The following is a 54,518-nucleotide window of genomic DNA, read 5'->3' as shown; positions in this document are numbered from 1 at the left end:
GAAGGAGGGGGTGGTCCGAGAAGGGTGGGGGGTGTTTTGTGTGAGGGTGTGTGTTGTGTTTTCCTTGCAAAACTGTTTTTGTTTGGGGGTGCTCGCCGCTGTTTTCGCGCGAAAACGGCGCATGCCGCCAGGCCGCCACGGGCGCACGCGAACGGCTCTAGCACGCGGCTTTCAGGCGGATCCGGGGTTTCGCCGGTCGGTGGGCGGGATGGTGCGGAGGAGGTCCTTCTCCGACGCCGTGACGTGGATCGTCGCCCAGGACAGGGCAAGCGCCGCGTCACCGGCTTCGAGCGCCTCGTAGATCGCCTGGTGCTGGGACATGATCCGCTCGCGCGCGTCGGCGATGTTCAGGGCGTTCCAGGTCCGGGCCCGCAAGGCGCGCGCCGCCAGGCCGTTGACCACCGAGGTCAGCGTCCGGTTGCCGGTGGCCGCCATGATGCAGGCGTGGAACTCGGCGTCGTGCGTGATGAGCTCCTCGATCGTCTCCGATCGGCGCATCGCGTCGAGGTGTCCGCGCAGCCGCGCCAGCTGCTCCGGCGTGATCCGTTCCGCGGCGAGCGCCGTCGCCTGCGGCTCCAGCAGGCGGCGGAGCTCGAAGATCTCCGGCAGCGTGTCGTCCTGCATGAGCTCGACTGCGTGGGCGATGCCCTCCAGCAGCCGGTGCGGTTCCAGGCTCGTCACGTACGTGCCGTCGCCGCGCCGGACGTCGAGCACCTGCGCGTGCACCAGCGCCGTCACGGCCTCCCGCATCGAGCTGCGGGAGAGCCCGAGCTGCGCGGCGAGGTCCGGTTCCCGCGGCAACCGGGCGCCGGGGCTCAGCTCGCCGCAGGCGATGAGCTGGCGGATCTTCTCGATCGCGTCGTTGCTCCGCCCCATCCCGCGCCCTCCACATCAGTCGGCCCGCGCGCTGCTCGTGAGCACTTTGGTCCGCTATAGAGCCTTGTTTCCAAACTCATCCTGCGTGGCGGTGCAGGTAGCGGAACCTCAGGTGCCTTCTCGCTGTGGGATCCCCGACATCATGAATGACCAATTCACCACGTCGGGGCTGTCCTCGCGAGAAGACACCTGAGAACCCGCAGCGGTGCAAGCTCCGCAGGTGGGCTAAGCGGCTGCGCCGCTTCAGAGACAAACCCGCCCTCACACCACGACATCCAAAACAACCTCTGTAGCGCTCCAAAGTACTCACGAGCCATCGCAGCCGATACATCAGATGTTCCGGGTCGTCAACGTTGATCGTTCGATCGGGGAACTACGGTGAAATCGGTTGTTCGACAGGGTATTGGCCGGTCAGCGGCTGCGGAAGCATGCTCGGCGTATTGCTCGAAACATCAGATGTGTCCTAGAGTCGCGGACGTCCCGAGCACCGTCGAATCCCTTCGACCAGCACCGTTTTCGCCCGCAACGCCGGGACGGCGCCGGCCCGGCACGACCCCGCCGAACGCCGGCAAGCCGCGGTCGGCGATCGAGTTCGAAGGAGCATGATGGCAACGCTGCGTGAAACCCTGGAGGCCGGTCGCCCGACGGTCGGCGGCTGGTGCTCGATCCCCAGCCCCTTCGCCGCCGAGCTGATGGGCCGTTGCGAATACGACTGGGTGTGCATCGACACCCAGCACGGGCTCGTCGGCTACGACCAGATGGTCCCCATGCTGCAGGCGCTCGCGATCACCGGGACGCCGACCTTCGTGCGAGTGCCCTGGAATCAGCCGGACCAGATCATGAAGGCCCTCGACGCCGGCGCGCACGGCGTCATCGTGCCGATGGTCAACAACGCCGAGGAGGCCCGCCGCGCGGTCGAGGCGGCGAAGTACCCGCCGATGGGTTCGCGCAGCTGGGGCCCGATCCGGGCGGCGTTCGAGCTCGACGACTACACGCCGGAGGCCGGCAACCGGCGCACCGTGCTCGCCGCGATGATCGAGACCCCCGAAGGCGTGCGGAACGCGGACGAGATCCTGTCCACGCCGGGCATCGATGCGGCCTACATCGGCCCGTCCGATCTCGCCCTCGGCCACGGGATGGCGCCCGTCCTGGCGGTCCGCGAGGCCGAGCACGAGCAGCTCGTACGCTCCATTTTGGACAGTTGCCGTAGCAACGGCGTGCTGGCGGGCATCCATTGTGACAGCGCCCAAACCGTGCAACGCTGGCATGACCTGGGCTTCGACCTGGCGTCGCTGAGCTCCGACGCGGTCCTGCTCCGCGAGGCGGCCACCGCGGCGGTCCGCCAGGTGACGGGACGAGCCGGACGAGCCGCAGGCGCCGGCGGCTACGCCTGAAAACGGCCGCGAGTCTTGTGCGGCGCGGGACGTCGCACCAGACTCACTGGTCGGTTCCCGATTCTGATCCTGTTGACTGCGAGGCACCATTGAGCATTCTCGGCACCCGGGTCGAGCGCCGCGAGGACCCGCGCCTACTCACCGCCGGCGGCACCTACGTGGACGACCTGCGAGATCCCGCACTCGCCGGGGCACTGCACGTCACCTTCGTGCGCAGCCCGCTGGCGCACGCCAAGATCACCGAGATCGACACCTCGGCGGCCCGCGAGCTGCCCGGCGTGGCCGGCGTGTTCACCGGCGCGGACGTCGACCTCCCGCCGTTCGTTTCGCAGATGGGCGTCAGCGGCCCCCCACCTGCTGCGATGGAACGACCGCACCTGGCCCGCGACACGGTCCGCTACGTCGGCGAACCGGTGGCCGTGGTGCTCACCGAGACCCGCGCGCAGGGCGAGGACGCCGCCGAACTCGTCTCCGTCGACTACGACCCGCTGGACCCGGTGGTCGACGTCGCCGACGCGTTGCGCGACGAGATCCTGCTGTTCCCGGAGGCGGGCACCAACATCACCGGCACCAGCGGCGAGCTGGACGACGCGCTGTTCGACGGCTGCGAGGTCGTCGTCACCAAGCAGATCGAGAACCAGCGCCTCGCCGCCGCGCCGCTGGAGGTGCGCACCGCCGCCTGCGCCTGGGACGGCGACAAGGTCACCCTGTGGCTGTCCAACCAGAACGCGCAGAGCTGCCGCGACGAGCTGATGGCGAACCTGGGGCTGCCGCAGGAGCGGATCCGGGTGATCACGCCCGACGTCGGCGGCGGCTTCGGCGCCAAGATCGGCGTCGAGCAGGAGGCCGCGCTGCTGGCGTTCCTGGCCCAGCGCGCCGGCCGCCCGGTGAAGTGGGTGGAGAGCCGCAGCGAGAACCTGGTCGCGATGACCCACGGCCGCGCGCAGCGGCAGGTGGTGACCATCGGCGGCCGCCGCGACGGCACCGTGCTGGCCTACCGGCTGGAGATCGTCCAGGACGTCGGCGCCTACCCGCGGATGGGCGCGTTCCTGCCGCTGTTCACCCGGTTCATGGTCAGCGGCGTCTACGACATCCCGAAGGTCGACTCCGTCGCCCGCTGCGTCGTCACCAACACCACGCCGATCGGCGCCTACCGGGGCGCGGGGCGGCCGGAGGCGACCGCGGCCGTGGAGCGCGCGATGGACCTCTTCGCGGCCGAGACCGGCGTCGACCCGGCCGAGGTGCGCCGCCGCAATCTGGTGCGCCCCGAGCAGTTCCCGTTCGACACGCCGGGCGGCATGACCTACGACACCGGCGAGTACGTCAAGGGCCTGGACGCGGTCCTGGAAGCCGCCGACTACCAGGCGCTGCGCGAGGAGCAGGCCAAGCGGCGCGCCGAAGGCGCCGCGCTCCAGCTGGGCATCGGGCTGGCCAGCTACGTGGAGATCACCGCGCCGAACAACACCGAGGGCGAGACCGGGCACGTCGAGATCCGCCCGGACGGCAGCGTTCTGGTGCTCACCGGCAGCTCCCCGCACGGGCAGGGCCACTGGACCTCCTACGCGATGCTGGTGTCCGACCAGCTGGGCATCGACCTGGACAAGATCGAGGTCGTGCACGGCGACACCGACCTGATCCCGAAGGGCGTGGGAACCATGGGTTCCCGCTCGCTGCAGCTGGGCGGGTCCGCGGTGCACCGGGCAGCGGTGGACGTCAAGGAGAAGGCCCGCAAGCTGGCCGCGGAGCTGATCGAGATCGACGAGGCCGACCTCGAACTCACCGACGGCACGTGGCAGGTGCGCGGCACGCCGAGCGTCGCGCTGTCCTGGGCGGAGCTCGCCCAGCGCGCTGACGAGGGGCTGGCCGCCGACGTGCACTTCACCGAGGACCGGCCGACCTTCCCGTTCGGATCGCACCTGGCGGTCGTCGAAGTCGACACCGAAACCGGCAAGGTGAACTATCTTCGGCACGTGACCGTTGACGACGCGGGCGTGATCATCAACCCGATCCTCACCGAGGGCCAGCGGCACGGCGGCATCGCGCAGGGCGCCGCCCAAGCCCTGCTGGAGGAGGTCTCCTACGACGCCGACGGAAACCCGCAGAACGCCAACCTCGCCGACTACGCCTTCATCACGGCGGCCGAGCTGCCCAGCTTCGAGCTGCTGACGATGGAAACCCCGACCACGCTCAACCCGTTGGGCGTCAAGGGGATCGGCGAGGCGGGCACCATCGGCGCCACCCCGGCGGTCCAGAACGCAGTGGTCGACGCCGTGGCCCACCTCGGTGTCAGGCACATCGACATGCCCACCACCCCCGAAAGGGTGTGGAAGGCCATCCAAGCCCATTCATGACTCAACCTGCGGAGGTGGTCCCGCAGCGGAACCTCAGACGCCGCCTCGGTCCGGGATCCCCGACATCACGCATGCCCAATGCGCCACGTCGGGGCAAGGTCCTCCCGAGACGACCTCTGAGAACGCGGTGGACACCCCGCGTGCGTGGGCCAAGCGGCTGCGCCGCTTGAAAGACGGCAACATAACGAGGCATAGACAGCCCGCGGAGTTGGTTCGGGTGAGTGGATCACGCTGACCCGACAAGTGCTTAGGAGTTCGTTTCGTGCAAGTTTCGATCAACGTCAACGGCGAGCAGCGCAGCCACGAGGTCGAGGACCGCACGCTGCTCGTTCAGTACCTGCGGGAGGACTGCGGCCTGACGGGCACCAACATCGGCTGCGACACCACGTCGTGCGGGGCCTGCACGGTGCTGCTCGACGGCGAGTCGGTGAAGTCCTGCACCGTGCTCGCGGCCCAGGCCGACGGCCACGACGTCACCACCATCGAGGGCCTCGCCGACGGCGAGGAGCTGCACCCGATGCAGCGCGCCTTCCAGCAGAAGCACGGGCTGCAGTGCGGTTTCTGCACGCCGGGCATGGTGATGGCCTCGGTGTCGCTGGTCGAGGAGAACCCGAACCCGACCGAAGCCGACGTGCGGTCCGGCCTGGAGGGCAACCTCTGCCGGTGCACCGGCTACCACAACATCGTCGAAGCCGTGCTGACCGCGGCCAAGAAGAAGTCGGGGGCCGCGGAATGATCCCTGCCGCGTTCACCTACAAGAAGGCCGACACCGTCGAGGAGGCGCTGAGCCTGCTCGCCGAGCACGGCGACGACGCGAAGCTGCTCGCCGGCGGGCACTCGCTGCTGCCGCTGATGAAGCTGCGGCTGGCGGTGCCGGAGGTGCTGATCGACGTCGGCGGCCTGCGCGACCTGTCCTACATCCGCGAGGAGGGTTCGGAGATCCGGATCGGGGCGCTGACCCGGCACCACGACCTGGAGCACTCCGAGCTGCTGGCCCGCGAGGTGCCGCTGCTGGCGCACGCCGCGGGCACCATCGGCGACCCGCAGGTCCGCCACCGCGGCACCATCGGCGGCTCGCTGGTGCACGGCGACCCGGCCTCCGACCTGCCCGCGGTGGCGCTCGCACTGGACGCGGTGCTGGTCGCGCAGGGCCCATCGGGTGCCCGGGAGATCCCGGCGACGGAGTTCTTCACCGACTTCTTCGAGACCGCGCTCGGCGAGGACGAGCTGCTGGTGGAGATCCGGGTGGCGAAGAACCCCGCGCAGGGCTGGGACTTCCAGAAGTTCACCAAGCGGGCGATCGACTGGGCGGTGGTCGGCGTAGCCGTCGCCGGTCAGCGCGTAGCGCTGGTGAACATGGGCCCGACGCCGATGCGGGCGCACGGCGTGGAGGCGGCCCTGGCGAGCGGAGCGAGCGCCGCCGAGGCCGCGGAGCGGGCGGCGGAGGACACGTCGCCGCCGGACCAGGCCAGCGCCAGCGCCGACTACCGGAGGCACCTGGCGAAGGTGCTGGTGCGCCGGGCGCTGGAAGCCGCCGCGGCACGCGGCGCGTAGCGGAGCCGACGAGGGCGCCCTCGACCGAGTCGCTCGGTCGAGGGCGCCCTCGCCTGTTCAGCGAAATCCACTATGGATCCCCTGCGCCTCCACGACACGCCGGGACGCGTCGGCACCCGACACGCCGAGTTGGCCCAATTTTAGGCAAAACCGGAAACCCCTCCCTCGGGCAAAACCGGGAGCCCGCTTATCCGGAGCGGAGAGCTCCCGATTTTAGGCAAAATCGGGCCCCTCCTCAGCTCCTGCGCTGCGTGACCCGCGTTCACCTGGACTGATGTGGCGTTGCGGGTTCGAGCGGGCTGGAGGTCCTAGCCGCGGATGGTGGCGGCGAGTTCTTCCGCCAGCTCGGGCGTTGCCGCCGCCACCCCGGACCAGCGGCGCCGGAGGTCCGGGTCGACCTCCAGTGGCCTGCCGTGGACGTCCAGGACCGCGCCGCCCGCTCCCGGCAGCGCCACCATCGCCGCGACGAGGTCCACGATGCGGTGGGTGTCGGAGCCCGCGTCGGCGAAAGCGTCCGTCGAGCCCTCCGCCACCAGCATCGTCTCCAGGCACGTCGTGGACAGGATCCGCACGCGCGCCGCCCGCTTCGCCACCCGCCACCACGCGTCCGCGCTGCGCTCGTGCGGGCGCAGCAGGCTGACCGCCGCACCGTCGAGCGAACGCCGGCCGCTGGTGCGGAACTCCGGCGACTGCCCGGCGACCGCGTGCCAGCACCGCCCGGTGTCCAGCCAGCAGGTCAGCGCCTCCACCGGCGTCCCGTCGAGCACGACCGCGCCCGAGAACGCCGACAGCGGTACCCCGGCGGCGGCGTTCGCCGTGCCGTCCACCGGGTCGGCCACCAGCGTCACCGCCGAGCCGCTGTCGACGAACCCGGCCTCCTCGCTGAGCAGGTTGATCCGGTGCGCCTCGACGACCTCCGCGATCGCGGCCTCCACCAGCAGGTCCAGCCGCATCGACGCGGTGCCGTCCGCGCCGATCGAGGACGTCTCGGCGAGCTGCGCCCGGTCGTAGCGGGCCCGGGCGTCGCGGAACGCCGCCGACGCGGCCTTGGCCGCCTCGGCCAGCACCGCGTGCGCGGCGGTCGGGATCTGCGGGTCCGGCACCGGCCATCCGATCACGCCGCACCTCCCGACAGCACGGCCCGGACCAGCGGCCACTTCGGCCCCGGCTCCACCAGCGCCAGGTCCGCGCGCAGTCCGGGTTCCAGCCGCCCCCGGTCGGCGATCCCCGCGACCGCCGCGGGCCCGGCGGTCACCAGGGCGATCGCCGCGGGCAACCCGAGCTCACCGGCCAGCCCGAACACCGCGGCCAGCAGCCCGGACGGCAGGTAGTCCGAGGCCAGCGCCGTGACCAGCCCGCGCGAGGCGAGCTCCCGGGCCGACACGTTCCCGTTGTGCGAGTGCCCGCGGAGGACGTTCGGCGCGCCCGCCACGACCGGTAGGCCGTGCTCGCGGGCCGCGACGGCCGCCGCCATCGTGGTCGGGAACTCCGCCACCGCGCCGCCCCTGGTGCACAGCGCGGCGATCTCCTCGGCCGACTCGGGGTCGTGGCCGAGCAGCCGAATCCGCCCGGACCGCGCGAGGTCGCCCAGCCAGGCCAGGTTCTCGTCCCGCACGTCGAGCAGCTCGCCGCGCTCGGCGATCATCTCCGTGACGTGCTGCTCCGCCTCCTCCGGCGTCATCCCGTCCGCGCCGACGAGGTAGCGCTCCATCTGCCGCCGGTCGGCGTACTGCCCGATGCCCGGCGTGTGGTCCTCGTGCGAGACCAGCGCGCAATCGTCCACAGTGTCCAGTTGCGCTCGCAGGGCGGCGGCGCCTTCGGCGGAACGCACGTCCAGCCGGTACAGCACCCGGTGGTCCACCGGACCCGCTCCCCTGGCGCGCACCGTCTCGCACAACTCGCTCGCGCCGCCGATCGAGCGCTGCGTCCCGCGCGAGGTCTTGTGCTGGAACGCCGCGCCGTGGAACACGGTCGTGACGGCGGCCGCCGTGAGCTTGCCCTCCATGGACAGCAGGGCGAAATCCCACGGCAGCGCCGCCGACGGGCGCGGCATTCGCTCCCGCTCCAGCGCGTCGCTGTGCACGTCGATCAGGCCCGGGATGCACAGCAGGCCGCCGCCGTCGACGTCGCAGGACGATCCCGCCGGGTGGTCCTCGACCGCCTCGATGCGCCCGGCGCGCACCACGATCCGGCTGTCGTCGGTGACGCGGTCCGGCAGCACGGCGCGCACGTGCCCCAGCACGTAATCCTTCGGCGCCGCCGCCAACGGCCAGCTGACCTCCTCCACCGCGCTGCTCATGACTGGTCCGCCTCTCCGCGATTCACAGTTCCGCCTCTCCGCGCTTCACAGTTGTGGTTACGTCCCAGGTCAAACTCGAGTTTCGCGGTTTCTCGTGGCTGGTTCGCGTCACGGTCCCCTGGGGTGCGGTTGAGGAGGGCTGCGGTTGACACCGGGCTACTCATGCCCGTTCCGCCTCTCCGCGCTTCACAGTTGTGGTTACGTGCCAGGTCAAACTCGAGTTTCGTGGTTTCCTATGGCTGGTTCGCGTCACGGTCCCCTGGGGTGCGGTTCACAGGGCTACTCATGCGGCGAGCACCTCCTCGGCCGTGCCGGAGCGGACGATCCGGCCGTCGGCCATCTCCACCACCCGCGTCGCCAGCCGCCGGATCGCGTCGAGGTCGTGGAACACCGCCAGCACCGCCACGCCCTGGCCGGTCAGCGACGCGATCAGCTCCAGCGCGCGCTCCCGGTTCGCCGGGTCGAGCGCCGAAACCGGCTCGTCCAGCAGCAGCAGTCGCGGCGGCCGCACGGTTCCGGCCGCGAGGTTGACCCGCTGCCGCTCTCCGCCGGAGAGGACCCCGCAGTCGACGTCCCACAGCACCTCGTCCAGCGCCAGCCGCCGAAGCGACTCCGCCGCCGCGTCGCGCGCCTCCGCCCGGTCCAGCCCGCGCCGCCGGGCCGCGGCCGCGACGACCTCCAGCGGCCCCGTGCGCGGCGGGGTGGCGAGGAACTGCGAGACGTAGCCGAGCTGCCGGCCGCGCAGCCGGGCGAGCGCGCGATCCGGGAGCGCGGTCAGTTCCACCGGCCCGTCATCGGTGTGCAGGACGACCGAGCCGGAATCCGGCAGGTAGCTGCGCTGCGTGCAGCGCAGCAGGCTGGACTTGCCTGCGCCGCTGGGCCCGGCGATCGCGACGTGCTCGCCGGCGGAGACGTCGAGGTCGACGCCGCGCAGCGAGACGACCGTCCGGCCGTCCACGGTGTGCAGGGTGAACGTCTTGTGCAGGCCGCGAACGGTCAGCACGGGCTTGGCGTCCATTGTGGACCTCACCTCCGGGCGGCGGCGACGAGCCGCTGGGTGTAGGGGTGGTGCGGGTCGGCGAACAGCTGGTCGGTCAGGCCCCGCTCGACGACGCGGCCGAGCTGCATGACCAGACTGCGATCGGTCAGCGCCTCGATCACCGCGAAGTCGTGGCTGACCACCACGGCCGCGATGTCGCGCTCGCTGAGCAGCCCGCGCAGCAGGTCGAGCACGCCCGCCGCGACCGACGCGTCGAGCCCGGTGGTCGGCTCGTCGAGCAGCAGCACCGGCGGCTCGGTGGCCAGCGCCTTCGCGATCTGGACGCGCTGGCGCATCCCGCCGGAGAAGGTGCTCACCGGGTCGTCCATGCGGGACAGCGGCACCTCGACGCGGTCGAGCAGCTCGGCCGCGCGCTTGCGGATCGCGTGGTAACCGCGCCACCCGGCGGCGGTCAGCCGCTCCGCGACGTTGCCGCCGGCGGTCACCCGCAGGTCCAGCCCGGCCGCCGGGTCCTGGTAGACGACGGCCATGGTGTCCACCCGGAGCCGCCTGCGCCGCGCGGAATCCAGGCCCAGCAGGTCCGTCCGGCCACCGTCCACGCTGGACAGATAAACGCCGCCGCCGGTGGCGGGCTCGTCGCCGATCACGCAGCGCAGGGCCGTCGACTTGCCGGAACCCGACTCCCCGATGATCCCGAGCGCCTCACCGGGCGCGACGTCGAACGACACGTCCCAGGCCGCGACCACGGCGCCGGTCTCCGGGCTGACCGCGGTCCCGTGCTCGGGACCGGTGCCCGCGACGGCGCCCGCGCCGCCCGGCCCGTACACCTTGCCGATGCCGTCGACGCGCAGCGTCCACTCCGGACCGTCCACCGGGCGCGGCGCCTCGACGACCTCGACCGGCCGCGACGCCACCTCCGGCAGCATGTCCACCGGCAGCCGGTGCCCCGCCACGTCGGCGTCCCCGGCCTCCACCCGCGAGCACCAGTCCGAGTCGCTGCACACGTAGGTGTCCTCGCCGCCCTCGACCAGGAAGCTGGTCGTCGAGCCGCAGTACTTGCAGCCGGCGCCCGGCACCTGCTCGACCTCGAACGGGATGTCGTCGAAGGTCAGCGGCACCACGTCGGTGTGCGGCGGGATCGCGTAGATCCGCTTCTCCCGGCCCGCGCCGTAGAGGTTCAGGTGCTCGCACTGGTGCAGCTTCGGCACGTCCCAGCGCGGCACCGGGCTGGTCGCCAGCACGTAGCGGCCGTCCACCAGCACCGGGTAGCCGGTCGACTTGGTGATCACCCCGTTGCGGACCATGTCCTCGTACAGGCTGACCCACATCGCCGAGTAGTCGTTCTCGGCGTGCATCCGGGCGCATTCGACGACCGACTTCTGCACGCCGCGCAGCGGCTCCGGCACCGGCACCTGGTACACCAGGACGTGCTGCCGGCCCAGCCGTTCCTCCGGAATCCGGTGCCGCGACTGGATGACCGTCGCCCGGCGGGTGTCGGTGCTGGCGTCGCAGCCGGTGGTGCCCGCGATCATGCGCCGCAGGTTGACGGCGTTGACGCCGCCGTCGTCGCCCTGGTCGATCACCTTCACGACGTCCTGCTCGCCGATCACGGCCAGCGTCACCTGCAGCCCGCCGGACCCCCAGCCCCGGGCCACCGGCATCTCCCGGGAGCCGAACGGCACCTGGTAGCCGGGCACGCACACCGCGACCAGCGCGGCCCGCCGGATCTCCCGCTTCGCTCCCTCGTCGAGGATCCCCGCGCTGTCGTCGGTGTCCGACAGCAGATCCCGCACGGCCGTGGTCATCGGCACTCCTCCCCGAACGGCTCCGGCACGCGCGGCTCGGTCGAGTTCCGCGCCGTCCGCCGGGCGATCTTGCGGTCCACCATGGACCGGAACGTCACGTAGTGCGGCAGCTTGAGGTGCTCCAGGAAGCCGCCGGAATCCAGCCCGTCGGTGGTGAGCAGCAGCAGCTGCTCCAGCGGGCTGTCCGGCGCGGCGCGGCGCCAGGCGATGTCCAGGTTGGCCATCGCGATCGCCTTGCGCTCGTTGTGCCCGAAGCAGAGCCCGTAGCCGACGTCGAAGCGGGTGCGGTCCTCTTCGGCGCCGTCGAGGTCCTCGATGCCCTCCACCTCGGTCACCCGGATCTGCCCGATCTCCACCGGATTCCCGGTGTGCGGGTGCACGACCCGCAGCGGCACGCGGCCGTGCCGGGTGTCGCCGAGGGTGATCTCGTGGACGTCGCCGTCGGGCCCGAGGATCGACCGGTACCAGAGCCCGACCAGCGCACCGGTCTCCGCGCGGGCCATGCTGGAGAGCACCGCCGAGCGCGGCGCCGGCGGGCGGGCGGCCCGCCGGGTGATGTCGAACGGCTCGGGGTCCTCGGCCGGCTCGCCGTGCTCGACGACCAGGTCCAGGTCGCGGAGCAGCTGGTAGAACCGGCGCGGGCGCCGCTGCTCCGGCGTGCGCTCGGCCGGCTCGGCGTCGCGACGATTTCGCGCGAAATCGTCGCTCTCCACGCCTGCGGGACGGTGATTTCGCGCGAAATCGTCGCCCTGCTCTCCGGCCGGGCGCTCCAGGAGGCGACCGGTGTAGTCGGTGGTGCGGCCCAGCAGCTGCGGGCCGTCCGGGGTGCGGTGGGCCGGGACGATGCGGCGCAGCACCACCATCTCGTCCGGGTCGACGGGCTCGGTGACCGCCAGCCGCGGCAGCGTCGACCGGTGCGCCCGCACGAGGTGCGCGGCTTCCAGCACGTCGCCCTCGGCCTGCCGGAACGCGTCGGCGGCGGTCGGCGGGTCGTACAGGCCCGCCTCGCCCATGATCCGGTCGACGGCCAGGCGGAACCGCAGCACGATCTGCTCGGTGCTCGCCCACTCCGCCGGGGCGTGGTCTCGCGACCGGCGCACCAGCCGCTCGGCGGCGAGGATGGCGTTCATCCCGCCGCGGACTCCGGAATATCCCATCAGGCACCTTCCTCGACTCGGGTGGAGCGCGGCAGCCCGACCAGCTCCCCGCCGGGGGCGACCAGCAGCAGGTCGAAACCGGCCGGGAAGGAGATCAGATCCCGGCGCTGCGCGGCGAAGTCGGCGGGCAGGCCGGCGACGCGCAGCTCGCGGCGGCCCGGCACGCCCGGCCCGGCCAGCCGCAGTGGCGTGCCATGGCCGAAACCTTCCACGGCAAGGGAAATCAGCGCGGAGTCTTCGGGCGCGGCGGCGCTTCCGGTGCGGAACCCGGCAAGGTCGTCGAGGGGCCTGAGCAGCGCCGCCAGGCGCGCGGTGGGGCGGTCGACGATCGGCGCGGAGGTCTGGGTGCGGACGACGTCGGAGCAGTCGTCGACGTGCACCGGGGTATCCAGATCGGCCAGCGCCAACACCGGCAACAACGCCTCCGGAACCCGGGGGTCCGCAATTTCCATTGAAATCGAAGGTCCAATTTCAATGGAAATTGCGGGGAACCGGAGCACCTCGCCCGGGCGGGACAGGGCGTCCAGCACGGTGCGGAAGACCAGTTGCGCCTGCTCGGGCGACAAGGAAGTGGTCGCAGTCATCACAATTCCTCGAACTCGACGATCGTCGGGGCCAGTTCGGCCCACTCGGTGTCCTCGGCCAGCCGCCGCCGCTCCGCGACCCGCGCGCAGAGCTGTTCGACCTCGGCCCGCGCCCGGCCGGATTCCACGGCGGCGTCGAGGATCGCCGCGGCCAGCGCGGCGGCCCGGTCGTCGCCGAGCCGCATCGCCCAGCCGCGGGCCCCGTCCAGCTCCACCTCGGCGCGGCAGGCGAGCACGTCGCCGAGCAGGAACCGGTCCCGCACGATCGGTTCCCGCACCTGCACCGACACGCAGCCGACCTCCGGCGACACCAGCACCTTCGGCGGCGGCGCCGCCTCCAGGCAGGCATCGGCCAGCTCGATCACCTCGGCCGGTTCGGCCGCGGCGAGCAGCGCGGCACGCTGTTCCCTGTTCACTCGTCCTCCGGTTGGTACGGCCCGTCCATCTCGACGACGATCCGGGCGGAATCTGGGCGCGACCAAGAGCGGCTGAACAGCACCGGAAGCCCGGCGCCCGAGTCCCGGCTGACGCTCTCCACCAGCCACACCGGGCGGCCGGACTCGATCTCCAGGCCCGCGACGACCTCGGGCTCCGGCAGCGCGTTGCTGACCCGGCACCAGGAGCGCACCGGCCGGACCCTGCCCATCTGGCGCAGGATCGAGTCGACCGATTCGACGCTGTGCACCGCGATCTCGACGTCGGGCAGCACGTCGGCCGGGATCCACTCGTTCGACCAGCCGTGCAGCAGGTCGTCCACGTAGTACTGGCGGATCAGCAGGCTCGCCGGGCTGCCGGTGGGCCGCTCCAGCAGCTCGGCCTCGGCCGCGGGCAGCGGAGCGCGCCGCACGTCGCGCACGACCGAGCGAGGCTCGGCACCCGCCTCGCGCACCGTCTGGTGCCACGACGGGGCCCGCCGCTGGGAAATCACGTAGTCGATGCGCCGGTTCACGAAGGTGCCGGCGCCCCGCACCCGGCGAACCAGCAGCCGCTGTTCCAGCTCCTGCATGGCGGCGCGGGCCGCCGCCCGCCCCACCTCGAACCGGGCGGCGATCTCGTGCTCGCCGGCGATCCGGCTGCCGGCCGGCAGCTGCGCGAGCTCGGCGGCGAGGGTGTCGGCTATCTCCACGTACCGGCTTCTGACCACGCCCGGAAGCCTGCGCGCCGAGCTTGTCCGGACAACTTCGCCGACCCCAACGCGCAGAACCGCGAAGGTGAACACCCCGGACACTTGTCGCGAATCCGAAGCGGTGGGGGACCGCAGTTTCAATTGAAACTGCGGTCCCCCACCGGCCGGTCGTACGTCAGCTGCCTTCAGTGCACTGCTCGTCGCGGGTGATGGCGCAGACGTCGCGGACGCTGTTGAACGTCGCGTCGTCGGCCGGGACGAAGCCCCAGTAGCCGCCGACCTCGCAGTCGTCCGCCGTGCAGAAGCCGTTCGCCTTGAGGTAGTCGGCGTTGGCCTTGGTCCCGAACGCCTCCACGACCTTGCTCTTCAGGGCCGGGTCGAGGTCGTCGGCGATCGCGGCCGGCGAGCCCGGGATCAGCTCCGAGCGCCACACCACCCGCAGGTCACCGGGCTTGATGCCGCCCTTCTCCGGCAGCAGCTTGTCGACCATCGCGTCGTAGGCGAACCCGGCGTCGCACTGGCCGCTGGCCACGCCCAGCGCGGACGCGTCGTGCCCCCCGGCCAGCACCGGCTTGACGTCGCGCTCGGCGTCGATGCCTACCTTCTGCAGCGCCGCCTTCGGGTAGAGGTAGCCGGAGGTCGAGTTGGGGTCGACGAAGCAGACCTGCTTGCCCCGGAAGTCCTCGATGCGCTGGATCGGCGAATCGGCCTTGACCACGCCGTAGGACCGGTAGCCGGGCGCCCCGCCCTTGGTCTCCACCTGGGCGCCGAGCGGGCTGATCCGCACCCCGCTGTTCTTCGCGACCACGTACGACAGCGGCCCGTACATGGCGATGTCGATCTTGCCGGTGCGCTGGCCCTCGATGACCGCCGCGTAGTCGGTGGCCTTCTCCACGCGGATCTTCTTGCCGGTCTCCTTCGCCAGCATGTCGATCAGCGGCCGGAACTCCTGCTCCAGGCTGGTGGAGTCCTCCGTCGGGATCGAGGCGAACACCAGCTCGTCCGGGTTGCGCGCGCCGCCCTGCTCGGTGGCCGCGCTCGGGCCGCAGGCGGTCAGGCCCAGCGGCAGCGCCGCGCAGGCGAGGACGGTGAGCAACCGCCGGGAGGTCTTGAACATGGCAGGTCCTTCCATCGCTGAGGTGCGCGGTCAGCGTGCGGAAACCAGGTGGAGCGGTGACCGGCTCCCGGTTACGCCGAGCCGAACGGCTGCGGACGGTCCGGCGCATCTGACCTGACAACTCGCGTAGCTTCGACACCGTGATCGAGATCGACTCCGCCTTCGTCACCGCTCCCCGCGCCACCTACGCCCGCCTCCGCGAGGAGGGTCCCGTGCACCGCGCGACCGCCCCGGACGGCACATCGATCTGGCTGGTCACCCGCTACGCGGACGTGCGCGCGGCGCTGGCCGATGCGCGGCTGTCGCTGGACAAGAAGCACTCCGGCGGCGGCTACCGCGGCTTCTCGCTGCCGCCCGCGCTGGACGCGAACCTGCTCAACATGGATGCGCCGGAGCACACGAGGCTGCGCCGCGTCATCGGCAAGGCGTTCGCCCCGCGCCGGATCGAGCCGCTGCGCCCGCGGGTCCGGCAGATCGCCGACGAGCTGCTGGACGCCCTGGACGGGCAGCGCGAAGCGGACCTGATGCCGGCCTACTGCGCGCCGCTGCCGATCACGGTGATCTGCGAGCTGCTCGGCGTGGACGCCGCCGACCGGCCGGACTTCCGCTCGTGGACCGACGGCATGCTCGCGCCCGAGACGCCCGACCAGGCCCGGGATTCGCTCCAGGCGCTGTACGGCTACCTGCTCGAACTGATCGCGGCGAAGCGCGCGAATCCCGGCGCGGACTTCCTCAGCAGCCTGATCGGGCTCCGCGACGAGGAGGACCGGCTCAGCGAGGAGGAGCTGACGTCGGCGGCGTTCCTCGTGTTGTTCGCCGGCTACGAGAACACGGTGAACCTGCTGGGCAACGGGCTCGCCGCGCTGCTGACGCGACCGTCGGCGCTCGCCGCCGCCCGCAGCGGAGTCACACCGGCCACTGTGGATGAATTGCTGCGGTTCGATCCCCCGCCGCAGCTGGCGATCCGCCGATTCCCGGTCACCGACGTCGAGATCGGCGGCGTGACCATCCCGGCCGGGGAGACGGTGCTGCTCTCGCTGGTGTCGGCGCACCACGACCCGGACCGCTACGCCGACCCGGAGCGCCTGGACCTCGCCCGCGCCGACAACCCGCACCTGGCGTTCGGCCACGGGCCGCACTTCTGCCTCGGGGCGTCGCTGGCGCGGATGGAGGGGGAGATCGGCTTCGGCGCGCTGCTGAGCCGGTTCCCGGACCTGGCGCCGGCGGTGCCGGAGGAGGAGCTGCAGTGGCGGAACTCCTTCCGCAACCGCGGCCTCCGCACCCTCCCGGTCATTCTCCGCTGACGACCGCCGCCTGACCGAGGACGTCCAATTTTAGGCAAAATCGCGAACCTACCGGCGCCGCCCGGAGGTGGGCGGCGTGGTGGAGTTCGCCCAATTTTAGGCAAAATTGGAAATCCCGTTCCGACGTGCCGCGCTTTGCCGCGGTGAGTAGTCCGGCGTGCGGCAACGCGAGGGGTACCGTGGGAAGGGTCATGCGAGCTCGTTCCGCATCGCGCAGGATCCGGATCGGCACGTCCGGTTGGGTGTACGGCCCCTGGCACGGTCCGTTCTACCCGCGCGATCTGCGCCGCGGCGCCGAACTGGAGTACCTCTCGGGCCGGCTCGGCTCGGCGGAGATCAACGCGTCGTTCTACTCCCTGCAACGCCCGCACACCTACCGCCGCTGGGCGGAGCAGACCCCGGACGACTTCCTGTTCGCGGTCAAGGGAAGCCGCTACATCACCCACATGAAAAGGCTCCACGACGCCGAAACGCCGCTGGCGAACTTCTTCGCCTCCGGCGTTCTCGCCCTCGGCTCGAAGCTCGGGCCGCTGCTCTGGCAGCTCCCGCCGTCGCTGGGCGTCGACGTCGAACGCCTGACGGCGTTCTTCCGCCTCCTCCCCCGGAGCACCGCCGCGGCCGCTGCGCTGGCCGCTCGGCACGACGATCGGCTCGCGGGCCGCTCGCTCACCGAGACCGACGCGGATCGGCCGCTGCGCCACGCGCTGGAGGTCCGCCATCCCGGCTTCGCCTCCGCCGAGGCGGTCGAGCTGCTCCGCAGCCACGACATCGGCCTGGTGGTGGCGGACGCGGCGGGGGCCTGGCCGCACCTGGAGGACGTCACGAGCGACTTCGTCTACCTCCGCTTCCACGGCGCCGAGGAGCTGTACGCCAGCGGCTACAGCGCCGAGGACCTGGACCACTGGGCGAAGTTGATCCGGTCGTGGCACGAGGGCAAGTGCCCGAGAACGGAGCACACGGTGGCGACCCCGGCGCGAACGACCAAGGGCCGAGACGTCTACGCCTACTTCGACAACGACGTGAAGGCCCACGCACCCCACGACGCGATGTCCCTCGCCGAACGCTGCGCAAGGCGCTGAACGCACGCCGCGCGGCGATGGCTGGCCGACCGAGCGAACGGACCGTTCGCACCCATAGACGGAGCGAACAGGCCGTTCACTCCGCCCCCTCCAACCCCACCACCCCGGAACGAACGGACCGTTCGCACCCATAGACGGAGCGAACAGGCCGTTCGCTCCGCCCTGACGCCGACCGTGCCGGGCGGGCTGGTCGCCTCGGGGACGTTCAGGGTGCTTCCGGGCCCGGGAGTTCCGGGCGGGCGTCGAAGGTGCTCCGGATCAGTTCCGCCAGTTCGTCGTGACCGTGCGACGCCAGGACCTCCGCCACCCGGCGGCCGAGCGCCGCGCGCTCCTCCCCCGTCGCCAGGCCTTCGATCGCGGCCAGCACGTGCTGCGACGCGCCCGGCCTGCTGCCCTGGACCTCGAATTCCTCCAGCCGGAACGAGCGCATCGTGTGCTGGTCGCCCGGCATCGCGGTGATCCACTGTGGAGGATGGAGGTCCGGGTCCGGGATCCGGGTGTCGTGCGCGGCGGCGGTGAGCCTCCGCAGGTTGGCGATCTGGCGGACCGCCTCGTCGACGTTGCCGTCTTCCCTCGCCAACCACCAGACCAGCGCGCTGCCGGGATCCTTCAGCACGTCTTCGGCCAGGTAGGCGCGCTTCTCGCGCTCGTGTTTCCGCGCGCGTTCCCAGAGCTCTTCCTGCTTGCGCGCCTCGGCGAGGCGACGCAGCGTGTCCGCGTCGGAGTCGGGCAGTTCGAGCCGCACGTCGCCGGCCCAGGCCGCCACGCGCCCGGATGGATCGGAGCGTTCCACGCCGAGCGCGGCGTTCAGCCGGTACTGCGCGAGCGCGCCCTCGTCCGGCGGCACTTCCGCCACGAAGTGAGCGGCCTGCTCCAGGATCAGGTCGATGGCCAGCCCGCCGGGGTCGGCGTGCGGCAGCCCCGGCGCGTCCGGCTTCGAGTACCAGAACACCTTGCCGGAGAACAAGAACTTGTAGTCCGGGTGCGCGCTTCGCATCGGCAGGTCCGATAATGACCGCTCGGTCGCTTGCGGGCGCTCCCGCGGTTCGGCGGCTTCGATGACCGGCGACTCCGCCGCGAGCTTCTGGTCCTGCCAGCGCCGGTACCGCCAGAAGATCACCCACGGAGCGACGCACGTCGCGGCGACCAGCGCCAGCCACAGCCACGCTGGCCAGCCGAAACGCAATCCGAGCACGATCCAGAGCGCCGCCGCGATCACCGACACCGCCTTGACGACACCACGCTGCTCACGATTCATCCGGCGTCCTCCACGCACTGGGCTGCACTCCCCAATTCAGTACCGGGCGTCCGGCGCGGCGGAACCGTTCAAGCGGATTTCCGCTCGAACAGAGCAGACCCGCGCCCGGATCGTGGCGGGCTCAGAACCGCAAGAACACCGCGGTGGCGTCGTCGTGGGGTTTTCCCCTTCGCCCGCGGCTTTCCGCCGGGGTTTCCGCTGCTTCCGCGGCTCGCACCCGGCGCAGCAGCTCGGCCGGGCCGGCGTGCTCCACGAGGTCCAGCAGGTCGGTCCAGTCACCGAGGCCGAAGCGGTCCACGTAGCGGGACGCGCCGTCGGTGAGCAGCACCGCCCGGCGCACGTCGGGCGCCGGGAGCACGCCGCGCACGGCTTCGTACGCCGCTTCGGGTTTCGTGCCGGCGACCCAGAATCCGCCCGGCCGGTTCCGCAGGTCACGGACCGCTTCGGGCGTGTAGCTGGGCAGGTGGTCGATCCGGTCGTCGATGATCGGCCGGGGTTCGCCCGCCACGTCGAGCACGATCGGGCTGTCGGCGAGCACGAGGTACTCCAGGTCGTCGCCGCGCAGTCGCAGCAGCGCCGCAGTCGCCGAGGGACTCGACGGGTTTCGCAGGTCGCAGGTGTCCGCGTGCGCTGCGCAGGTCGCGCGGATCGCGTCGGCGAGGAGGTCGGCGGCTGTCCCGTCCGACGCCGCCAGCCGCTGCGCCAGCTCGCCTCCGAGCCGACGTACCAGCCAGGGCACGTCGTGCACGCAGCCACTGTCCACTCCGGACGGAGCAGTCGCGCCGTCGAGGACGAACGCCCAATCGGGCCCGGTGGTCAGGTAGTCCTCGTTCGGCCGGCCGGGCGTGGCGATCGTCGCCTGCGTCGCCCGCACGCCCGGTCAGCCGCCGGGCCGCTGCGGCAGGTTGTGCAGCGCCGCCACCAGCGGCGCGAGCTCCGGGACCTGCTCGGCTTCGACCAGCGCCTTCTCCAGGGCTTCGTCGTGGGTGGGGCGGGCCTGCTCCCACAGGGCCCGGCCCGCGTCGGTCAGCTCCGTGTAGATGCCGCGGCGGTCGTCCTTGCACAGGACCCGGGTGAGCAGCTCGCGGTCTTCCAGCCGGTTGACCAGCCGGGTGGTCGCGCTGCCGCTGAGCGCCGTGGCGCGGGCGAGCTGCTGCATCCGCATGTGCCAGCCGTCCTGCCTGCTCAGGGCGTCCAGGACGGTGTACTCGACGACCGACAGCCCGTGCCCGGCCTGCAGCGCCTTCTCCAGCGCGGTTTCGAGCGCCCCGTGGAGCGCGGCGAGCGTGCGCCAGCCGTGCGCCCGAATCTCGACGGCATCGTCGGCGATCCCCACCGCACACCTCCCGTGATGCGTACCTCCTACGACTATAGCAGCTTGCGCGGTTATGAAGCGTGTGCAAGCATTGATCGCGCGCCTGCAACTACCCGTGCACGCCTTGCGCCGACTCGCGCCGCCAGGGCACCCCGGTCAGCACCGACCTGCCGGCCACCGCGATCGGGACGAAACCCGCACCCGCCCAACGGATCGGGCCGCTCAGCTCCGCTTGAACAGCACGTACGCCTCGACCCAGCCCTTCTCGTTCGGCACCACCGAGAACCGGTCGAGCTCCCAGCCCTCGCCCTCGATCGCCTCGATCCGCTCCGACCACGGATCGATCGCGTCGTCCTTGCTACCGGGCAGCGCGACCAGGCGAACGGTGAACCGCCGCCGCTCCGCTTCGAGAGCGGCGGCGGCCATCGCGCCGAGATCGGCTTTCGAGTTCTGGAAGAATCCCATTCCCCCATTCAACCCCAAAAGCCCCGAAATGCTCGAAACGGGTCAATGGTCGTCGTTGCGGAAGAAGAGCTCTTCGAGATGATCCGCGGTTTCCGCGACGAAGTTCAGCGGATCGGTGAACTCGTTGATGTCGAGGTTCAGCAGCGGCAGCGAATGCCGGAGCACGACGTGGTCCCCGATGATCAGCGCCCCGCACACGACCGAGGTCTGTCCCAGCTCTTCCAGCAGTTTCCGCAGGTTGACGGTCTCGGCCAGGCCGATCACCGACACGACCTGCACCCAGTCCTCGCGGCCGTCGAGCCGCTCGTGGCAGACGATGACGATCTGACTCCGGTCGTCCTCGTACTCGACGAGGAGCCGGATCTCGTCCTCGCTGTCCTCGATGATCCGGTACTCGGGCTCGCCTTCCTCCGCCTCACCGGGGACGACCCGGTATTCGGTCCGGACGAATTCGAGAAGGTCTTCCCAGGTCGCCACGATTCCTCCCAGCAATCGGCCGCGAACCGGCATGGATTTCGACGGCGATCTTGCCACGCCGCCCCACCGCGCCGACCCTTTTCCGGCCGGGAGCAGCCGAACGCGTTATTCGGTGAGCAAGGGCAGCGAAGTCGCGCCGATCATGTCCGTGCCCGGCATGAGGACCGGCGGGTTCGCCGGATCCGTGCGCAGCACCGGGAAGCGGTCCAGCAGGATGTTCATCGCGATCCGGCCCTCCAGCCGGGCCAGCGGCGCGCCCAGGCAGAAGTGGATGCCGCGCCCGAACGCGATGTGCGGGTTGGGGTCGCGGGCCGGGTCGAAGGCGTCCGGATCGGCGAACACCCGGCCGTCGCGGTTGGCCGCCCCGAGCCACACCGAGAGCACCTGGTCCGCGGGCACCCGCCGGCCGCCGACCTCCGTCTCGGTCATCGTCGCCCGGTAGGTGAGCGCGAACGGGGTCAGCAGGCGCAGCGATTCCTCGATCGCGCCCGGCACCAGCGCGCGGTCCGCGCGCACCCGCGCCGCCTGCTCAGGGTGCGCGTCCAGGCACATCACCGTGTTGCCCAGCAGCATCGTGGTGGTGATGTGCCCGGCGGCCAGCAGGAGGTTGGCGAAGTTCGCGATCTCGTTGTCGGTGAGCCGTTCGCCGTCGATCTCCGCCTGCACCAGCTGGGTCAGCAGGTCCTCGCGGGGGTTCCGACGCCGCTCCGCAGCGTGCTCGAGGATGTAGTCGTAGATCTGCCGCATGCTATCCAGCGATGCGTTCATCTCGCGCAGCTGCTCCTCGCCCTGGGCGGAGACCGAGAGCTGCTGGCCACCGCTGAGCTGCTCCTCCACCCATTCCCGGAAGAGATCCCGGTCGCTGCTGGGCACGCCCAGCAGCTCGGCGATGACGATCACGGGCAGCGGGTAGGCGAGATCCGCGACGAGCTCGAACCGGTCCCGGCCGGCCACCTCGTCGAGCAGTTCGTGCGTCAGTGCGGCGATCCGCGGTTCGAGGTCGGCCACGATCTTCGGGGTGAACGCGTGGCTGACCAGCTGACGCAGCTTGCGGTGCTGCGGCGGATCCATCTGCGTCAGGTCACCCTCCAGGAAAGCCGGGTCCAGCTCGATCGGCATGACCCGCGTGATGTCGGAGGAGAACGTCTTCGGATCGCTGAGGACCGCGACCGTCTCCGGGTGGCCGTGGACGTTCCACACGCCTCGCTCTTCGTCGAAGTCGACCGGGCTCGCCGGTTTCTCGCCGCGCAGCCAGAAGTGCTGCGGGTCGACCGCCATGCGGGCAGCATCGATTATCACGGGATTTCCCTTTCGTTGGGGTAAAAGGAAAACGGGCGGGTCCGATCAGGATCGGCACCAGGCCGGAGCGAGGGCAGCAGGAAGCGCACGGGCGCATCCGCGTGAACATCGGCCGCGGCAAGGGCCGGAATCGTGGCGCAGGACCTCGGTCCTGGCGAAGGTCACCGCCGGAAAGTACGGCGGCGCGGTGCTTTTCGGGGTCTATTCGCCGATCATTCGTCGACGAGCGAGGAGCGGCGCACGATGATGTCACCGCTCACGGTGCTGGCGCGGACCTCGACGGTCTCCTCCGCGTCTCCCGGCGCGTCGACGCTGTCCAGCGAGTTGTGCACGCGACCGATCGTGGTGTTCAGGTCCAGGTACGCGGCGGTCCCTTCCCGGACGCCGACCTCCAGCTCCCCCACCGACACGTCCAGCTCGACCGTGCCGCGCGCGACTTCGCCGATCCGGATGTCGCCGTTGGCGGTCTTGGCCCGGACGGAGTCGCGCGCCTTCTCGACGGTGATGCTGCCGTTGGCCGCGCTCAACCGCGCTTCACCGCCGATCTCGCCGATCCGGGTCTCCCCGTTGGAGTTCTTGAACACCCCGGCACCGTCGACCCGCCTGATCCGCAGCTCGCCCGACCCGGTGGCGGCCTCGGCCGGGCCCGCCACGCGGTCGACGGCGACCGCGCCGGTGGCGGACTTCGCGTTCAGCGGGCCGGTGGTGTCGAGCCGGATGGCGCCGACCGAGGTCCGGACCCGGCACTCGCCGAGCCGCCCCTCGCCGCGGAAGTCCCCCTGCGCCGACTCGCCGCGCACCCGCGACCCGGTCGGCAGCTCGATCAGCACCTCGACCGATCCGCCGTCGCGCGGGCCGTAGTGCCGCCACCGCTTCTCCGTCTTGACCACCAGCTCGCCATCGGAGAACTCGACGCGGGTCAGTTCCACCGCCCGCACGTCGGCCTTCCGGGACGGGTCGGTCGGTCGCACGTCGACGACGGTGTCGGCCCGGTCGGCGGCGACGATCCGCACGTCGCCCATGACGACGTCGATCGTGGCGGAAATCGGTTCCGGAGTGTCGAAAGTTGGCATGACTGTCCCCTCAGATCGTGTTCGGTGAGCGTCCTCGCTGGTAGGACGTGTGGTGTACGGGTCGGAGCGCGCCGCTAGCGCGCCCACCCGGTGTAGCGCTGTCCGCGCCGGCCGGTGCCGCGCCCGGCGGGCCGCTCGGCGGGTTCCACCGCGGCGGCGGCGGCCCGGACGAGCCACGCGTTGACCGACAGGCCTTCTCGCCCGGCCGCTTCCTCGACGCGGGCCTTGAGCCTTTCGGGCATCCGGACGTTGATCCGCGACATGGCACCTTCGTCGGCCTCCAGGACCGGCCGGACCTCCGCCGGCGCGCTCTCGCCGCCGTCGGCCGCCTCGCCGTGGGCCACCACCGATGGTGGCGCCGTCACGACGAACTCCGCTTCCCCGCTGCGGAACCGCAGGTCCACCGACCCCGGCGCGAGCTCTCGGGTGATCTCGTCGGCAGCCGAGGACAACGCGTCCAGCAGCGTCAGCCGGAGGGCGGACTCCAATGGCGTCGTGAGCCGCTCGGCGAGCTCCCGGGCATCGTCACCACCGACTTCGGCGGCGACGGCCAGCTCCCGCCGGATGCCGTCGACATACACCCCAATATCCATGGCACCATCATGGCATCATGATGGCACCAATGCAACCACCCATGGCACTCGGCGCGCCACACGACGCGGCGCGGGCCGGTCCACGGCCGAGAACGATCAGCGTTTCGGCTGGCTGACGCCGCGCAGGCGCGGCGCGGCGGCGATGGCCACCGCGGCCGTCAGCAACGCCGCGCCGAGGATCACCGCGCGCAGCGACGTGACTTCGGCGAGCGGCCCGGCGAGCGCGGCACCCAGTGGCATCAGGCCCCAGGCGAGCACCCGGTGCGCGCTGGTCACCCGGCCCATCATCGGGCGCGGCGTGAGGCGCTGGCGGTTGGCCGCGGACAGCACGTTCCACGCGCCCGCGCCCAGCCCCATGACGAAGTACGCGACCCACGCTCCGCCCGGTGCCCGCACCACACCGAGCAGCGCGATTCCCGCGGCCAGCACGAACAAAGCGCCGATCATCACCGATCCGCCGCCCAGCCGGCCGGCCAGCCGGGACGCGACCGGGGCGGCCAGCAGCGTGCCGATCGCGGTGCAGACCAGCAGCGTCGGCACGGACGCCGCGGGCAGGCGCAGCGACTCGATCGCGAACAGGAACGCCACCGCGTTGACACCGCTGGTGAGCAGCGCGGTCACGCCGACGACGCCGACGACCGCGCGCAAGCCCGGGCTGCGCACCAGGAAGCGCAGCCCCGCAAGCACTTCCGCGCGCAACGACGTCGCTTCGCGATCCTGGGGCGGGGCCGCCTGGCCGGGCACGGCGATCACCAGGAGCAGCGCCAGCCCCAGCGCGAGCGCGTTCGCCGCGAAGCACAGCGCGGGATCCCACGCGAACAGCGCCGCCGCCGCCAGCGGGCCCGCGATCTCGACACCGGCGGTCTCCACGCTGACGAACCGCCCGTTGGCGCGTTCCAGCTCCGCCCGTCCGGCCAACGACACCAGCAGCGTCTGCGCCGCCGAATCGGCGAACGTTTCCGCGCTGCTGAGCAGGAAACCGCACACCAGCAACGCGGGCAGCCCGGCGTTGCCGGTGTGGATCAGGCCGGCCAGCGCGAACGTGACGGCGCAGCGGAAGGCGTGCGCGCAGATCAGCGCGTGCCGGGGCCGCCACCGGTCGACCATCGCGCCCGCGGGCAAGGCGACCAGCAGCCACGGCAGCACGGTCGCCGCCGCAACCGCCGAAACGGCCACCGGATCGCGCGTGCTCACCGCCGTGAACAAGGGCAGCGCCGCAGCCCGGATCCCGTCGCCGACCGACGAAACGGCCCAAGCAGCGAGCAGGAGCCCGAACGGCCGGGAACGCACCCCCGCTGCCGGACCACTCATCCGCAAGCCGCCTCCCCGCGCCGTTCAGACCACCATCGCGGGCACCGGCCAGCGCCGCAGCCGGGCCGGCGCCCACCAGCGCAGCCCGCCCGCGCGGACCAGCAGGCCGTGCTCGGCGAACAACGAGGTGGCGGCCGGGTCGCACGCGTCCGGGTCGGTGCCGGCCGCGAGCCTGCGGATGGCCGCGATCAGGTCGGGTTCGTCCACCGTGTAGCACTCCAGCGATCCGCTGCGCCGGTCCCGGATCTGGACGAAGCCCGGCCCTTCCCGGAAGACGCACTTGGCCGGGAAGTACGCCGCCCGCCACGGGTCGAGATCGGCACCCCCGCTCGGCGGCGGCAGATGGGAGAACGCCTGCCAGGCCGGCGGCCGGCCGGACGCGCGCCACTCGCAGCGCACGCCCCACGCGGCCAGTTCCCGCAGCAGGTCGAGCGCGCCGCGGGACCCCGGCTCGTCGAGCCGGACCGGTGCGGTGAACACGACCTTGCGCACCCCGCCGTCGAACAGCCGGCGCGCCTGGCCGACCGGGTCCGCGGAAACCGCTTGCAGGCCAAGGGATTCATCGCCCAGAGCGCCCAGGTAGTGGCGGAACAACTCGATCTGCACCTGCTGCCTCGCAGTCATCCGATCTGGAGCAATTGCTGGTTGTTGGCCTGCGGCACCACGTGGACGTAGCGGCCGTCGTCGGTGAAGAGCAGGCCCCGATGCCGCCAGAGGTCGAGCCGGTCGCGCACCTGCGGCCCGAACCCGGACTCCAGGTTCGGCAGCGAGCGCGGCCGTTCCAACGCCCGGAACAGCTCCGCATCGGCGCCGGTCAGCACGTGCTCGTCCGGGCCGAATCCGGGCCGGTCGTCGATCACGACCACCTCGCCGTCCAGCTCCACGTGCTCCAGCACGCTCGTCGGGTGGTGCTCGGTCCACGCGGCCACCGCCGCCAGCAGCTCGGCCTCCGCGCGGCCGCCGATACCGGCGGGCTCGGTGCTGAACAGGTAGGCGAGGTCGCGCAGTTCCTCGGCGGGCAGGTCGTAGTTCAGGAAGTACTGCGGGTCGGGTTCCCGCGCCGCGAAGCCCAGCGCCGGGTCGTCGAAGTAGGGGCTGAAGCGCTCCAGGGCGATGCGGCCGGCCCCGTCCATCGGCGGCAGGTGACTCAGGGCCGGGAGCTGCCCGACGACGGACGCGTAGTCGGAGTCGAGCTCGCCGGGGAATCCGTACAGGTAGTTCCACATCACCGTGAGCCCCAGCGACCGCGCGTCCCGCAGCAACCGCACGTTCTGGCACCCGTCCACGCCCTTGTCCATCAGCCGCAGCACCCGGCTGCTGAGGTTCTCGATGCCGGGCTGCACCTGGACCACCCCGGCCCGCACCAGCTGGCGCAGCTGGTCGAAGCGCAGGTTCGCCTTGATCTCGCACTGCAACCGCAGGTCGTAGCCGGCGGCTTCGAGCCGGGGCAGCACGGTGCGCAGGTACTCCATGTCGAGGATGTTGTCCACCAGGTACATGTCCAGCACCCGGTACCGCTCGGCGAGACCGACCAGCTCGTCGTGGAAGCGGTCCGGGCTCTTGCTGCGGAACTGCATGAACGACCCGTTGAGCCCGCAGAACGTGCAGTGGTGCTTCTCGCCCCACCAGCAGCCGCGGGCGCCCTCCACCACGAGCTTGGGCTCGGTCTCGGACGCGGCGGCGCACCCGGCGAACCGCTCCAGGTAGCCGTCGAAGTCCGGGGCCGCGATCTGCGCCGGCGGCAGCGGCGCGGCGGTCAGCTCGTTGACGTGCTCGCCGGAGCCGTCCCGCCAGCACAGACCCGGTATGCGCGCCGGGTCACCGCCGCGGTCGAGGTGTTCGACCAGCGCGGGCAGCGCGAGTTCCCCTTCCCCGCGCACGACGAAGTCGACGAACTCGAAGTTGCGGTGCCAGGCGGCGCCCTGCGGGCCGTCGCAGTTGGCGCCGCCGAACACGATTCGCGACGCGGGGTCCAGCTGCTTGAGCTCGCGGGCCAGCGCCAGCGAAGCGGTGTTCTGCTGGAACGTGGTGGTGAACCCGATCAGGCCGCCCGCGGTGTCGGCGATTTCCTTGGCGTAGGCCGAGATCCAGTCGGGCACTAGGTCGTGCAGCCGCAGGCACAGCTCCAGCCGGTCCGCGTCGATGCGCCCGGTCATCGCCTCCCGGAACTCCGCGGCGCGCCAGCCGCGCACCCCGTGCAGGGCGGCGGTGAAGACCCAGTCCCCGCAGCCCTCGAAGTAGGAGTCCAGCGAGAAGAAGTCGTACTCGCGCAGCCGGGTGCCCAGGTTCTGGTGCATCCAGTCGAAGAAGTCGAGGTTCGCGTCGACCACCCGAACGCGGTTCGCCCCACCCCGCTCGACGGCGGTCTTCAGGATTCCGCAGGCCAGCGACGGGTAGCCGACCGAGGCCCACGGCATGTTCACCAGTGTCACGTCCATGCGATCCGGTCACCTTCCGAGCGGGCCGGAGGGCCGGTGGGGCGGCACCCCACCGGCCCCGCCGGCGTCACTTCGAAACCCGCACCCCCGAGGTGCCGGTCCCGCCGATCGCCTTCGGGTCGTTGTGCACGGTCGTCTTCTTCACAGACTTCACCCCCTCCCCCGATAACCCGTCGGCCGAAACGATGTCCTCCCCTAGGACAAGGCCCGAGTCGCCCAACGATGCCGACCGCCGGGCACCGCGCGCAAGCCGGAATTCACCCGATCGCCCCGGACGGAGAATGCGAATCACGCGCAGTTTTCTCGGTTTTCCCATCGAAGAGCGGGAGCGAAGACCGATCGCCGGATGGGTTTAGTCCCATTGTCGGCATTGCGGGCTACCGGTTCTGGAACAGTGCGACCATCTGTGCTGATGCGGATTCCCAGGCGAATCCCCAGTTCGCCGGGGTCGCCGTCGATTGGTCACCGGAAAACCGGCCGCGCCAACGAGGTTCGGAGGGATTCGGAATCCGGATGCTCGAAGCAGCAGGTCTGCACGCGGTCGCCACATAGCTACCGGTAGCGGCCGACGACTCGCGCACGTCGCCGGCCGTGTCCGGTTCTACTGGGCCGTCTCGCTCACCCTGGCGAGCGCGACACCGCCCACGATCAGCGCGAGCGCGAGGATCCGCCCGAGGCTGACGGGATCCCGGTAGAGGAGGATGCCGAGCACGAGCGCCCCCGCCGCCCCGATCCCGGTGAAGACCAGGTACGCCGTGCAGACCGGCACCGTGTTCATCGCCCGCGACAGCAGGTAGACGGCGGCAGCGCAGAGCACGAGGCACAGCAGCGTCGGCAGCGGCTTGGTGAAGTTCTCGGTGGGCTTGATGCTCTGCGCCCAAGCCACTTCGACCAGTCCCGCCGCGATCAGCAGCAGCCAGTTCACCGCGCGCCTCCCGCGCGTCGCGCCGACAGTTCCGCGACGACCGCGTCCACCCGCTGCTCCGCCGACGTCGCCGAGGCCCGCTGCTGCTCCGCGAGGTGCTCGATCTGCGGATCGACCAGCACGTTGGTGAGTTCGGAGTTGATGAAGGTGACGTCCTCGACCGAGAAGTGCCCGGCGAAGAAGTCCCGCAGGTACCGCTTTGCGACGAGGTCGCATTTCAGTCGGCGAGGAGGTGCTGCTCCCGGCCGAACATGGTGGCGGCGGCCCGCGCGCTGGGCGTCCCCGCGTCGAGGTCCGCGCCGGCCTCGCGGAGCACGGCCACCACCTCATCTGCGCCCTTGAACAGCGCACCGGCGATGGGCGCCTGGTCGCGCTCGTTGCGCAGGTCGGGATTCGCGCCGCGGTCGAGCAGCGCGCGCACGGTTGCGGCGTGCCCGTGGTAGGCGGCGAGCATGAGCAGGGTGTTGCCGCCCTGGTCGGCCACGTCGACCGGGAGTCCGTGGTCGACGAACTCCGCGAGCTGCGCGGTTTCGCCCTCCCGGGCCAGGTCCATGGCGATCGCCACGACGCGCTCGGTCTGCTCCGGGGTCAGTCCACCGTGGCTCATCAGCAGCTCTTCCTGATCACGTCTGGGAATTCCGGTTCCGGAACAGGAACGGCGGCCACGACTTCCCGTGGCCGCCGTTCCCGCTGTCCAGGTCGAAGACCTGGGCGGCGTCAGCCCTTGCTCGCGGCCAGGGCCTCGATCGCCTTGCGGACGCCCTCACCGTAGGCCGCGTCGGCCTTGGTGCAGTTGGCGATGTGCCGCTCGATGGTCGCCTGCGAGGCGCCGTCGATCGCCCGCGCGGTGTTCTCGAAGAGCACCTGCTGCTGCTCCGGCGACATGTTGCGGAACAGGATGCCGGGCTGCTCGAAGTAGTTGTCGTCGTCCTCGCGGTAGTTGAACCGGTCGGCGACGGCACCCACGGCCTGCACCGGGTCGCGGTAGGAGGCCTGCTCCTGCCAGCGGCCGTAGGAGTTCGGCTCGATGCCCGGGGTGGCGCCCTGGTTGCCGTCGACGCGCATGGCACCGTCGCGGTGGTAGGAGTTCACCGGGTTCTTCGGCGCGTTGACCGGGATCTGGTGGTGGTTCACACCCAGGCGGTACCGCTGGGCGTCACCGTAGGAGAACAGCCGGCCCTGCAGCATCTTGTCGGGCGAGAAGCTGATGCCCGGCACCACGTTCGCCGGGGTGAACGCGGCCTGCTCCACGTCGGCGAAGTAGTTGTCGGGGTTGCGGTTGAGCTCCCACTCGCCGACCTCGATCAGCGGGTAGTCCTTCTTGGACCACACCTTGGTCAGGTCGAACGGGTGGTACTTGTACGTGTCGGCGTCGGCCTCCGGCATGATCTGCACGTACAGCTTCCACTTCGGGAAGTCGCCGCGCTCGATCGCGTCGAAGAGGTCGCGCTGGTGGGACTCGCGGTCCTTGCCGACCAGCGCCTCGGCCTCGGCGTCGGTCAGGTTCTTGATGCCCTGCTGGGTGCGGTGGTGGAACTTGACCCAGAACCGCTCGCCCTCGTCGTTGATGAAGCTGTAGGTGTGCGAGCCGAAGCCGTGCATGTGGCGGTAGGACGCCGGGATGCCGCGCTCCGACATCACGATCGTGACCTGGTGCAGCGCCTCGGGGAGGTTGGTCCAGAAGTCCCAGTTGTTCTCGGCGTTGCGCAGGTTGGTGCGCGGGTCGCGCTTCACGGCGTGGTTGAGGTCGGGGAACTTCAGCGGGTCGCGGAAGAAGAACACCGGGGTGTTGTTGCCGACGATGTCCCAGTTGCCCTCGTCGGTGTAGAACTTCAGCGCGAAGCCGCGGATGTCGCGCTCGGCGTCGGCCGCGCCGCGCTCGCCGGCGACGGTCGAGAACCGGATGAACAGGTCGGTCTTCTTGCCGACCTCGGAGAAGATCTTCGCCTTGGTGTACTGGGTGATGTCGTTGGTCACCGTGAAGGTGCCGAAAGCGCCCGAGCCCTTGGCGTGCATCCGGCGCTCCGGGATGACCTCGCGGTCGAAGTGCGCCAGCTTCTCCAGGAACCAGACGTCCTGCAGCAGCATCGGGCCGCGCGGACCGGCGGTCAGGGAGTTCTGGTTGTCAGGGACCGGCGCACCGGCCACCGTGGTCAACGGTTTCTGGTTGTTCTCGGGCAAAACTCGCTCCTCGGTGGTGGGATGTTGGCTGGCTCACTCGGCCCGGGAGAGACAGTCGGGGCAGATGCCCCAGAAGGTCACCTCGGCCTCGTCGAGCACGAATCCGTGCGGGCCCTCGGTGTGCAGGCAGGGCGCCTCGCCGACGGCGCAGTTGACGTCGGCGATGGCACCGCAATTGCGGCACACCAGATGGTGGTGGTTGTCACCCACGCGCGTCTCGAACCGGGCGGGCGAACCGGCCGGCTCGATGCGACGGACCAGGCCCGCCTCGGTCAGCGCGCGCAGGACGTCGTAGACCGCCTGGGTCGACACCGAACCCAGCTCGCGGCGGACCGCCGTCGCGATGGCGTCGGTGTCCGCGTGGGGATTGTCCGAGACCATCGTGAGCACGGCAACCCGCGGACGGGTCACCCGCAACGACGCCTCCTTGAGGAGGGCGACGGCATCGATGGACGGCATGCATCCATACCTACCAGCTTTTCTGGAACGAATCAAATAAAGACCCGCGCGCGGCGCCCCTCCGGCAGCGGCGAAGAACCCCCACACCCAGCGCGACCTGGTCAAACGGGCCGGACATGGCCGAAGATCATAATGACCCGTGCGAGTGACGGAGGGCTGACGTGTGGGTGTCTACGTGTCGATCAGAGGCTGGCTGGAGTGCGACCAGAAGCAGCTCGCCGCCATCCGGGAGATCATCTCCGCGCACGACGACGACCACTACTCCCACGGCTGGGGCCTGCCCCGGCGGCACTTCAACTGGACCTGCTACGCCTTCTACGGCGGCGACGTCCGAGAGCTCTCGGTGAGCTGGCTGCTCGACCAGCTCACCGAGATCGCCCGGGTCCCCGCCTCCGACGAGGACGGCGACCGCGTCCGGGGCCTGTTCCTCGCGAGCCACGAGATCGACGGCACCAGCGAATGGCAGATCCGCGAAGGCCGAGTCCTGATCTCGCCCGCCGACGACCGGCACCGGTACCTCGACGTCTAGCCGTCCCTACAGGCCCGTCGCGGGCCAGGTGACCGCGCCCCACCCGTCGAGGCGCGCGTCGGCCCGCCGAGCAGTGCCCTCGGCCTGGTAGACCGCGCGCTCGGCGGCCATCCAGGCGTGCCAGTGGCCGCGCGCGTCGTCGCCGTCGCGCTCGATGCCTCGATCGAGGCGCTCCGAATCCTCCGCCTCGACCCACACCAGGAGCGCCGTGAGGTCGGCGAACCGCCGCGCTCCCGCCCCGCAGCCCTCGACGACGAGGTACGGCGCGCGCGGAACGTCGTGCCACTCCGCGAACGCGCCGGCGTCCCAGTCGTACCGCTGGTACCGGCCGTCCCGACCGGCGGCCAGCGGGTCGAGCACCTGCTCACCGAGCCGCTCAACGCCACCGGCCATCCCGCTCCACCCCTCGTACAGATCGTCCATGTGCACGACCTGGGCGGGCAGCGCCTCCGCGAGCTGAGCGGCGAGCGTCGTCTTGCCCGAACCGGCGGGCCCGTCGACGACGACGAGCCGCCCCTCCCCGCCGGGAGGACCGAGCCGGGGAGAACCGTCGCGCGCCCGCCGCACGAGCCCGGCCAGCACAGCAGACCCAACACTCAACGCAGAACCCCAACCAAGACCCGCCGGACGAAACCACCGGAGTATCACGGATCCGAAGCGCCGCCGGTCCGCCGGGGACCGCGGAATCAGAGGTCCGGCAGCGGATCCTGCGGAAGGTCCTGCGGCGACGCGATTTCCGCGTCGGCGGCGTTGACCACGGCGACGTACTCGTCATCGATCTCGTAGTCGATGCCGTCCAAGCAGAAGTACGGCGTGGTCTGCGTGCCGACAGGGCCAAGGACGATGTTGCGCGGAAGCCGCGCGACAACCGATTTCGGAGCCCTCGTGGACCAGAAACCCGTCGACAACACGGTGATCGCCTTGCGGCTCACGACGACCAGAACGCTCGACTGAATGCTCATCGGAATGGTGGCGGGAAAAACGTACCGGATCTCGTCGCCCTCATCCAAGAAGGCGCGGATTCGCTCGCGAACGGCCCCGGAAACAGGCATACCGGAAGATTACCAACGCCGGCCCGCCGGAAGACGGCCTTCGCAAGTCGGTCGCGACGGCGTGAAAAGCGTTGTGGCCCGTGCTCATCGCGGTGCTAGCCTGCTCGGTATGTCTGGCGCTTCTGCCGCGGCCGCCGCCGCTGTCACGAGGACGCTCCGCTAGCGGCGGTGCTCTCCTGACGCTCCGCCGCTCCACGTCTTGGACCGGAGCGGCCTCTTCGTGCTGCTCAGATACCTTTCGGATATCGGAGCACCCTCTTGACCTCAGACATTTCGAAACCACGCCGGGCTGACATCCGGGCGTGGTCCGTTCTCGGCTGCCTCGCCACGCTGCAGTTCCTCATCGCCATCGACGTGACCGTGGTGAACGTGGCGCTGCCGTCGATCGGGGCGGGCTTGGGCGTGAGCGCTCGCGAGCTGACCTGGGTCGTCGTCGCGTACACGATCACCGGCGGTGGACTGCTGATGCTCGGCGGCCGCCTCGGCGACGTGCTCGGCCGGCGACGCGTCCTGATCGCGGGGACCGTGCTCTTCGGAGCCGCCTCGCTGCTCGCGGGTCTCGCGCCGTCGTTCCCGTGGCTGGTGGTGGCGCGGCTTCTGCAGGGCGTCGGCGAGGCGCTCGCGCTGCCGGCGTCGATGGCGACGATCGTCCTGATGTTCCCCGAGGGCCCTCGCCGCTCGCGCGCGCTGAGCGTGTGGGCGGCGGTGGCGAGCACGGGTCTCGTGGTGGGATTCGTGCTCTCGGGGATCATCACGGAACTCTACGGTTGGCGGTGGATCTTCCTCGTCAGCGTTCCGTTCGTCGTGCTCGTGATCATCGGCGCCATCGCACTCGTCCCCGCGGACAGCGCCGCTGCACGCGTTCCGCTCGACCTGCCAGGTTCGCTGCTGCTGACGCTCACGCCACTGCTGTTCGCGTTCGGCGTCATCGAGGCGGGCGAGGGCGGCACGGCCCCGTGGACCACGGCCGTCGCCCTGATCGCGTCGGCGGTGTCCGGGACACTTTTCGTCGTGGTGGAAAAGCGATCGCCGGCGCCGCTGATCCCGCTGACGTTCTTCCGCAACAAGACGCGGGTCATGGCCAACCTCGCCACCGCGCTCCTCAGCGCGGCGCTGTCGACGTCGTTCATGCTGTTCACCCTCCACCTCCAGCAACGCGCCCTCCTCACCCCGTTCGAGGCGGGGCTGATGCTCCTCCCGCTGGCCATCTCGCTCGTCGCGGCCGCGACGTTCGTGCCGCGACTGCTGGAGCGTTGGGGCGCCAGGGCGTGCGCGGGGGCCGGGATCGCCTTGACCGCAGCGGGAATGGCGGCGATCGCGATCCCGTCGACCGGCGGAGCGGGCGCGGCGGCGACCATGCCGGCGATGGTGCTGATCGCGGCGGGCATGGGCTTCGGCCTGGTCGGGCTGCAGTACGCGGCGGTCACGGGCGTGACCGAAGAAGATGCGGGAGTGGCGTCGGGAGTCCAGCGAGCGGCGGACCAACTCGGAGGCTCAACGGGAATCGCCCTCTACATCGGCATCGCCTTCGCCCCCACCCTGGCAACGAGCATCGACCCCTTCGTCACGGCGAGCGCACTCGCCGTCGCAGGACTGGCGGCGGCATGGCTGATCACCCGACGAATCACGATGCCCGAACCGGAGAAGGAACCAAAGGTCGGCTGAACCCCTACCGGAATGAACAAATCCTGAAGGAGGCGGTCAGGGCCGATGCGAACCCGCACCGGCCCTGACCGAACTCACCCCGATGTGCCGGCCGACGGGACTTCGAACCCGACCTGCTCGTCATCCGCCAAGCTCGCCACGACGTCGTCCGACCGCTGCTAGCCTCGATCTTCAGGTAGGGCAGTCGGAGGGTGACGATGGCGTCCGATGAGAACCCGGCACCGAAGATGCAATCCGCGAGCAACGAAATGACCGCGCTGGTCGGTGGTCACGTCATCCAGGCCGGCACCATTTCCGGTGACATCCACCTGGGGGGATCCGACCGGCTGGCCGCTCTGCCCCGCCAACTCCCGGCGGCACCGCGGCTTTTCACCGGCCGGGTCCGCGAGCTGGTGCAGCTCACCGAGATACTGCGCTCCCACGCGGACGACAGCACGGTGATGATCACGGCGATCAGCGGCAGCGGCGGAATCGGCAAGAGCTACCTCGCGATTCACTGGGCGCACCAGAACGCGGACCGGTTCCCCGACGGCCAGCTGTACGTGAACCTCCGCGGATTCGACCCTTCCGGGACCCCGGTCCACCCGTCGACGGCGGTGCGCACGTTCCTGGAGGCGTTCGGCGTTTCGCCGAGCAGTCTGCCTGCCGATCCGGAAGCGCAGGTGGCGCTGTACCGGACGCTGATGGCCGGGCGCAGGATGCTCGTCGTCCTGGACAACGCCCGCGACGCAGACCAGGTGCTGCCGCTGATACCCGGGAGTTCCGGTTGCGCTGTGCTGGTCACGAGTCGCTACCAGCTCGCCGGGCTCGTCGCGGTGTACGGCGCTCATCCGCTGTCGGTGGACGTGCTCAACGAATCGGACTCGCACGACCTGCTCGTCGGCCACCTCGGCCGGGAACGCGTCGATCGACATCCGGCGGCGGTCTCGAACCTGCTGGACCACTGCGGCGGCCTACCGCTGGCGCTCGGCATCGTGGCGGCCAGGATCTCCCTGCAACCGGAGATTCCGCTGGACGTGCTCGCCGGGGAGCTCCGCGAGGAATCCAGTCGGCTCGACGCTCTCGATGCGGGCGGCCCCGGGGTCGACCTGCGTGCCGTGTTCTCCTGGTCCACCCAGGCGCTTTCGCAGCCGCAGTCGCGGGTCTTCAAGCTGCTCGGGCTCGTCCCGGGCGCCGATCTGAGCTCGGTCGCCGCCGCCAGCCTCATCGGGCTCCCGATCCGCCGAACGCTTGGCCTGCTGCGCGATCTGGAACGCGCGAATCTCGTGCACGCAAGCGCCTCTGGTCGTTACCGGATGCACGATCTGGTCAAGCTCTACGCCGCCGAAGAGGCTGAACAGCTCGAAGCCGGCGAGGAATGGGACCTGGCGCTCAAGCGGCTGGTGGACTGCTACCTCCACACGGCCTACGACTGTTCCCGGAAGCTGTACTCCCGCACCCGGGAACTCGTCTTGGAGCCTCCCGAGCGCGGCAGCCTTCCGCTCAAGGCCGCCGATTCTTCCGAAGCAGCAGAATGGCTGGCCGCCGAGCACGGCAATCTGCTCATCGCGGTGCGGAAATCGGTGGATCGCGGCTGGTACGTCCGGGCGTGGAACCTCGTCGAGGCGCTGGACACCTACCACCGGCGCCGGGCCTACATCCACGAGAACCTGATCAACTGGCGGTCCGCGCTCGTCGCGGCCGAACAGCTGGGCGACGCCGGGAAAGCGGTGCCCGCCCACCGGAATCTGGGCGACGCCTACAGCAGGGCCGGCCGCCACGACGACGCGGTGCACCACCTGCAGCACGCCCTCTCGTCGTCGGAAGCGTCCGGCGACGAACGGGGTGCCGCCCACACCCACCAGGTTTTCGCGCTGGCCTGGGAGTCCCACGGCGAGAACGGGCAGGCGTTGGAACACGCGCAACGCGCACTCGAGATCTACCGGCGGCTCGCGGATTCGACCCGGACGGCCACCTCGCTGAGCCAAGTAGGGTGGTTCAGCGCGCAGCTGGGACGCTACGAAGAGGCCCGGGATCGCTGCGCGGAAGCTCTCGCGCTGCACCGCAGTTCCGGCTACCGGGAGGGGGAAGCCCACGCGCTCGACGGTCTCGGGTACATAGCCCACCACACCGGCGATCACCTCGCGGCGATCGGCTACTACCGCGAAGCGATCGAGGTGTTCCGCGCATTGGGCAACGAGTACTGGGAGCCCAGCGCACTCGACCGACTCGCGGAATCGCATGTGGCGCTGGGGCGGCGGGCCGGTGCCCGGGAGCTCTGGCAGCAGGCGCTCGAACTCTACCGATCGCAGCTGCGGATGCTCGACGTCGCGAAGGTTCAGGAGAAGTTGTCGGCCCTCGACGAGGGCTAGCGAGGTTCATCGATGCCTGTTGGGGTCGGTTCGCATGGGCAAGGGCTGGATCGCGTACATCGACGTCGACGGAACGCTGCTGGATTCGCAGCTGAACCTGAGTCCGCGCGTCCGGGCGGCGGTGGACCTGGCGCAGGAGCGCGCGGACATCGTGATCGCATCGGGCCGGTCCACGGCCGCGTGTTTCCGGATCGCCCGCGAACTCCTCGAATTCCCGACCTACGTGATCGCCTCCAACGGGGCGGTCGTGGCCGAATGCGCGACCGGTGGAATCGCGTATTCCGCTGCTTTCCCGGTCGGCGCGGCCGAACATGTCCGCCGGCTGGCGGATTCCGCTGAGTGCGCCCTGTGGGTGTACCACCCGACCACCTGGTACGTCGCCGCGGAGCACGCCGGAACGGTGGCACTCAGCAGATCGAAGTCGGTCCCGGAGTACGTGGACTCGATCGGCGAATGCTTGGCCGGCGCGGTCAAGCTGATGATCGTCGGAGCCCCGGCCACCGTTCGGGTTCTGCACCGGGAGCTGCGGGAACGGCAGGACCTCGTCTCGTTCGTCTCGTACCCGGATTACCTGGAAGTGATGCCCGCCGGGGTGTCCAAGGCGACGGCGGCCGGAGTGGTCGAATCGCTGATGCAGGCGCGCCGGGATGTGCGCACCCTGGCCATCGGGGACGGGATCGCGGACGTGCCGCTGTTCTCCACGGTGGACTACGCGGTCGCGGTCGCCAACAGCAGCGCGGAGGTGCGCAGTGCGGCCGACTACCTCGCGCCCAGCAACGACGAGGACGGTGTTTCCGTAGCGCTCCGCGCATTGGTGCTGGGCGAGGTCGCGGCCCGGTCCGTACTGCGGCGGAACTAACGACCATTACCCGCCCGGACTAGAGCCGATGAGTAATTCCCCGCTAGGCTGCATACCGCACCATTCATCATTGCGGGTACTGGTTCCACGCCTCAAGATGAACGATATTCTGGAGGATTTCATGATTGTCATCGCCGGCGACTCCCACGCCGAACCCGCAATGGTCCGAATTCGGGAATTCCTGGAAAATGCCGGTTTCGCGTTCGAGGAGTTCGGTTACCGGGATGGCGATAACCCCTCGGCCAAACTGGAGGAGTTCATCCCGCAAGTGGCGAGGCCCGTGCGCGACGGGGAGGCGACGAGCGGCGTGCTGGTGTGCGGAACCGGAGCCGGCGTCGAAATCGGCGCCAACCGGTTCCCGGGGGTTCGGGCGAGCCTCTGCATGACCCCCCGGTCCGCGGAGTGGGCGCGCGTCTACGACGACGCCAACGTGCTGTGCCTCTCGTCGTGGGCCCTGGACGAACTCGACCTGGAGAAGATCCTGTCGGCCTGGTACCAGGCGTCCTACGACGGGGATGTGGCTCGGCGGGCCATGTTCGACGCCTTCGACTCCTGGAGCGTCGACGCCTAACGCTCGGGATGTGCTCGTGACCGGCGGCAGAGAGCGGAGAGCGGATGGTGTTCTCGGTTGTAGCTCCCACGGTCGAACATCTTTCGCTCTTCCGCGACGGCCTGTGGAAGGAGCAGCGGTTGCTGGAGGTGGTCGTCGGGAACAGCGGGACTCGGTTGCTGCGCAAGCACTTCTCCGACCGCAGGCAGGCTGATTCGGAGGTCCGCTACCTGGCCATCGCGAGTGAGCTGGCCGGCGGTTCCACCCCGTCGGTCGTCGGGGTCGCCGACAACTACGTCGACCTGCGGTACGTGGAGGGCATCCGCGTGTACAACGTGCTTGAGCTGCTGCGGGAACTGGAGGAGGTCGACGACCGCGCGAACCGGCTTCGAAGCCTCCTCGTCGAACGTTGCGTGGCGTCCTGCGCGGCATTGCAGGAGGTGCTCGTGCGAGATGCGGGGCGCGAGCACGCCGCCCCGAAGTTGTACCCGGTGCGGCAGAAGCTGACGACCCTGCTGGAGATCATCGACCACGGCCTGGGGCTCGGGCTGGACATGGTCGCGATCGAAGCCGAAGCGCGGTGGGCGGAGGACTGCCTGCGGCAGGTGTCCTGCCTCGTCCCGTTCCGCGACGCGGCACCGAAGAACCTGATACTCGAGTGGCCCGAGATGTGGCGCGGCCGGAAGTCGGTGGCGGAGCAGCGCCGGTCGGTGCAGGACTTGGTGGCGAACTGGTCGCCGGGCGCGGGTTCTCCGTTCGAATCGAATCCCATCGTGCATGTGGACTTCTCGTCGTGCGGCGAGTTGACGGTCCCCGAGGACGATCCGATCAGCCTGCTGGTCCACGAATCGACCTGGATGGGGGAAATCCCGGGCCGCGACCGGCTCTGCTGGCTACCGCACGCCCCGGACGCGACCCGCTTGGCCGTCGGACTGCTGGTCCGTCTGTACCGGCTCGGCGGACGCCGGCTCTGCTACCTCCTGGTGCACAAAACCGGCTACCGCAGGAGGTACGCGCACGAGTCGGTCGAGTTCTACTTCCGCGCGCTGCTCCTCGCGGCGGACACCACGTGCCCCGAGCTGAAGTCCTCGTTCCCCGCGATATTAGGCGCCGCAGACGCGATCCTCTCCCGCTTGTCCGGAAGGTTGTCGATAGCGCACGACTGGTTCGACGCCGCCTACGAGCCACCGCCCGGGAAGTACTACCGGGACGTGTTCCCCTATTAGCGGATTCCGTCGGCACCAACACCAGCCCCCGGATGGCTTTGAACATCGTGGAGAAGCGCGCGCTCTTGGAAGGACTCCTCCGAGAGCGCGTGCCGCGACAAACCACCGCGGATGAGATACCCCGGAATCACCCGCCCACTACCGGCGTTCGGCATCGGCTTCACGCCGACGCTCGCTGCGGGCATCGATCCCTTCACGATCGCGAGTGCACTCGCCGCCGGCCTGGTCGCGGCTTGGCTCATCGCCCGAGGCATCACGATGCCCGCACCGACGGCGTGAACACCGTGGCGGACGGCAACTTCGAGCAGGGGTGGCGAAAAGTTATTGGCTACCGCAGCCGCAGCTTGTCCAGCGCGCGCGGGTTGGTCTTGGCGCTGCCGCGTTGGACGGAGTAGCGGATGCCGTTGTAGACGAGATCCCAGAGTGCCTGGTTGGCCTCGATGTCGGCTGCGTCGATTGACAGCTCCACGCCCTTCTTGTCCGTGAGTTCCAGGGTCCAGGCGAGTCCTCCGCTGGCGCCTTCGACTCTGACCTCGGTGAGCTCGTAGGTGTCGATGTAGCCCTTCTTGACCGCGAGCCAGTCGGCGCCGGCCGAGATCCCGGACGAGTGGAAAGCCAGAATCCACAGTGGCCAGAGAACCACCGGTGCGACGACGAAAATCCAAAGCCACCAAGTGCTCATCCAGTCGAAGCCCCAGTCCCGGAGGCACATCAGGACGAACATGATTGCCGATACGACCAGGCCGGACAGGATCGCCGAGTCGATCGTCGCCTGATACCACTCCAGCGCCGGGCCCCTGCCTTCTGGCGCCTTCGGGTACCGAGCCAGCTTCGACGATCTCCGCGGCAGTTTGGTCCACACAGTGATCCGGGGCGCCTTCGGCGGCCTAGGATCGCCAGTTTGAGGGTGAGGGCGCGGGGGAAGTGATGTGGGCACGTTCCCTACCTGGTCATCTTCGGGTTGATGTCTTCCAGACGCTTGCCGATGTTGATCATGTCGTCGCCGAACTCGTCTATCGCGAAGCCGACACCGATGCCGACGACGCCGCCCACGATGGCTCCGGGTGGGCCGCCGATCGCCGCGCCGACGAACGCCCCGGTCACCAGGCTGCCCGTTCCGCTGGCGACCGCGATGGTCGGGTCTTTGCCCTGGCTGATGTCGTAACCGATGCCACCAGCCGCGGCAAGAAGCCCCAGGCCAGGAATAATCTTTCCGAACTTCGACGCACCTTGCAGCCAGGGGCTAGCAGGTGTGAACCCTTTGGGAATGAGCTTCACGTCGAGCCCGCGGAGAGTGGCCTGCACCCTGGACGGAAACCGGTCGATCACCCGCGCCGCGCGAGTAGCCACGGCTTGATCGAGGGCGTCCTTGGCTTTGAGGTCGTTCGTGATCTGAATCGCCGTGGCCTTGCCGCGGTTGGCCAAGCTCAAGTTCTGGCTTGTCGTCAGCTTCGCGGCACGCTCGGCCTTCGTCATCGCGTCGTCGGCGAACTGCTTGTACTGGCTGTTCCGAACCGCGGTCGCGCCGATGAAGCCCGCGCATATATCGGTAAGCGTGAGCGAGAGTTTCGCCGGGTCGAGGACACCCGACAGGAACCGCACCAGTACGTGTTGGGACTGCGATTCCTTATCCCGCGCTTCCTTCACGATCTGGCTGGCCTCTGCGTACGCCTGCGCCTTCCGGTCAAAGGCCCGTTGGGCTTCGACCGCCGCCGCATGCTCCTGGGTCTCCTCCGGAGTGGCCGGCCGCCCGGTGGGCAGTGGCGTCGGATCGGCCGGCGCAGGCCCTGGTTCTTCGATCTTGAAGCCGTGGACGAAAAGGCCGCCGAGGGCGGCCACGTCTTGGGCGCGTTGCATCATCGCCTTGACCGTGTTCAGGTCGTCGGCGTGGATTTGCAGCGCGCGGCAGGTGTCTTTCAGTGCCCGGACCTCGGTATCGGCCATCATTCCGGCCGCGATCAACACGGCACGGAAACCGTCCGCTGCGGCGCCGAGCCACCCGGACTCCGACTCGGCGCTGGTGAGCTGAATTTGCCGTGCTGCTTCCTCGGCGCCCTCGGACTGCGTGTTCGCCCAGTCGCAGACGGCAGTCAGGCTGTCTGGATCTCCTTTGACTTCGGTATCCAGCGACATGTTCAGCGACCTTTCCCAGCGAGGTCTATCGCGGCTGCTCGGCGTTGAGCTCGGCTACCTGTATGGCGGCAGCGTGCTCGTAGTCGTGTTCGACGTAAACGGCTTGGCTTTCGGCCGTCGCGTCACCGATCGCGCCCATACCGATCGAGAGATTGCCCAATGCATCAGTCAAAAGCGCAAGCGCACCCTGCACGGCGCCGGTGACGATGCCGGCCTGCGGATCCGGCGGGGGCACTGCTTGGCTTTCCAGGTCCGCGCTCGCGTTGCGGAGTCGGCTTGCCAGCGCTTCCAACAGCGCCGGGTCCGCCTTCAGATCTGTCATTCAGTCCCCCTGCTGAAACCTCGTCCGACGTTCTTCGGGCGGCAACGCGGCATCCCACAGGACAACATCGGCGCTGCTACGGCTCTTGATGTCCTCGACCTGCCCGCCCTGCACAGCGACCCACGGCTGACCGTCCCCACACCCGGCAACGAGCTGCTTCAGTGACGTGAACGCAAGAAGTGCTCGGTGGCCGTCCTCCGTGTCGCGCAACTCCAGCGTGACATCGTTGTCGTCCTTGTTGACCCGCTCAGTCGGCAGGTACACGGTCGCTGGCAGCTCCTCGTCACCATCCAGCGGTGCAACGAATTCAGCACCGATCACCGATGGCGCCACATCGTCCTGATCCCGGCGCAAGTCGCGATCTCCGTAAACCAACGTTCCCCCTTACCGTGGTTTGCCCAGGCGGGAAACGATACTCAGATGATCTTGTATTGAAATCTCTTGTGCTGCAACGTCACTCGATCAGCTCACGCGGCCCGAGGCCGACGCCGCAGATCATCTCTACCGCGTCGGCCTCGGGCTGGAACAGCGAAAACTATTCAGCCATGGTCTTCGACTTCGTCCTGGTCTTGATCGACCTCGGCTCCGACTCCGGTGGCCACGGGGTCGACTTCGACGGGCACCGGGATCGGCAGCCCGGTCACCTCGGGCTGATCGTCACGCGGGGCGGGCATCGGTGGCTCCTTTCGAGCATGGACGGAATTGGGTGGCCGGTCGGTGCCCTGGGAGGGAGAAGCCCGCACCGACCGGCCGAGCTCGATGCCGACGATCGGGGACATCGACATCGAGCAGCTTTGAAACTCAGGCACCACGGCGGCGCGGACCGATCCGCGAGCGCAACCACAACCGCGCTTGCGCAACGACGTCCGACTCATCGGTCCAGTCGCATCCAACGCTGACAGTGTCGATGAGGTGATCGTCATCATGCGAGCTTCCGATATCGCCGCGATGCACGGTGAAACAACCGGCACCACGCCCCCAGCGGAACGTGTAGACCTCAGTCGGCGAGACACGTTCGACACGCCACGCCATCGGCAGGAACCGCTTCGGCCCCCTCTTGCTCATAGCGCAGCGCGAGACAGGATCGGTACTGAGCGCTCGCCAGGCTGTGCCGCGGCCCCTTCGGGGGCCTTACCGGCTGCGCCGCGAGGCCGGAACCGGACACCGGCCTCGGCGAGCATGCGGTGCACGATCCCATAGGACCGCCCGGACTCCTTGCAGAGTTGCCGAATACTCGCGCCTTTCTCGTACTTACTTCTGAGGACGCGCGCGAGCCTTTCGCGCGCAGCAGGCTTGAGTCGAGTGCCAGGTTTGATCTTCCGCATGGCAAGACTTCCTCCTGATCGCTGAGAACATGAACGTCGAGGACGTACCGACGGTTTTCGCTCGACGACAACGGATTCGGCGGATGCTCGGCGATCGATCTCTACCAGTCAGAAATCGTCCACGGCCTGTTCCAAACCGAGGACTACATGCGCACCCTGTTCACCGAGGCAGGCGTACGCCGCGGTGACCAGTCAACCGACATGATGATCAAAGCCCGACTGGAACGACAGGACGTTCTCACGAAGACAGCTGCCCCTGAAGTCACCGCAGTCCTGTCCGAGTCCGGCCTCCGACGCATGGTCGGAAGCCCCAAGATCATGAGCCAACAGCTTGAGCACCTTGCAGACCTGGCCGAGCGGCCGAACATCCATCTTCACGTCGCGCCGTTCCGGTGCCGAGCAGTCGCGGCGTTGGCCTATCCGTTCATCAGGTTTCGGGTGCCAGCAGCCAACGCCAACACTCCACCGTTGGAGTTCGTGTTCGTCGAACAGCTCACGAACGGGGACTACCTCGATAACCCGAACGAGGTAGCGGAATACAGTGTGTTGTGGAGCGGGCTGTTGGGAGCTGCCCTCGACCCGGTGGAGTCGCGGGAGCTCCTGCTCTCGATGGCAGCCGAGTTCGAATGATCCGCCGCTCGAAGGAGTAGCACCCATGACCCCGACTAGGAGCTTCGACGGCTGGCGCAAAGCCCAGGCCAGCTCGGGAACCGGCAACGGCTGCGTGGAGGTCGGCTACGCACCCGGCTACCACGGCGTTCGTGACTCCAAGCTTGGCGAGGCAAGTCCGATCTTGGCCTTTGACCGCCTCGCTTGGGCAGCCTTCCTGACTTCGGTCAAGGCTGGCGAGCTCGACCGCTGACCATCAGACCAAGACGCCCCGCCCGGCAGTTGCAGGGCGGGGCGCTCGTTACTCCGAGGTATCGCGACCAAGCTTTCTCGCCGATTGGGGACCTCGCCGGCGTGCCTTGGCGCTCATGAGCCGACGGTTCTACCGGGTCGTCCAGGTGACCGGTAGTTCGTGGACTCCGTAGATGTTCATGTCGGTCTTGAGCTTCACCTCGTCGGTGGGGATGGCGAGCGCGAGGGTCGGGAAGCGGCGCAGCAGTCCGTCGAAACCGGCGCGCATCTCGATGCGGGCCAGTTGCTGGCCGAGGCATTGGTGGATGCCGTGGCCGAAGGACAGGTGACCGCGGGCCTTGCGGTGGATGTCCAGGGTGTCGGGGTCGTCGAAGCGCTGGGGGTCGCGGTTGGCGGCCAGCAGCGAGACGACGACGGTCGATCCCTCGCGGATCGTTTCACCGCCGAGTTCGATGTCCTCCGCGGCGTAGCGGTAGAAGACGTCGACGACGGACAGGTAGCGCATGAGTTCTTCGACGGCATCCGGGAGCAGATCCGGGTCGGCGCGGAGTTCGGCCAGTTGCTCGGGGTGCTCCAGGAGCGCGAAGGTGCCCAGCGCCAGCATGTTGGCGGTGGTCTCGTGGCCCGCGAGCAGCAGCAGGAAGGCTGCGCCGGTCAGCTCCTCGATGGTGAGGTCGTCGTGGCGGGCCAGGTCGGACAGGATGTCGTCGCCGGGTTCGGCGCGCTTGCTCGTGACCAGTTCGGCGAGGTACGCGTTCATGGCGCCGACCACGGCCACCTTCTCCTCGAGCGTCTGGTCCTTGACCAAGAACTGGGAGGAGTTGGCCTGGAAGGTCTCCCGGTCCGCGTAGGGGACGCCGAGCAGTTCGCAGATCACCAGCGAGGGCACCGGCAGCGCGAACTCCTTGACCAGGTCGACCGGCGGGGCGAGGCGCGCCAGCTCGTCCAGCTGCCGCTCGGTGATGGCGACGATCTGCTCTTCGAGCATCCTCATGCGCTTGACGGTGAAGGCCCCGGTGAGCTTGCGCCGCAGCCGGGTGTGGTCCGGCGGGTCCATGGCGACGAACAAGCCCGGCGCCTGCGGGGAAGGCTCGGTGGCGACGGGCATGCCGGGGGTCTCGTACGGCACGCGGATCACGCCGATGTCCTGGCGGGAGCTGAACCGGGTGTCGGCCAGGAGCTGGCGGACCGCCTCGTAGCCGGTGACGAGCCAGCCCTGGTGACCGTCGGGGAAGAGCATGGGACTGACCGGGCGAGCGTCGCGCAGCCGGGAGATCTCGCGGGGCGGGTCGAAGGGGCCCGCATTCCGCTCCATGGGGAGGCCCTGCGGGATGGGAACCGCTTGAGTCATCGGTCTTTCCTTTCGTGGCGGTCGTTGCGGCCACGATCGCCGCCGGACCTGACATGCGCCTGACACGGCTCTGACACCGACCACGCCGGAAACGTCTCCCGCGTCGCGTCAACAGGCGGAGGCCTGCCCGTCGCCCATGGCAAAATCGGCCAGGTGCAGATCGGGATGCTTGGATCATTCGAGGTTCGCACGGATGACGGCGTCCTAGCCGACGTGCCGGGCGTCCGGTTGCGCGGGCTGTTGGTCGCGCTCGCGCTCGAACCGGGTCGCGTGGTCCCGAAGTCGACGCTCGTCGACTGGATTTGGGGCGAGAACCCGCCCGCCGACACGGCGAACGCCTTGCAGCGCTTGGTTTCCCGGCTGCGGAAGGCGCTGCCGGAAGGAGCGGTCGAGGGGCAGCCGAACGGCTACCGGTTGAGGGTGGAACCCGACGCCGTCGACGCCGTGCGGTTCGAACGCCTCGTCTCCCACGCCCGCGACGACGCGGATCCACGGGGGGTGCGGCGGCTGCGCGAGGCCCTCGCGCTGTGGCGCGGCGCGGCCATGCAGGACGTCGGTCTGGCCGATAGCGCAGCGTTCGACGCGGCGGTCACCCGGCTCGAAGGGCTGCGCCTGGCAGCCGTGGAGGATCGGTTCGACGCGGAGATCAGCCTCGGCCACGGTGCGGAGCTGGTCACGGAACTGACCGACCTGGTGGCCGCGCATCCGGTGCGGGAACGGCTCGTCGCCGCGTTGATGCGCGCCCTCGTCGCGACCGGTCGCGACACCGAGGCGCTGCTCGTGTACGAGCGCACGAGGGAAACCCTGGCCGACGAGCTGGGCGTGGACCCCTCACCGGAGCTCGCCGGATTGCACGTCGCGCTGCTGCGGGGCGAGTTGGGGCGGCCGGAGGAGAGCCGGAAGACCAATCTGCGTGCCGAGCTGACCAGCTACGTCGGCAAGGACGCCGACGTCGCCGCGGTCCGCGAACTCAGCACCCAGCACCGGCTCACCACCCTGATCGGGCCGGGCGGCTCGGGGAAGACCAGGCTGGCCACGGAAACCGCGCGCACGCTGCTCGGCGACCTGCCGGACGGGGCCTGGATGGTCGAACTCGCGGCCATCGGCGCCGACGGTGACGTGGCGCAAGCGACGCTCGCCGCGCTCAGGCTGCGGGATGCGCTGCTCGGCGATGCACCGGACGCGGAGCCGACGGATCGGGTCATCGCCGCGCTCCGCGAGCGGGAGATGTTGCTGGTCCTGGACAACTGCGAGCACGTGATCGAATCCGCCGCGGCATTCGCCCACCGGGTGCTCGGAGAGTGCCGGCGGCTGCGGATCCTCGCGACGAGCAGGGAATCCCTCGGCATCACCGGTGAGGCGCTGTGGCAAGTCGCGCCGTTGGTCCTCCCCGCGGAAGACGCCGACCCCGGGGAGATCGAGTCCGCTCCGGCCATCCGGCTGCTGCGGGACCGAGCCGGCGCGGTGCGCAAGGACCTCGCGATCGACGCCCGCACGATGTCGGTCATGGCGCGCATTTGCCAGGCGCTGGACGGGATGCCGCTGGCGATCGAACTCGCCGCGGCCAGGTTGCGCACCATGTCCCTCGATCAGCTCGCCAATCGGCTCGACGACCGGTTCCGCCTGCTGACCGGCGGCAGCCGGACCGCGCTGCCCCGGCACCGGACGCTGCGCGCGGTGATCGACTGGAGCTGGGAGCTGCTCACCGACGCCGAACGATTGGTCCTGTGCAGGCTCTCGGTGTTCGCCGGTGGCGCGAGCCTGGAAGCGGCCGAGCAGGTCTGCGCCGGCAATGCGGTCGAGCCTGGTGAGGTGCTCGAGCTGCTGACCGCGCTGACCGAGAAGTCGCTGGTGGTCGCCGAGGGCGACCGGGCGACGCGCTACCGGATGCTCGGCACGATCAAGGAGTACGCCGAGCAGCGCCTCGTGGAGGCGGGGGAATCGGATCTGACGCGCCGTGCGCATCTCGCCTACTTCACCGGATTCACCGGAGTCGCGGAGCCGCACCTTCGCCGCGCCGAGCAATTGGAATGGCTCGCCGCGCTCGAGGCCGAGCACGACAACATCATCGCCGCGATGCGCGGTGCGCTCGCCGCCGGCGAGGCGGACGGGGCGATGCTGCTCGCCGCTACCGCCGGCTGGTACTGGTGGCTCGGCGGGCACAAGGTCGAGGGCAACGAGCTGATCATGGCGGCGATCGCCATGCCCGGCGAGGTGGCAGACGAGATCCGGGTCGTCGTGTACGCGCTTGCCACGGGATTCATGACCTCCGGGCGGGAGAGCGACCAGTTCCAGGCGGCGGAGTGGATCCACGAGGTGTACGAGATCAGCCGACGCGTCCAGAGCCACCACCCGGCGGTAGGGCTCGTCGCCGCGCTGGAACGCCTGGTGCAGGCGCCGGACGCGTACGTTCCCGCGTGGGAACCGCTGCTCACCGACGAGGATCCCTGGGCGCGCGCTCTTGCCCGGCTGCAGCTGGGCAAGATGCGGATCATTCTCGGCCACGGCGACCGGGATGCGGATGCTCATCTCGAGACGGCGCTCACCGAGTTCCGCGCGCTGGGCGAACGGTGGGGAATTTCGTTCGCCTTGACCGAGCTGGCGGATCGAATCGCGGTGCGCGGCGAGTTCGCCACTGCGTGCACGTACTACGAGCAGGCGATCGCGGTCGTCGCCGAGTTCGGCGCCGCCGAGGACGTGGTGCCGATGCGGTCGCGGCAGGCCCAGTTGTACTGGCTGGCGGGGAAAGAGGAGTCGAGCGCGGCTGCCATGGCAGAGGCGCAGCGGTCCGCGGAACGGGTCGCCTGGCCGGGGGCGCTGACCGAGCTGGCCCTGTCGAAGGCGCAGTTCGCCCGCTGGAGCGGCGACGCCGAGCAGGCACACCGGCAACTCGACGTCGCGACGGCGATGCTGGGTGACAACGCCGAGCGGGCGAGCATCCGCGCGATGAGACACGACCTGCTCGGTTACCTCGCCGAGGATCTCGACGAGGCCCGCGAACACCGCGCCGCAGCCGTCCAGGCGGCGTCCGAGGCGGGGAACGCGCTCGGGATCGCGCAGGTGATCGTGGGGATCGCGGACCTGGCGCTGCGCCAGGAAGAGCACGAGCAGGCCGCGCGCCTGCTCGCGGCGAGCACCCGCGTGCGCGGACTGCCGGACCGTTCCCAACCGGATGTGGGCCGGATCGAGCAGGCCGCGCGAAGTCGCCTCGGTGACGCGCGGTTCACCGAGGCGACGCAGGAGGGGGCGCAGGCGAGCTGGCGCGAGTTGGTCGCGGTCACGCTCGCTTGTTGAACGTGGCGGACGCCCACAGGTACCCGACGAGGGCGATCCCGGCGCACCAGGCGAGGGCCGCGATCAGGTCGCCGGTGGCCGGCGCGCCGTCGAGCAGCCCGCGCAGGGTTTCGATGATCGGCGTGAAGGGCTGGTACTCCGCGAATTCCCGGAGACCGGGCCCCATCTTCTCCGCCGGCACGATCGCGCTGCTGAAGAACGGGAGCATGACCAGCGGCACCGACGCCAGACCCGCCGTTTCCGGGGACTTCGCCGCCAATCCCAAGGCGACCGTCAGCCAGCCGGTCGCGAAGCCGAGCAGCGCGACGACACCGACCACGCCGAGCCAGTCGAGGAAGCTCGCCGACGGGCTGAATCCCAGCAGCAAGGCGACTCCGATGATCACCGCGGCGGCGATCAGATTGGTCAGCAGGCTGGCGATGACGTGACCGGTCAGCACCGCACCGCGGGGAACGTCCATGACCTTGAAGCGGTTGATGATGCCCTTGGTCATGTCGGAGTTCACCGACGTCGCCACGGCCCCCAGTCCGTAGCAGACGGCCAGCAGGAGCATGCCCGGCGTCGCGTAATCGACGTAGTCGACCCCGACGCTGAAGGCGTCACCGAACATGTACACGAACATCAGCATGACCAGGACCGGCATCAGGACCGCGTTGAACACCGAGATCGGATTCCGGGCGATGTGCTTGAAGTTGCGGCGCAACATCACCATCGAGTGGGACTTCATTTCGCGACCACCTCCGTGGTGTGGCCCGTGAGGGCGAGGAAGACGTCATCGAGGTCCGGCGTGTGCACCGTGAAGGCTTCGGCGCTGAGCGAGTGCTCGTCGAGCCTGTACAGCAGGGCCCGCAACGACTTCGTCCCGCCGTCGCTGGGAACCCGCAGGGTCAGTGCCTCGTCGTCCCGCGTGGAGCCGGCGATGATCCGCGCGGCCGCGTCGAGTTCGGCGAAGGTGGTGAACCGGAGCCGGACGTGCGTGCCGGGAATCTGGCGCTTGAGGTCGTCGGGAGTGCCCTGGGCGACGAGGCGGCCCTGGTCGAGCACCGCGATCCGGTCGGCGAGCTGGTCGGCTTCCTCGAGGTACTGGGTGGTGAGGAAGATGGTCACGCCATCGCCCACCAGCTCGCGGATGATCGACCACATCGTGCGACGGCTGCGCGGGTCCAGACCCGTCGTCGGCTCGTCCAGGAAGATGATCCGCGGGTTGCCGACGAGCGTCATCGCCAGGTCGAGCTTCCGGCGCATGCCCCCGGAATAGGTCGACGCGGGCTTCCGCGCCGACTCGACCAGATCGAAGCGTTCCAGCAGCTCTGCGACGATCCGCTTGCCGCCGCCCGCGGGGGCCCGGTTCAGGTCCACCATCAGCTGCAGGTTCTCCTGCCCCGTCAGCAGCTCGTCCACCGCCGCGAACTGGCCGGTGACCCCGATCGCCGCGCGCACCGCCTTGGCCTCGGTCGCGAGGTCGTGCCCGGCCACTCGGACCGTCCCGCCGTCGGCCTTCACCAACGTGGTCAGCACGTTCACCGTCGTGGTCTTGCCGGCCCCGTTCGGTCCGAGCAGGGAGAAGACCGTGCCCGCACGGATGTTCAGATCGATGCCGTCGAGCACGATCTTGTCCTGATAGGACTTCCGCAGCCCGGAAGCCGTGATCGCTGAATCCGTCATGCGATCACTGTCATCGGCCGACCTGACACCGACCTGCCCTCGACCTGACACGGGTCCTGACACGGCGTGCGCGCCCACCCGATCCGCCGACGCACGCCGGGCCGAGCAGGCGATCTGCCTGCTCGGCCCGGTGTCCGCGCATGTGGCCCGGAAGACCTGCGCCGTAGATGCGCAGCCAGTGGCCGTGATGGGGTTTTCGTCTTCGGTGTGGCACTCAGGCGAAGAGCTCGCCGAGCAACTCGGGGTCGATGGAGATGGGGGCGGGGCGGTAGGCGGGCGGCTGCGTGCCCAGCAGCTCGCGCACCAGGAAGTCCCAGCCGCGCGTGCGGACGTATTGCTGGCAGTCGATGAACAGGTGCTCGGCCCCGGGCACGATGAGCAGCTCGAAGTCCTTGCCTGCGGCGATGAGCCGGTCGGCCAGCCGCAGCGTGTGGACCGGGTGGACCTGGTCGTCCATCTCACCGTGGATGAGCAGCAGTTTGCCCGCCAACCGGTCCGCTATGTCCACATTGGACGCGCGAGCCCATGCCTCCGGGTTGTCCGCGCCGTCGTAGGCCTCCGCGTAGCCCAGGGTGAAGTAGCGCGGGTCGTGCGAGCCGGCGAGGGCGACGCCGGCCTTGTAGACCTCGGGGAAGTCCAGCATCGCCCGCACGGTGGCGAACCCGCCTCCGGAGTGGCCGAACGCACCCACCCGGTCCAGGTCCATCCACGGCCGGGTTTCGGCCAGCTGCCGCAGAGCCGCGACGTGGTCGGCCAGGCAGCCCGCGTCGGCCAAGCGGCCGTAGGAGGCGTCGTGGAAGGCCTTGCTCCGCCCCGGGGTGCCCCGCCCGTCGACCGCGACCACCACGAAGCCCAGCGCCGCGATGGGTTCCGCGTCCGCGCCCATCCCGCCGGGGTCGAAGCACGGGTCGACCCGGGTGAGGTGCGGGCCGGGGTAGACGCTGTCCACCACCGGGTAGCGCTGGGCGGGGTCGAACCCCCTCGGCCGGTACAGCACGCCGTAGATGTCCGTCACCCCGTCGGCCGCCTTGACGCGGAACCGTTCCGGCGGCGTCCAGCCGATGGCGGTGAGCTTGCCGATGTCGGCGCGCTCCAGCTCGACCAGCACCCGGCCGGTCCAGTCCCGGACGCTGGACACCGGCGGAGTGTCGACAGTGGACGCTGAGTCGATGAAGTACGCCATGGTGTCCGGCGCCGTGACGATGTGGTCCAGCGCGTCGTCGGTGACCTTGGCGAAGCCGGTGCCGTCCAGGTTGGCCCGGCACACCGTGCGGCGGTACGGGTCCTCCTCGACCAGCCCGGAGGCGGTGAAGTACACGACCCGGTCGGCCTCGTCGACGTGCAGGATCTGCCGCACCGCCCACTGCCCGGAGGTGACCTGCCCGAGCAGAGCGCCGGTGTGCAGGTCGTACCGGTACAGGTGGCCCCAGCCGTCCCGCTGCGAGTACCACAGCACCTCGTCGGCCAGCACTCGCACGATCGGCTCCCCGGTCAGCCACTGGTTGGGCTCCACGCGGGTCGCCCCGGTCTCGCTGAGCACGGTGGTGACCGCACCGGTGGCCGGGTCCAGCCGGTGCAGGGTGAGCGTGTGCAGGTCGCGGGGCTGACTGAGGTAGTACACCGCCGAGCCGTCGTCCGCCCACCAAGCCCACTTGATCACGATCGGCGACAGCTGCGCCATGAGCAGCGGCTCGGCCTGCGCGCGGACCACCGTGCCCGCGGCGACGTCCAGCACGACCAGTTCGGCCCGCGGCATGTTCTCGTCCCCGGCGTAGGCGTACCGCTGGGTGCGCAGCACCGGGGCGCCGCCGTCGGCGGGCCTGGCCTCCACCAGGTGGGTCTGCCGGACGCCGCGCTCATCGGTCCGATGCGCCAGCACGCGCGTCGAGTCGGGCGACCAGGCCACGGACGGCGGCAGATGCGGCAGGCCGAACTTGCGCAGCAAGGTGGGGTTGCGCGTGCAGTCCGGGCCGGAGCCGTACTGGTAGGCGGGCTCGCCATCGGTGGTCAGCGCCCACTCGCGGCCATCGGAAAGGGAGCGCGCCCACAGGTCGTGCCCCCGCTGGGACACCACGAACTTCTTGTCGGGCGACGGCACCTCCAGCGGGTTGCCCGGCGGCGTGCCCTCGGCCCGCTCGCAGGCGTAGCTGTCCAGGAGGCAGCGCCAATGCTCGCCGAACGCGTCGAATTCCACGGCGTTCCCGCTCGGCTCGATGGCCCGGAACGGCAACGCCTCGGGGTCGACCTGCTGCCCGGAGGCCGCGGCCAGCGCGGCGGCGAGCCGGGCGTGGTCGAAGGCCGGCTCGCGGGTGCCCGCCGCCGGGTCGACCAGCACGAACCGCTTGCCGACCCCATTGCTCACCCCGTACCAGAAGCGGTCTCCCCCGTCGATCCACTGCGGCCTGATCTTGTCGCCGACGACGAGCTCGCCGGGGCGGGCCATTCGGCGCAGGAGTTGCTCCGCGGCCTGGTAGTCCTGAGTGTCGGTCATCTGTTCTGTCCTTTTCGGCGTCGATTCCGGGCACGGCGGTGCCATCACGGCACAGGAAGAAAGGGGCGCGAGGACGTCAGGCGCGGCGGACGATGATGTCGCCGCCGTGGCTGCGGGCGCGCACCTTGACGGTTCGGTCGGACTGCTCGGCGGCCGCCAGGTCGTTGCGCACCCGGCCGGCCGAGGCGTGCGCGTCCAATCGGACAGCGGTGCTCTGGGGGACGCCGACCTCCACCACGCCGGTGGGGGTGTACAGGTCGACCGCGCCGCTGCCGAGCTCGCCGACGCGGATGTCGCCGCAAGCGGTCTTGGCGTCGACCTCGGCACGCGCCACGTCGACGGTGATGGCGCCGTTGGCCGAGCTGACCCGCAGGTCGCCGGCGACCTCGCCGACCCAGGTGTCGCCGCCGATGTTCTTGACCACCGCGCCGCCGCCGACCTGGCGGAGCCGGATGTCCCCGTTCCCGCTGACGTCGGCCTGGCCGGTCACGCGGTCCACGCTGATCTTGCCGGCGGTGGTCTTCAGCCGCGCGCCGGTGGCCTGCTCGACCTGGATGTCCCCGGTGGGGGTCTTCAGCTGGCACGAGCCGACCGCGCCTTCGACGAGGCACCCGCCGTTCGCGGTGTCACCCCGAACGTCCGACCCGGTCGGCAGCTCCACCAGCACCTCCACGGTGCCGTACTTGGTGGTCCACAGGTTGCGCAGCTTCGGCTGCTTGACCACGAGCTTCCCGTCGGCGAACTCGATGTCGGTCTGGTCGGCGGCCTTGACGTCGAGCTCCCACGCCGGGTCGACGGGGCGAACCTCGACCACGGTGTCGGAACGGTCGCCGGCGACGAACCGGATGTTCCCGAAGGTGATGTCGACGGTCGCGGAGATCGGCCGAGGGGTGTCGAAGGTCTGCATGGCGGTGGCCTCCTGAGGAGTCGTGGCTGTCATGTCAACCACGATCACCGGCAGACCTGACACCGAACGGTCACAGCCCTGACGCCACCCCTGACACGACGTCAACCCAACCAAAACCCCAGCTCACGAGACGATTCGACCTCGATCCATCCGACGAGGTCCGCCTTTCCCTCCTGGACACGGCGAACAAACCCACATCCGAGCCGAAGTCGTTGTGCGGCAAGGGCTATCACTGCTTCGACGCGGTCAGGCCGGAGGCCATCTCGTCTCGTCGGCCTCGGAGCCGTCGAATTCGCCGCCTACGTCGGTGCAAGGCTGAGGTGAGCCGACCGTGGAACACCCGCAATGCCGTTTCGGTCAGCGCGGCCCGGACCGTGGGGGGGGGGGGGGGGGGGGGGGGGGGGGAGGGGGGTGGGGGGGGGGGGGGGTGGGGGGGGGGGGGGGGGGGGTGGGGGGTGGGTGGGGGGGGGGGGGGGGAGAGGGTGGGGGGGGGGGGT

At 70.0% G+C, this 54,518-nt stretch carries 55 protein-coding genes; 16 read left to right on the top strand and 39 right to left on the bottom strand.

Features of this window, described 5'->3' with window-relative positions; all coding sequences use genetic code 11:
• Positions 1 to 171 precede the first annotated feature (171 nt).
• On the bottom strand, positions 172 to 876 hold the full coding sequence (locus AC07EQ_RS15995; RefSeq protein ID WP_478388688.1) for a FadR/GntR family transcriptional regulator: 705 nt from the start codon (positions 874 to 876) through the stop codon (positions 172 to 174).
• A 605-nt stretch (positions 877 to 1,481) separates the two neighbouring features.
• Here AC07EQ_RS15995 and AC07EQ_RS15990 point away from each other — a divergent pair.
• The 4 genes from AC07EQ_RS15990 (at position 1,482) to AC07EQ_RS15975 (ending at position 6,175) form a co-directional block, all read left to right on the top strand.
• A complete protein-coding gene (locus AC07EQ_RS15990; RefSeq protein ID WP_478388687.1) occupies positions 1,482 to 2,270 on the top strand; it encodes an HpcH/HpaI aldolase family protein in 789 nt (262 codons plus the stop codon).
• Between the two features lie 89 nt (positions 2,271 to 2,359).
• On the top strand, positions 2,360 to 4,621 hold the full coding sequence (locus AC07EQ_RS15985) for a xanthine dehydrogenase family protein molybdopterin-binding subunit (protein WP_478388686.1): 2,262 nt from the start codon (positions 2,360 to 2,362) through the stop codon (positions 4,619 to 4,621).
• A 262-nt stretch (positions 4,622 to 4,883) separates the two neighbouring features.
• Complete coding sequence (locus AC07EQ_RS15980) at positions 4,884 to 5,357, top strand: (2Fe-2S)-binding protein (RefSeq protein WP_478388685.1); 474 nt, start codon at positions 4,884 to 4,886, stop codon at positions 5,355 to 5,357.
• On the top strand, positions 5,354 to 6,175 hold the full coding sequence (locus AC07EQ_RS15975) for an FAD binding domain-containing protein (protein ID WP_478388684.1): 822 nt from the start codon (positions 5,354 to 5,356) through the stop codon (positions 6,173 to 6,175). The genes AC07EQ_RS15980 and AC07EQ_RS15975 overlap by 4 nt, the downstream gene beginning before the upstream one ends.
• Before the next feature lie 308 nt (positions 6,176 to 6,483).
• Here the strand turns inward: AC07EQ_RS15975 and AC07EQ_RS15970 are convergent, their stop codons facing one another.
• The 9 genes from AC07EQ_RS15970 to AC07EQ_RS15930 all read right to left on the bottom strand — a co-directional run bounded on the left by AC07EQ_RS15970 (position 6,484) and on the right by AC07EQ_RS15930 (position 15,263).
• Positions 6,484 to 7,293: an inositol monophosphatase family protein gene (locus tag AC07EQ_RS15970; protein WP_478388683.1), complete on the bottom strand. Its 810-nt coding sequence runs from the start codon at positions 7,291 to 7,293 to the stop codon at positions 6,484 to 6,486.
• Positions 7,290 to 8,474, bottom strand: a complete 1,185-nt coding sequence (locus tag AC07EQ_RS15965) for an alpha-D-ribose 1-methylphosphonate 5-triphosphate diphosphatase (protein WP_478388682.1) — start codon at positions 8,472 to 8,474, stop codon at positions 7,290 to 7,292. The genes AC07EQ_RS15970 and AC07EQ_RS15965 overlap by 4 nt, the downstream gene beginning before the upstream one ends.
• A 283-nt stretch (positions 8,475 to 8,757) precedes the next feature.
• Positions 8,758 to 9,492: an ATP-binding cassette domain-containing protein gene (locus AC07EQ_RS15960; protein ID WP_093262095.1), complete on the bottom strand. Its 735-nt coding sequence runs from the start codon at positions 9,490 to 9,492 to the stop codon at positions 8,758 to 8,760.
• Positions 9,493 to 9,500: 8 nt separating this feature from the next.
• The gene (locus AC07EQ_RS15955; protein WP_478388681.1) at positions 9,501 to 11,279 is read right to left on the bottom strand and encodes an alpha-D-ribose 1-methylphosphonate 5-phosphate C-P-lyase PhnJ; all 1,779 of its coding nucleotides are present in this window, start codon (positions 11,277 to 11,279) and stop codon (positions 9,501 to 9,503) included.
• Entirely contained in the window at positions 11,276 to 12,436 is a 1,161-nt protein-coding gene (locus AC07EQ_RS15950) for a carbon-phosphorus lyase complex subunit PhnI (RefSeq protein ID WP_478388680.1), read from the bottom strand. The genes AC07EQ_RS15955 and AC07EQ_RS15950 overlap by 4 nt, the downstream gene beginning before the upstream one ends.
• Entirely contained in the window at positions 12,436 to 13,020 is a 585-nt protein-coding gene (gene phnH, locus AC07EQ_RS15945) for a phosphonate C-P lyase system protein PhnH (protein ID WP_478388679.1), read from the bottom strand. The genes AC07EQ_RS15950 and phnH overlap by 1 nt, the downstream gene beginning before the upstream one ends.
• Positions 13,020 to 13,436, bottom strand: a complete 417-nt coding sequence (locus AC07EQ_RS15940; RefSeq protein WP_478388678.1) for a phosphonate C-P lyase system protein PhnG — start codon at positions 13,434 to 13,436, stop codon at positions 13,020 to 13,022. The genes phnH and AC07EQ_RS15940 overlap by 1 nt, the downstream gene beginning before the upstream one ends.
• On the bottom strand, positions 13,433 to 14,164 hold the full coding sequence (locus AC07EQ_RS15935) for a GntR family transcriptional regulator (protein ID WP_478388677.1): 732 nt from the start codon (positions 14,162 to 14,164) through the stop codon (positions 13,433 to 13,435). Before AC07EQ_RS15935 ends, AC07EQ_RS15940 begins: the two co-directional genes overlap by 4 nt.
• Before the next feature lie 157 nt (positions 14,165 to 14,321).
• Positions 14,322 to 15,263, bottom strand: a complete 942-nt coding sequence (locus AC07EQ_RS15930; RefSeq protein WP_478388676.1) for a phosphate/phosphite/phosphonate ABC transporter substrate-binding protein — start codon at positions 15,261 to 15,263, stop codon at positions 14,322 to 14,324.
• 140 nt (positions 15,264 to 15,403) lie between these two features.
• Here AC07EQ_RS15930 and AC07EQ_RS15925 point away from each other — a divergent pair, with 140 nt between their 5' ends.
• Complete coding sequence (locus AC07EQ_RS15925) at positions 15,404 to 16,567, top strand: cytochrome P450 family protein (RefSeq protein WP_478388675.1); 1,164 nt, start codon at positions 15,404 to 15,406, stop codon at positions 16,565 to 16,567.
• A gap of 191 nt (positions 16,568 to 16,758) precedes the next feature.
• Entirely contained in the window at positions 16,759 to 17,646 is an 888-nt protein-coding gene (locus AC07EQ_RS15920) for a DUF72 domain-containing protein (protein ID WP_478388674.1), read from the top strand.
• Positions 17,647 to 17,851: 205 nt separating this feature from the next.
• Here the strand turns inward: AC07EQ_RS15920 and AC07EQ_RS15915 are convergent, their stop codons facing one another.
• The 16 genes from AC07EQ_RS15915 to AC07EQ_RS15840 form a co-directional block, all read right to left on the bottom strand.
• Positions 17,852 to 18,904, bottom strand: a complete 1,053-nt coding sequence (locus AC07EQ_RS15915) for a hypothetical protein (RefSeq protein WP_478388673.1) — start codon at positions 18,902 to 18,904, stop codon at positions 17,852 to 17,854.
• 121 nt (positions 18,905 to 19,025) lie between these two features.
• Entirely contained in the window at positions 19,026 to 19,778 is a 753-nt protein-coding gene (locus tag AC07EQ_RS15910; protein WP_478388672.1) for a protein phosphatase 2C domain-containing protein, read from the bottom strand.
• Positions 19,779 to 19,784: 6 nt separating this feature from the next.
• Entirely contained in the window at positions 19,785 to 20,240 is a 456-nt protein-coding gene (locus tag AC07EQ_RS15905; RefSeq protein WP_478388671.1) for a MarR family winged helix-turn-helix transcriptional regulator, read from the bottom strand.
• Between the two features lie 201 nt (positions 20,241 to 20,441).
• A complete protein-coding gene (locus AC07EQ_RS15900; RefSeq protein ID WP_478388670.1) occupies positions 20,442 to 20,684 on the bottom strand; it encodes a hypothetical protein in 243 nt (80 codons plus the stop codon).
• Between the two features lie 42 nt (positions 20,685 to 20,726).
• Positions 20,727 to 21,161: a type III secretion system chaperone family protein gene (locus AC07EQ_RS15895; RefSeq protein ID WP_478388669.1), complete on the bottom strand. Its 435-nt coding sequence runs from the start codon at positions 21,159 to 21,161 to the stop codon at positions 20,727 to 20,729.
• Positions 21,162 to 21,266: 105 nt separating this feature from the next.
• Entirely contained in the window at positions 21,267 to 22,439 is a 1,173-nt protein-coding gene (locus tag AC07EQ_RS15890) for a cytochrome P450 (RefSeq protein WP_478388668.1), read from the bottom strand.
• Positions 22,440 to 22,672: 233 nt separating this feature from the next.
• Entirely contained in the window at positions 22,673 to 23,533 is an 861-nt protein-coding gene (locus tag AC07EQ_RS15885; RefSeq protein WP_478388667.1) for a DUF4097 family beta strand repeat-containing protein, read from the bottom strand.
• 74 nt (positions 23,534 to 23,607) lie between these two features.
• Entirely contained in the window at positions 23,608 to 24,126 is a 519-nt protein-coding gene (locus tag AC07EQ_RS15880; protein WP_478388666.1) for a toxin-antitoxin system HicB family antitoxin, read from the bottom strand.
• A gap of 96 nt (positions 24,127 to 24,222) precedes the next feature.
• Positions 24,223 to 25,437, bottom strand: coding sequence for an MFS transporter (locus AC07EQ_RS15875; RefSeq protein WP_478388665.1), 1,215 nt, complete (start codon positions 25,435 to 25,437; stop codon positions 24,223 to 24,225).
• A 24-nt stretch (positions 25,438 to 25,461) separates the two neighbouring features.
• A complete protein-coding gene (locus tag AC07EQ_RS15870) occupies positions 25,462 to 26,061 on the bottom strand; it encodes a DUF5825 family protein (RefSeq protein WP_478388664.1) in 600 nt (199 codons plus the stop codon).
• A complete protein-coding gene (locus tag AC07EQ_RS15865; RefSeq protein WP_478388663.1) occupies positions 26,058 to 27,875 on the bottom strand; it encodes a RiPP maturation radical SAM C-methyltransferase in 1,818 nt (605 codons plus the stop codon). Before AC07EQ_RS15865 ends, AC07EQ_RS15870 begins: the two co-directional genes overlap by 4 nt.
• Before the next feature lie 601 nt (positions 27,876 to 28,476).
• The gene (locus AC07EQ_RS15860; RefSeq protein ID WP_478388662.1) at positions 28,477 to 28,800 is read right to left on the bottom strand and encodes a DMT family transporter; all 324 of its coding nucleotides are present in this window, start codon (positions 28,798 to 28,800) and stop codon (positions 28,477 to 28,479) included.
• Positions 28,797 to 28,922, bottom strand: a complete 126-nt coding sequence (locus tag AC07EQ_RS15855; protein ID WP_478388661.1) for a hypothetical protein — start codon at positions 28,920 to 28,922, stop codon at positions 28,797 to 28,799. Before AC07EQ_RS15855 ends, AC07EQ_RS15860 begins: the two co-directional genes overlap by 4 nt.
• A gap of 95 nt (positions 28,923 to 29,017) precedes the next feature.
• Positions 29,018 to 29,407 (bottom strand): ankyrin repeat domain-containing protein, encoded by a 390-nt coding sequence (locus tag AC07EQ_RS15850; protein ID WP_478388660.1) that lies wholly within the window; start codon positions 29,405 to 29,407, stop codon positions 29,018 to 29,020.
• A 110-nt stretch (positions 29,408 to 29,517) separates the two neighbouring features.
• Complete coding sequence (locus AC07EQ_RS15845; RefSeq protein ID WP_478388659.1) at positions 29,518 to 30,981, bottom strand: catalase; 1,464 nt, start codon at positions 30,979 to 30,981, stop codon at positions 29,518 to 29,520.
• 33 nt (positions 30,982 to 31,014) lie between these two features.
• Positions 31,015 to 31,440, bottom strand: a complete 426-nt coding sequence (locus AC07EQ_RS15840; protein WP_478388658.1) for a Fur family transcriptional regulator — start codon at positions 31,438 to 31,440, stop codon at positions 31,015 to 31,017.
• A gap of 175 nt (positions 31,441 to 31,615) precedes the next feature.
• Here AC07EQ_RS15840 and AC07EQ_RS15835 point away from each other — a divergent pair, with 175 nt between their 5' ends.
• A complete protein-coding gene (locus tag AC07EQ_RS15835; RefSeq protein WP_478388657.1) occupies positions 31,616 to 31,969 on the top strand; it encodes a hypothetical protein in 354 nt (117 codons plus the stop codon).
• Between the two features lie 6 nt (positions 31,970 to 31,975).
• Here AC07EQ_RS15835 and AC07EQ_RS15830 read toward each other — a convergent pair whose 3' ends face one another.
• Positions 31,976 to 32,569 carry a uridine kinase family protein gene (locus tag AC07EQ_RS15830; protein ID WP_478388656.1) on the bottom strand — a complete coding sequence of 198 codons (594 nt, stop codon included), beginning with the start codon at positions 32,567 to 32,569 and terminating at the stop codon, positions 31,976 to 31,978.
• 86 nt (positions 32,570 to 32,655) lie between these two features.
• On the bottom strand, positions 32,656 to 32,979 hold the full coding sequence (locus tag AC07EQ_RS15825) for a hypothetical protein (protein WP_478388655.1): 324 nt from the start codon (positions 32,977 to 32,979) through the stop codon (positions 32,656 to 32,658).
• A 300-nt stretch (positions 32,980 to 33,279) separates the two neighbouring features.
• On the opposite strand from AC07EQ_RS15825, the gene AC07EQ_RS15820 reads away from it, so the two are divergent.
• The 6 genes from AC07EQ_RS15820 to AC07EQ_RS15795 all read left to right on the top strand — a co-directional run bounded on the left by AC07EQ_RS15820 (position 33,280) and on the right by AC07EQ_RS15795 (position 39,951).
• Complete coding sequence (locus AC07EQ_RS15820; RefSeq protein ID WP_478388654.1) at positions 33,280 to 34,686, top strand: MFS transporter; 1,407 nt, start codon at positions 33,280 to 33,282, stop codon at positions 34,684 to 34,686.
• Between the two features lie 197 nt (positions 34,687 to 34,883).
• Positions 34,884 to 37,037 (top strand): ATP-binding protein, encoded by a 2,154-nt coding sequence (locus tag AC07EQ_RS15815; protein ID WP_478388653.1) that lies wholly within the window; start codon positions 34,884 to 34,886, stop codon positions 37,035 to 37,037.
• A 19-nt stretch (positions 37,038 to 37,056) separates the two neighbouring features.
• Positions 37,057 to 37,896 (top strand): HAD-IIB family hydrolase, encoded by an 840-nt coding sequence (locus tag AC07EQ_RS15810; protein ID WP_478388652.1) that lies wholly within the window; start codon positions 37,057 to 37,059, stop codon positions 37,894 to 37,896.
• A gap of 70 nt (positions 37,897 to 37,966) precedes the next feature.
• Complete coding sequence (locus AC07EQ_RS15805) at positions 37,967 to 38,467, top strand: RpiB/LacA/LacB family sugar-phosphate isomerase (RefSeq protein WP_478388651.1); 501 nt, start codon at positions 37,967 to 37,969, stop codon at positions 38,465 to 38,467.
• A gap of 44 nt (positions 38,468 to 38,511) precedes the next feature.
• Positions 38,512 to 39,672, top strand: a complete 1,161-nt coding sequence (locus AC07EQ_RS15800; RefSeq protein WP_478388650.1) for a hypothetical protein — start codon at positions 38,512 to 38,514, stop codon at positions 39,670 to 39,672.
• Between the two features lie 111 nt (positions 39,673 to 39,783).
• Complete coding sequence (locus AC07EQ_RS15795) at positions 39,784 to 39,951, top strand: hypothetical protein (RefSeq protein WP_478388649.1); 168 nt, start codon at positions 39,784 to 39,786, stop codon at positions 39,949 to 39,951.
• Positions 39,952 to 40,000: 49 nt separating this feature from the next.
• On the opposite strand, the gene AC07EQ_RS15790 is transcribed toward AC07EQ_RS15795, so the two are convergent.
• From AC07EQ_RS15790 to AC07EQ_RS15765, 6 genes are all read right to left on the bottom strand, one after another.
• Positions 40,001 to 40,396 (bottom strand): hypothetical protein, encoded by a 396-nt coding sequence (locus AC07EQ_RS15790; RefSeq protein WP_478388648.1) that lies wholly within the window; start codon positions 40,394 to 40,396, stop codon positions 40,001 to 40,003.
• A gap of 218 nt (positions 40,397 to 40,614) precedes the next feature.
• Positions 40,615 to 41,805 (bottom strand): hypothetical protein, encoded by a 1,191-nt coding sequence (locus tag AC07EQ_RS15785; RefSeq protein WP_478388647.1) that lies wholly within the window; start codon positions 41,803 to 41,805, stop codon positions 40,615 to 40,617.
• A 25-nt stretch (positions 41,806 to 41,830) separates the two neighbouring features.
• Positions 41,831 to 42,127, bottom strand: a complete 297-nt coding sequence (locus AC07EQ_RS15780) for a hypothetical protein (RefSeq protein WP_478388646.1) — start codon at positions 42,125 to 42,127, stop codon at positions 41,831 to 41,833.
• The gene (locus AC07EQ_RS15775; protein ID WP_478388645.1) at positions 42,128 to 42,481 is read right to left on the bottom strand and encodes an SAV_915 family protein; all 354 of its coding nucleotides are present in this window, start codon (positions 42,479 to 42,481) and stop codon (positions 42,128 to 42,130) included. It lies immediately after the preceding gene.
• A gap of 185 nt (positions 42,482 to 42,666) precedes the next feature.
• The gene (locus AC07EQ_RS15770; protein WP_478388644.1) at positions 42,667 to 43,053 is read right to left on the bottom strand and encodes a hypothetical protein; all 387 of its coding nucleotides are present in this window, start codon (positions 43,051 to 43,053) and stop codon (positions 42,667 to 42,669) included.
• Between the two features lie 135 nt (positions 43,054 to 43,188).
• Complete coding sequence (locus AC07EQ_RS15765) at positions 43,189 to 43,452, bottom strand: helix-turn-helix domain-containing protein (protein ID WP_478388643.1); 264 nt, start codon at positions 43,450 to 43,452, stop codon at positions 43,189 to 43,191.
• 93 nt (positions 43,453 to 43,545) lie between these two features.
• On the opposite strand from AC07EQ_RS15765, the gene AC07EQ_RS15760 reads away from it, so the two are divergent.
• Positions 43,546 to 44,082, top strand: a complete 537-nt coding sequence (locus tag AC07EQ_RS15760) for a DUF5753 domain-containing protein (RefSeq protein WP_478388728.1) — start codon at positions 43,546 to 43,548, stop codon at positions 44,080 to 44,082.
• A 25-nt stretch (positions 44,083 to 44,107) separates the two neighbouring features.
• Positions 44,108 to 44,314, top strand: coding sequence for a DUF397 domain-containing protein (locus tag AC07EQ_RS15755; RefSeq protein WP_478388642.1), 207 nt, complete (start codon positions 44,108 to 44,110; stop codon positions 44,312 to 44,314).
• 129 nt (positions 44,315 to 44,443) lie between these two features.
• On the opposite strand, the gene AC07EQ_RS15750 is transcribed toward AC07EQ_RS15755, so the two are convergent.
• Entirely contained in the window at positions 44,444 to 45,664 is a 1,221-nt protein-coding gene (locus tag AC07EQ_RS15750; protein ID WP_478388641.1) for a cytochrome P450, read from the bottom strand.
• Positions 45,665 to 45,817: 153 nt separating this feature from the next.
• Here AC07EQ_RS15750 and AC07EQ_RS15745 point away from each other — a divergent pair, with 153 nt between their 5' ends.
• Positions 45,818 to 48,958, top strand: a complete 3,141-nt coding sequence (locus tag AC07EQ_RS15745; RefSeq protein WP_478388640.1) for an AfsR/SARP family transcriptional regulator — start codon at positions 45,818 to 45,820, stop codon at positions 48,956 to 48,958.
• Here the strand turns inward: AC07EQ_RS15745 and AC07EQ_RS15740 are convergent.
• From AC07EQ_RS15740 to AC07EQ_RS15725, 4 genes are all read right to left on the bottom strand, one after another.
• A complete protein-coding gene (locus tag AC07EQ_RS15740) occupies positions 48,942 to 49,685 on the bottom strand; it encodes an ABC transporter permease (RefSeq protein WP_478388639.1) in 744 nt (247 codons plus the stop codon). The two genes, AC07EQ_RS15745 and AC07EQ_RS15740, sit on opposite strands and share 17 nt — an antisense overlap.
• Positions 49,682 to 50,623 (bottom strand): ATP-binding cassette domain-containing protein, encoded by a 942-nt coding sequence (locus AC07EQ_RS15735; protein ID WP_478388638.1) that lies wholly within the window; start codon positions 50,621 to 50,623, stop codon positions 49,682 to 49,684. Before AC07EQ_RS15735 ends, AC07EQ_RS15740 begins: the two co-directional genes overlap by 4 nt.
• A gap of 214 nt (positions 50,624 to 50,837) precedes the next feature.
• Positions 50,838 to 53,114 (bottom strand): S9 family peptidase, encoded by a 2,277-nt coding sequence (locus tag AC07EQ_RS15730; RefSeq protein ID WP_478388637.1) that lies wholly within the window; start codon positions 53,112 to 53,114, stop codon positions 50,838 to 50,840.
• A 76-nt stretch (positions 53,115 to 53,190) separates the two neighbouring features.
• Positions 53,191 to 54,054 carry a DUF4097 family beta strand repeat-containing protein gene (locus tag AC07EQ_RS15725; protein ID WP_478388636.1) on the bottom strand — a complete coding sequence of 288 codons (864 nt, stop codon included), beginning with the start codon at positions 54,052 to 54,054 and terminating at the stop codon, positions 53,191 to 53,193.
• Positions 54,055 to 54,518 lie beyond the last annotated feature (464 nt).

The sequence above is a fragment of the Saccharopolyspora sp. NPDC045839 genome, assembly GCF_056431645.1.
This window is presented reverse-complemented; position numbering and strand designations above follow the sequence as displayed.

What these genes read in the sequence shown, in the direction of transcription:
- AC07EQ_RS15995 (WP_478388688.1), bottom strand. Translation starts at nt 876, where the DNA reads ATGGGGCGGAGCAACGACGCGATCGAGAAGATCCGCCAGCTCATCGCC.
- AC07EQ_RS15990 (WP_478388687.1), top strand. Translation starts at nt 1,482, where the DNA reads ATGGCAACGCTGCGTGAAACCCTGGAGGCCGGTCGCCCGACGGTCGGC.
- AC07EQ_RS15975 (WP_478388684.1), top strand. Translation starts at nt 5,354, where the DNA reads ATGATCCCTGCCGCGTTCACCTACAAGAAGGCCGACACCGTCGAGGAG.
- AC07EQ_RS15965 (WP_478388682.1), bottom strand. Translation starts at nt 8,474, where the DNA reads ATGAGCAGCGCGGTGGAGGAGGTCAGCTGGCCGTTGGCGGCGGCGCCG.
- AC07EQ_RS15960 (WP_093262095.1), bottom strand. Translation starts at nt 9,492, where the DNA reads ATGGACGCCAAGCCCGTGCTGACCGTTCGCGGCCTGCACAAGACGTTC.
- AC07EQ_RS15955 (WP_478388681.1), bottom strand. Translation starts at nt 11,279, where the DNA reads ATGACCACGGCCGTGCGGGATCTGCTGTCGGACACCGACGACAGCGCG.
- AC07EQ_RS15950 (WP_478388680.1), bottom strand. Translation starts at nt 12,436, where the DNA reads ATGGGATATTCCGGAGTCCGCGGCGGGATGAACGCCATCCTCGCCGCC.
- phnH (WP_478388679.1), bottom strand. Translation starts at nt 13,020, where the DNA reads ATGACTGCGACCACTTCCTTGTCGCCCGAGCAGGCGCAACTGGTCTTC.
- AC07EQ_RS15930 (WP_478388676.1), bottom strand. Translation starts at nt 15,263, where the DNA reads ATGTTCAAGACCTCCCGGCGGTTGCTCACCGTCCTCGCCTGCGCGGCG.
- AC07EQ_RS15920 (WP_478388674.1), top strand. Translation starts at nt 16,759, where the DNA reads ATGCGAGCTCGTTCCGCATCGCGCAGGATCCGGATCGGCACGTCCGGT.
- AC07EQ_RS15915 (WP_478388673.1), bottom strand. Translation starts at nt 18,904, where the DNA reads ATGAATCGTGAGCAGCGTGGTGTCGTCAAGGCGGTGTCGGTGATCGCG.
- AC07EQ_RS15900 (WP_478388670.1), bottom strand. Translation starts at nt 20,684, where the DNA reads ATGGGATTCTTCCAGAACTCGAAAGCCGATCTCGGCGCGATGGCCGCC.
- AC07EQ_RS15890 (WP_478388668.1), bottom strand. Translation starts at nt 22,439, where the DNA reads ATGGCGGTCGACCCGCAGCACTTCTGGCTGCGCGGCGAGAAACCGGCG.
- AC07EQ_RS15885 (WP_478388667.1), bottom strand. Translation starts at nt 23,533, where the DNA reads ATGCCAACTTTCGACACTCCGGAACCGATTTCCGCCACGATCGACGTC.
- AC07EQ_RS15880 (WP_478388666.1), bottom strand. Translation starts at nt 24,126, where the DNA reads ATGGATATTGGGGTGTATGTCGACGGCATCCGGCGGGAGCTGGCCGTC.
- AC07EQ_RS15875 (WP_478388665.1), bottom strand. Translation starts at nt 25,437, where the DNA reads ATGAGTGGTCCGGCAGCGGGGGTGCGTTCCCGGCCGTTCGGGCTCCTG.
- AC07EQ_RS15870 (WP_478388664.1), bottom strand. Translation starts at nt 26,061, where the DNA reads ATGACTGCGAGGCAGCAGGTGCAGATCGAGTTGTTCCGCCACTACCTG.
- AC07EQ_RS15865 (WP_478388663.1), bottom strand. Translation starts at nt 27,875, where the DNA reads ATGGACGTGACACTGGTGAACATGCCGTGGGCCTCGGTCGGCTACCCG.
- AC07EQ_RS15850 (WP_478388660.1), bottom strand. Translation starts at nt 29,407, where the DNA reads ATGAGCCACGGTGGACTGACCCCGGAGCAGACCGAGCGCGTCGTGGCG.
- AC07EQ_RS15840 (WP_478388658.1), bottom strand. Translation starts at nt 31,440, where the DNA reads ATGCCGTCCATCGATGCCGTCGCCCTCCTCAAGGAGGCGTCGTTGCGG.
- AC07EQ_RS15815 (WP_478388653.1), top strand. Translation starts at nt 34,884, where the DNA reads ATGGCGTCCGATGAGAACCCGGCACCGAAGATGCAATCCGCGAGCAAC.
- AC07EQ_RS15800 (WP_478388650.1), top strand. Translation starts at nt 38,512, where the DNA reads ATGGTGTTCTCGGTTGTAGCTCCCACGGTCGAACATCTTTCGCTCTTC.
- AC07EQ_RS15795 (WP_478388649.1), top strand. Translation starts at nt 39,784, where the DNA reads ATGAGATACCCCGGAATCACCCGCCCACTACCGGCGTTCGGCATCGGC.
- AC07EQ_RS15790 (WP_478388648.1), bottom strand. Translation starts at nt 40,396, where the DNA reads ATGTTCGTCCTGATGTGCCTCCGGGACTGGGGCTTCGACTGGATGAGC.
- AC07EQ_RS15785 (WP_478388647.1), bottom strand. Translation starts at nt 41,805, where the DNA reads ATGTCGCTGGATACCGAAGTCAAAGGAGATCCAGACAGCCTGACTGCC.
- AC07EQ_RS15780 (WP_478388646.1), bottom strand. Translation starts at nt 42,127, where the DNA reads ATGACAGATCTGAAGGCGGACCCGGCGCTGTTGGAAGCGCTGGCAAGC.
- AC07EQ_RS15770 (WP_478388644.1), bottom strand. Translation starts at nt 43,053, where the DNA reads ATGATGACGATCACCTCATCGACACTGTCAGCGTTGGATGCGACTGGA.
- AC07EQ_RS15765 (WP_478388643.1), bottom strand. Translation starts at nt 43,452, where the DNA reads ATGCGGAAGATCAAACCTGGCACTCGACTCAAGCCTGCTGCGCGCGAA.
- AC07EQ_RS15755 (WP_478388642.1), top strand. Translation starts at nt 44,108, where the DNA reads ATGACCCCGACTAGGAGCTTCGACGGCTGGCGCAAAGCCCAGGCCAGC.
- AC07EQ_RS15750 (WP_478388641.1), bottom strand. Translation starts at nt 45,664, where the DNA reads ATGACTCAAGCGGTTCCCATCCCGCAGGGCCTCCCCATGGAGCGGAAT.
- AC07EQ_RS15740 (WP_478388639.1), bottom strand. Translation starts at nt 49,685, where the DNA reads ATGAAGTCCCACTCGATGGTGATGTTGCGCCGCAACTTCAAGCACATC.
- AC07EQ_RS15735 (WP_478388638.1), bottom strand. Translation starts at nt 50,623, where the DNA reads ATGACGGATTCAGCGATCACGGCTTCCGGGCTGCGGAAGTCCTATCAG.
- AC07EQ_RS15730 (WP_478388637.1), bottom strand. Translation starts at nt 53,114, where the DNA reads ATGACCGACACTCAGGACTACCAGGCCGCGGAGCAACTCCTGCGCCGA.
- AC07EQ_RS15725 (WP_478388636.1), bottom strand. Translation starts at nt 54,054, where the DNA reads ATGACAGCCACGACTCCTCAGGAGGCCACCGCCATGCAGACCTTCGAC.